Below are 57038 nucleotides of genomic sequence, written 5' to 3' on the forward strand. Positions count from 1 at the left end.
GGACCTGGGCGTCTACCTGCTGACCACCGAGTCCGAGGCCATCGCCCAGTACTGGTTCGACGCCGACCAGGCCGTCTACCCCCAGAACTTCGGCCATGACGTCGTCGGCATGGTGTGGGGCAGCGGCGGCGCCTACTCCACCTGGTGGACCGCCAACCCCGAGGAGATCCACGGCATCAACGTCCTCCCGGTGACCGGGGGTTCGCTCCACCTGGCCCGGAAGAAGGACATGATCCGGCGCAGCATCTCCGAGATGGAGCGGAACAACGGCGGCCCGGCCGTCGAATGGCGCGACATCCTCTGGGAGTTCCAGGCCCTGGCCGACCCCGCGAAGGCCAAGGCCCACTGGGACGCGCAGAACGGCGGCTACGCTCCGGAGGCGGGCGAGACGAAGGCCCACACCTACCACTGGATCACCACCCTGGACGCGCTCGGCGCCCCCGACACCGACGTCACCGCCGACAGCCCCACCGCCGCGGTCCTCACGAAGAACGGCACCCGCACCTACGTGGCCCACAACCACTCCGACTCGGCGGTGACCGTGACGTTCTCCGACGGCGGGAAGCTGAGCGTCCCGGCCCGCTCCACGGCTACCGGCACCGGCACGGCGGACCCGGGCGACCCGCAGGACCCGCCCGCCACCGGCAACACCTTCCACCCGCGCTCCGGCGGGACGCTGAGCACCACCGCGACCGCCACCCCGACCGGCGACACCATCGCCTCGGCGGACGGCGTCAACCGGGACGGCACCCCGTACCGGCCGCTCGTCTACGAGATCCGCAACGTCAACGGCAGCCACCGGTCCGGTGCGTCCACCGACTTCCGGCTGAAGGTGGACGCGGGGACGGCGGTCGGACTCGGCCAGCAGGCCCGGGTCTCCTACGACCTGACCGGTGACGGCACCTTCGACCGGGTGGAGACCTACCGCTACTTCGCCACCGACCCGGTGCCCGGCTGGGAGGAGTACGCGTCCGCCCGCGCCGGACTGAGGTCGGCCTCGGGAAGCCTCGGCGACCTCAGGGGCGGAACCGTCCGGCTGGAGGTGTGGAGCGCCATCGGCAACGCCCCGTCGCAGCTCCAGGTGGGCTCCGGCTCGGTGCTCACCATCCCCTTCGGGTGACCGGACCCGCCGTGTGCGCGCCCCGCACCCCCGGGCGCGCACACGGCGGCCCCGGCGGCATGGCGTACGGTCGGAGCGCGGCCCCGGTCCGGTCGACTCCCGGGGTCGGCAGCACAGTCGACCGCCTGATCGGAGACCACACCGTGCGTACCCGCCGTATCCGCCGTGCCCGCGCCGCCGCGCTCGCCGTCCCCGTCGCGTTACTGCTGCCGTCGTGTTCCGTAAGCGCGGACCGGGAGGTGGACGGCGGCCCCTCGCCCTCCCGGTCCGCGGTCACGGAGACGACGGCCGGGCCGGCCTCCGAGGAACTGCGGAGCATCGCCTCCGCCTCGGCGGAGGCCGAGGAGTCCGCCGCATTCTCGCCGCCGAGCCCGGGCCCCGAGGCGGTCCGCGACGCCTTCGCCGGGCTCCAGGCCACTTTGAACGACTCCTGCGGCACCCCGGGGAACTGCGAGTACCTGCTCAACCGGGTCGTCGGCGAACTCGAACGCCTCGACGCGGCGATGAAGGCCGACGGCAAGGGCCCCGGCCACTTCCCCGAGCCGATCGAGTGGATCGCGGCGATGCGGGAGCGGATCGGTGAGGACCGCTCCTACGAGCACCTCAAGTCCCACCAGGATCTGATCTTCGGCACCCGCGACCGGATCAACGTCTGGATGCAGGACCACCCGGACGACTACCGCTGACGCGCCTGCCGACGCATCCGCCGCCGCACCTGCCGGGCGCGGCGGGGCCGCACGGCGGGCCCCGCCGCGCCCGGGGCGGGTTCAGGAGCGGAACGGGCCGCGCACCTCGTAGGTGATGCCGCCCGAGCCGCTGCCGCTGGTGCCGCGCTGGCTGGAGAAGTACAGCCGGGAGCCGTCGGGGGAGAAGGCCGGGCCGGTGATCTCCGAGGACGACTGGCCGTCGATCCGCAGGAAGGGCGCGACCACGTCGTCCGGTGTGATGACGCAGATCTCCATGTTGCCCCCGTCCTCGGCGACGAAGAGGTCGCCGGAGGCGGACCCGGTGACGTTGTCGACGCCCGTCAGCGGGGCGGTGCCGGAGACCAGGGAGTCGTCGTAGGCCAGCGTGATCGTGTTGTTCGCCGCGTCGAGCCGCCACACCCGGCCGTCGCCCTTGGTGGTGAACCAGCAGGTGCCGTCCGCGTAGTGGCAGCCCTCGCCGCCGTTGAAGTGCTTGGCGGCGGAGACCTGGTGGCGGGTGGCGGTGGAGGCGGCCGACGGGTCCGGGACGCGGGCCCAGCCTATGGAGCCGGAGGTGCCCGAGCCGCCCGTCATCACCTCCAGCGTCCCCGAGGACAGGTCGCCCCAGGTGGTGGGGCGGAAGCGGTAGAGGCAGCCGTCGGAGACGTCCTCGGTCAGGTAGATCACCTTGCGGACCGGGTCGGCTGCCGCCGCCTCGTGCTTGAAGCGGCCCATGGCGTCCCGGCGCACCGCGGGCTTCACGCCCCACGGGTCGGTCTCGTAGACGTAGCCGCGGTCGACCTCCTCGCACGACAGCCAGGTGTTCCACGGGGTCTTGCCGCCCGCGCAGTTCTGCCGGGTGTTGGACAGGACGCGGTGGGCGCCGGTGATGTTCCCGGAGGAGTCGAAGCGCACGGCGCCCGCGCCGCCGCCGGGGTTGATCTCGGAGTTGGAGACGTAGATCCAGCCGCTGCCGTCGGCGTAGCAGGCGCCGCCGTCGGGGGCGTTGTGCCAGGTGTAGGAGGTGCCGGGCACCCTCTGCCCGGAGCGGGCGATCACCCGGCTGGTGAAGCCCTGGGGCAGCCGGATGCCGTTGGCGTCGGCCGGGCGCAGGGCCCCGTAGGGCCCGGTGCCGGGCTGGGCGGGCGCGGCGTGGGCGGCGCCGCGCCACAGGGAACCGCCGAAGGCGGCCACCGAACCGGTGAGTACGGCCCCGCGCAGGAAGTTACGACGTTCCACGTTCACTCCACCGAAGTCGTCTGGCCCCGCGGCCGGTCGGGCGCGGGGTCGAACGACCTGGAACGGTAGGGATCCTGCTTTGACAGGGCATGAACAAACGGTCGCGCCGGGCGGCCGGTTGCCCCAACACCGGTCGTCGCGCCGGTTGCCGGCCGGTAGCCGCGGCCGGGCCGGGAGTGCGGCCGGACGGGCCGGCCCGGCGCGAGGCCCGGTGCCCGGCTCAGTGCCCGGCTCAGTGCGCGGCGAAGGCGTAGCGCACGCCGGTGAGCCGTTCGGAAGTTCTCCCACAGCCGCGCGGAGGCGGCGTCGTCGCGGGTGCGGCGGCCACCAGGCGGTGCTCGACGGTGCGGCGGGCCAGTTCGCGCGCGGTCACATGGCCCAGGCCGCTGCTGGCGCCGGTCACCACGGCCGTGCACCCGCCCGGGCGGGGGATGTCCCGTACCGTCCAGTCCGTCTGTGCCGCGGCTCCTCGCCTCGGCGCCCGCCCGCTCCCACGGTGACGGCGCGATCGTCTCCTTCGCGCGGCACAGCGTAGGCCGGACGGGACGCCGAGGCGAGGAGGGCGGCGCCCGCCGGGGGGCGGGGCGGGCGCCGGCTCGGAAGGGCCCGTGCCAGGACCGGACCGGGGCCCGTGTCAGGGCTGCAGGACGCGGACCTCCGCCCCGCAGGTCATCCGGCGGTCGAAGCCGACGGTGCGCTCCGGCCCGGTCAGGGTCAGCGGCACGGTGTGGCGCACGTCGGCACTGGACGCGGCCAGCCGCAGCTCCACCGTCCCGGGCTCGACGACCCGCTGCCCGGGCCGCACGGTGTACGAGGCCAGGTCGGCGTGGAAGTCGAAGACGACCTCGGCCGCCTGCCCCGGCTCCAGCGCCACCCGCGTGTAGCCGACCAGCTGGACGACCGGCCGGGCGACGCGCGCCACGGGGTCGTGCAGATAGAGCTGGACGACCTCGGTGCCTGCCCGCTCGCCGGTGTTGCGCACGGTGACGCGGATCTCGGCGGAGCCGTCGGTCGGCAGCGTGTCGGCGCCGGCGCCCGCCGCCTCCCACTCGAAGGAGGTGTACGACAGGCCGTGCCCGAAGGGGTACAGCGGCGTCGGGTCGATGTTGCTGGCGTCGCCCTTGAGGCCCAGCGGCGGCACGAGGTAGGTCCACGGCTGGCCGCCGGTGCCGCGCGGCACGCTGACCGGGAGCCGGCCGGAGGGGTTGACCCGCCCGGTGAGGACCCCGGCGACCGCCGGTCCGCCCTCCTCGCCGGGGAAGAACGCCTGGACGACGGCGGCCAGCCGGCCCTCCCACCGGCCGAGCGCGTACGGGCGGCCGGTGAGCAGCACCAGCACCACGGGCTTGTCGGTGCTCTCCAGCAGGGCGTCCAGGAACGCCGCCTGGCCGTCGGGGAGCGTGAGGTCCGCGGCGTCGCAGCCCTCGCCGGAGGTGCCGCGGCCGAAGAGGCCGGAGCGGTCGCCGAGCGCCGCGATAACGATGTCGGCGTCGGCGGGGGAGTCGGTCAGCACCGCTCCGGGCAGTTCGGCGCCCAGGGCGTCCAGCAGCGTGGGGATCTCCACGCCGACGGGCAGCTCGGGGTGCTCGACGCCCACGTGCCGGGGGAAGGTGTAGCAGCCCAGCATGGCCGCCCGCTCCTCCGCGTACGGGCCGACCACCGCGATGCGGGCGGTGGGGTGCACGGGGAGCACTCCGCCGGAGTTGTCCAGCAGGACGACGGACTCCTCGGCCACGCGCCGGGCCAGCGCCCGCATCGCGGGCGGGTCCAGGTCCACGGTGCCGCCGGAGGCGGCGGGCGGGGCGGCCGACCAGTCGGGGTCCAGCAGGCCCAGCTCGCACTTCTGCCGCAGCACCCGCAGCGCCGCGCGGTCCACCAGTTCCTCGGGCACCTCGCCGGAGCGCACCGCCTTCAGCAGCGGCTCGCCGTAGCAGCGCAGGCCCGGCAGCTCCACGTCCACGCCCGCGGCCAGCGCCAGGGCCGCGGCGCGGGCGGGGGAGTCGGCGACGTGGTGGGCCAGCTCCAGGAAGGAGACGCCGAAGTAGTCGGAGACCACCGTGCCGGTAAAGCCCCACTCCTCGCGCAGCAGGTCGGTGAGGAGCTCGGTGTGGGCGGCGGCCGGGACGCCGTCGAGGTCGTTGTAGGCGTGCATGACCGAGCGGGCCCCGCCCTCGCGCAGGGCCATCTCGAACGGCGGCAGGATCACGTCGGCCAGCTCGCGCGGGCCGATCGAGACGGGGCCGTGGTTGCGGGCGCCGCGGGAGGCGGAGTAGCCCGCGAAGTGCTTGAGGGTGGAGACGATCCCGGTGGACTCCAGGCCCGCCACATAGGCGGTGGCCAGCGTCGCCACCAGGTAGGGGTCCTCGCCGATGGACTCCTCGGTGCGGCCCCAGCGCGGGTCGCGCACCACGTCCAGGACCGGCGAGAGGCCCTGGTGGATGCCGACCGAGCGCATGGAGCCGCCGATGGCCGCGGCCATCTCGCGCACCAGCGCCGGGTCGAAGGTGGCTCCCCAGGCCAGCGGGGTGGGGAAGATGGTGGCCTGCCAGGCGGTGAAGCCGGTCAGGCACTCCTCGTGGGCCAGGGCGGGGATGCCGAAGCGGTTGGCCGCGGCGACCTTCGTCTGGAAGGCCTCCAGGGCCCGCGCGCCCTCGGCCGGCTCCACGGGGGCGGTGCCGAAGGGGCGGGTGAGCTGGCCCAGGCCGTGGGGCAGCAGGGCGTCCAGGTCGACGGTTTCGGAGACCTCGTGCTGGAGCGGGGCGACGTCCTCGCCGTCGGACTCGGAACCGGGCCAGACGCTGGAGAGCTGTGCGAGCTTCTCCTCCAGGGTCATCCGGGACAGCAGATCGGCGGCGCGCTCCTCGACGGGTCGGGAGGTGTCCTGCCAGGGGTGGTGATGCATGAGGCTCCTTGTGCGGCGTCGGCGTGTCCGGCGCGCGTCCCGTGGGACGGGACGCGCGGATCAGCGTCCGCCGACTCCCATGAGGCCGTTGATGAGCTGACGGCGGGCGAAGAGGTACACGACGAAGATCGGCACGATCGACAGCACGACCGCGGCGAGCAGTGCGGGGATGTCCACCCGGAACTGGCCGACGTAGTCGTAGAGGCCGAGGGTGAGGACCCGGCTCTCGCGCGACTGGGTGAGGATCAGGGGGAAGAGGAAGTTGTTCCAGGCCTGGAGCGCCGCGTAGACGCCGACGGTGGAGATGCCTCCCCGGGAGAGGGGCACGACGAGCTGGAGCAGGACGCGGGTCTGGCTCGCACCCTCCAGCGCCATCGACTCGTACATCTCCTCCTCGATGTCCCGCATGGTGCCGGCCAGGATCAGCACGCAGACGGGCAGGCAGAAGGCCGCGGTCGGCAGGATGATCGCCAGCAGGCTGTCGTAGAGGTTCAGCTGGGTGATCAGCAGGTAGATCGGGATGATCACCGCCTGCGCGGGGATGGCCAGACCCAGCAGGAAGAACTGGAAGATCCGCTGGGAGGTGCGGCTGAGGGTGCGCACCACGGTGTAGCCGACGCACACCGACAGGACCACGACGATGGCCGCGGTGGCGACCGTGACGACCGCGGTGTTGAGCAGGTAGACGAGGAAGTCGCTCTCCAGCACCGTGCGGTAGTTGTCGAGCGTGAGGTCGCCCGGCAGGCTCAGCGCGCCCTCGTCGAAGTAGGAGTCGCGGTCCCGCAGCGTGGTGAGGACCAGGACGTACAGCGGCAGGCCGACGATGACCAGCCAGACGACGGAGGCGACGCCCGCCGGGACGTTCCACTTGCGGACGCGGCGCAGCCTGCCGCGCAGGCCCCGGTCGTTGCGGGCCTGCGGCTCGCCGGCCCGTTCGGCGGCGGGGGAGGGCCGGTGCTCCGGCCGGACGGCGGTCTTCACATCCCCTCCCGGGTGCTGCGCATCTTGCTGAAGCCGGTCGCCCGGACCATCAGCAGGGAGATGGCGGTGGCGACGATCACCAGGGTGGTGGCGATGGCGCTGGCGTAGCCCATGTCGTACGCCTGGAAGCCGGTCTCGTACATCAGGTAGGGCACGATCGTGGTGTCCGTTCCCGGTCCGCCCTCGGTCAGGATGAGGACGGTGTCGAAGAAGGTCAGCGCGCCGACGACCATCAGCACCGAGGAGGTGACGATGGTGTTGCGCAGCTGCGGCAGGGTGATGGAGAAGAACTGCCGCACGGTGCTCGCCCCGTCGATGGAGGCGGCCTCGTAGAACGACTTGGGGATCTGCCGGGCGCCGCCCTGGTAGAGCAGGGTGTGGAACGGGATGAACTGCCAGGCGGCGACGAAGGCCACGGCGGCGAAGGCGCCGTCGCCGGTGCCGAGCAGATTGCCGTCCTCGATCCCCAGCCACGGGCCGATCTCGGCGATCAGGCCGAAGTTGGGGTCCAGCAGCGACTTCCACAGCAGCGCCAGCGCCACGGAGGAGGCCAGCAGCGGCAGGAAGAAGATCGCGCTGAGGACGGCCCGGTTCCTCTGCCGGCCGGCCGACCACACGCCCAGCAGCAGGGCGACGGGCGTCTGGATCAGCCAGCTGACGCCGGTGAGCAGGACGCTCAGCCAGATGGCCTGCCGCATGGTGGGGTCCTCGAACAGCCGCTCCCAGTTGCCGGTGCCGCTGACCGAGGGGAAGTCGCCGAGGCCGTCCCAGCTGGTGAAGGAGAGATAGCCGACGAGCGCCATGGGGCCGACGGCGAACAGGACGAAGAACAACACGCCGGGGACCGCCCAGGCAATGCCCGGGCGGCCCACGCGCGGCGACGCGGTCGGTACTGCTTGCTTCACTTGAGGGCCTTCATGGCGTCGACGAACTCTTCGGGGCTGAGCTGCTTGTTGAAGAGCTTCTGGATGTTGGTGAGCATCGGCGAGGCCTGCTGCGCCGGCAGCGCCTGGTCCCAGGAGAGGGTGAAGTTCGGGGCGTCGCGCACCAGGTCGTACTGGAAGAGGGCGTAGTCGGGGGCGGGGTGCCCGGCGAGCATGTCCTCGGAACCGGAGGTGGTGGGCACGTCGCCGTTGTCCACCAGGGCCTCGGCGTACCAGTCCTCGGCGGCGGTCTTGACGAACTCCAGGGCCGCTTCGCGCTCGGCGCCCTTCAGCTTGGAGCTGACCGACCAGAAGTTGGTGGGGTTACCCACCACGTTCTTGGGGTCGCCCTTGCCGTCGGGGAGGGCGGGGAAGGTGGTCCAGCCCAGGCCCTTCTCGGCGAACTCCTTCTGGTTGGCCTGCTGGTTGGAGTACTCCCAGCTGCCCATCAGGTGCATGGCCGCCTTGCCCTTGGCGAAGAGCGTGGAGGCGCCGTCGGCGGTGTAGTTGACCGAGGCGTAGTTCTTGCCGAACGCCCCGCGGTCCACCAGGTCGCGGATGGTCTCGGCGGTCTTCAGCACGGCCGGGTCGCCCCAGGCCGAGGAGTCGCCGTCCTGGATGCGCTGGAAGACCTCGGCGCCGCCTGTGCGGTCCAGCAGGTACTCGACCCACATCAGCTCGGTCCAGGCGTCGGTGCCGGCGAGCGCGAAGGGGGTGACGCCCTCCTTCTTGAAGGTGTCGACCAGGTCCAGCAGGTCGTCCCAGGACTCGGGCGGCTGGGCGCCGGCCTTCTCGAAGACGTCCTTGTTGTAGAAGAGGACCACCGGCTGCATGCCCCGCATCGGGACGCCGTAGATCTTGTCGTTCACCTTGCCCGCGTTGAGGATCGAGGGCAGGAACGCGTCCTTGAGCTTCTCGTCCTTCTGGATCTCGGAGGTGAGGTCGACCAGCATGTCCTTCTCGACGAAGTTGCTGATGCTGCCGCCGCCCCAGTTGAAGAAGACGTCGGGCGCGTTGGGCGTGCCCATCGCGCTGCGCATCTTGTCCTGGTAGCCCTCGCCGGGCACCTCGACGAGCTTGGCCTTGACGTCGGAGGTCTTGTTGAACCGCTCGACCGCCTCGCGCTGCACCTTGGTCGAGGCGTCCTGGTAGACCCACACCTCCAGGGTTCCGCCGGCCTTCTCCTCGCCGGGCCCGCCGCTGCCGCAGGCGGTGAGCACGGAGGCTGCCAGCACCGCCGCCGTCAGCCTGGCGGCGTGGCGCCGCCCGAATCCCTTGCGGCCTCTCACGGCCGAGCCCTGCACTGCTGTTCGCATCGCATACCTTCCGGAAGGACTCCGAAAATTATCGGTAGTGGTGGTGGGAAAGTACGTACGCGTTTCAGCCGTGTCAACAGGTCTGACAAAAAACGGGACCTCTGGCCCGGCAGCGTGATGCGCCCGTTATATGGAGTTGTCCGGTCCGCTGCCGGGATCAGTTCCGCAGCGGTGCCGTACTGGCACGAACGACCAGCTCAGTGGCGAGTTCCACGCGCGGGGAGTCGATCTCCTCGCCCCTGGCCTGACGCAGTACGGTGCGGGCCGCGACCTTGCCCATCTCCACCAGCGGCTGGCGCACCGTCGTCAGCGGCGGAGCGGACCAGCGGACTTCCGGAAGGTCGTCGAACCCGACGATGCTGACGTCCTCCGGCACCCGCATCCCGCGCCGCCGCAGCGCCTCGATCGCGCCCAGCGCCATCTGGTCGCTGGCGGCGAACAGGGCGGTGGGCGGCTCGTCCAGGTCCATCAGCCGGTTGCAGCCGGTGAAACCGGACTCGTGGTAGAAGTCGCCCGGCACCATCAGCCGGTCGTCCACGGGGACGCCCGCGGCCTCCAGCGCGGCGCGGTAGCCGTCCAGCCGGGCGCGGCTGCACAGCAGCCTCGGCGGCCCGGCGATGAAGCCGATGCGGCGGTGGCCCAGCTCCAGCAGGTGCTCGGTGGCGGACATGCCGCCGGCCCAGTTGGTGGCGCCCACCGTCGGGGCGTCCAGGGCCGGGGAGCCGGAGGGGTCCACCACCACCAGCGGCACGCCGAGGCGGTGCAGCTCCTCGTGGAGGACCGGCTCCAGGACCGAGGTCACCAGGATCACGCCCCCCGAGGCGCGGGCCCGCAGGTTGCGCATCCACTGCCGGGCCGAGCCCGCGCGGTCGTGGATGGCCGAGACCACCGTGCCGAAGCCGACCTCGTGCGTGGTCTCCTCCACGCCGCGGATGATCTCCACCGCCCAGGGGCTGTCGAGATCGTTGAAGACCAGGTCGATCAGGGCGGGCCGGTCGCCGGAGGAGGCCGTGCGGCGGCGGTAGCCGTACTGCCGCAGCAGCTCCTCGACCCTGGCCCGGGTCGCGGGCGCGACGTCCGAGCGGCCGTTGACCACCCGCGAGACCGTGGGGACCGAGACCCCCGCCTCCTGGGCGATCGCCGTGATCGTGACCTTCTGCTCCACCTTGGGTGCCATCCTCTGCTCCGCGACTTTGCCGGCCGCGGCGACCGCGCCGTCCGTCATGCCGTCTCCCATGCTCTCTCCTCCACACGCGCACACCGTTGACGGGCGTTCCCATCGGCTCTACCGTTCCCGGCGCACCCTCGAAACCTTCCAACAGTCTTCCGGAAAGAGTTCCGGGGCGTCGAGAGAGGGACACCCCAGCATGAGGCAGCACCGTGTACGCACCGTACGTCGTTTAGCCCGGGCGGCCGTAGCCGCCTCCGCCGCGGCCGCGGCCCTGACCTTCGGATTCAGCGCCCCGAGCCAGGCGGCCGACCCCTCCCTGCGCGAAGTGGCCGAGTCCACCGGCCGCTTCATCGGCACGGCCGTCAACGACGGTCTGCTGGGCAACGGGACCTACAGCAACATCGTCAGCACCGAGTTCGACAGCGTCACCGCCGAGAACGCCATGAAGTGGGAGGCGGTCGAACCCCAGCGCGGCCAGTTCAACTGGGCCGGAGGCGACCGCCTGGTCCAGTTCGCCCAGGCCAACGACCAGCTCGTCTACGGCCACACCCTGGTCTGGCACAGCCAGATGCCCGGCTGGCTGCAGAACGGGTCGTTCTCCAACAGCGAGCTGCGCACCATCGTGACCGACCACGTCACCACCCAGGTCAGCCGCTACAAGGGCAAGGTCCAGCGCTGGGACGTGGTCAACGAGGCGTTCAACGAGGACGGCTCGCTCCGGCAGAGCAAGTTCTACCAGCAGCTCGGCGCGTCCTACATCGCGGACTCCTTCCGGGCCGCCCGCGCCGCGGACCCGAACGCCAAGCTGTTCATCAACGACTACAACACCGAGACGGCCAACGCCAAGAGCGACGGCCTGTACCGGCTGGTCAGGGACCTGAAGGCGCAGGGCGTGCCGATCGACGGCGTCGGGTTCCAGAACCACCTCATCGTCGGCCAGGTCAACGGCCAGGCGATCCGGCAGAACCTCCAGCGCTTCGCCGACCTGGGCCTGGAGGTCGCGGTCACCGAGCTGGACATCCGGATGCGGATGCCGTCCGACAGCTCCAAGCTCCAGCAGCAGGCCCGCGACTACCGCGCGGTGGCCGACGCCTGCCTGGCGGTCTCCCGGTGCTCCGGCATCACCGTCTGGGGCGTCAGCGACCGGGACTCCTGGGTGCCGGACGTCTTCCAGGGGGAGGGCGCGGCCTGCCCCTGGGACGAGAACTACCGGCCCAAGCCGGCCTACGACGCGCTGCGCGACGCCTTCATCGCGGCGGGCGGAGACCCGGGCGACCCGGGCGACCCCGAGCCGCCCACGGGCGACTGCTCCGCCGCCTTCACCGTCTCCAACCGCTGGGACACCGGCTCGGTCGTCTCCGTGACCATCCGCACCGGACAGGCCCTGAACGGCTGGCGCGCGCAGTTCGACCTGCCGGCCGGGGTGAACCTGGCCAACGGCTGGAACGGCGCGTTCTCGCAGAGCGGCCGCACCGTCACCGTCTCCAACGCCGCCTACAACGGCACGGTCCCGGCCGGTGGGACGATCTCCTTCGGCTTCCAGACCAGCGGGGGCGCCGCCCAGGACGGCACCCGCGTCAGCCTCGGCGGACAGGAGTGCGCCGCGGGCTGACACCGGCTCCCGTCCGGTGCGCCGGGCCGCCGGGGCAGGGCGGCCGGAGCGCCGGACGGGGCGGACGGCCCCGGTCGCGGCCCGCCCCACACGGGCCGCGGCCGGGGTCCTCTCACCGTTCTCCGCCGCTCTGCTCCGTCCTCCTGCCGCTTCCCGCCGTCCCGGGTGCTCCTCGGCGCGTGCGGACGGCGTACACCGGCACCGACACCGCGTCGTCGTCCAGACACCGGCCCGTGGCCAGGTCGAAGCGCTGCTTCAGCAGCGGGGAGGCCACGAAGGCCCGGCCGCCCGCCGAGCCCAGCAGCCCGCGCGAGAGCACGTATGCGCCGGTGAACGGGTCGCGGTTGCCGACCGCGTACGTCCGGCCCGCCCGGTCCCGGAACACGGCGATCTGCCGGCCGTCGGGCAGCAGCGCCGCCACCCCCCGCCCCGGCACCAGATCGGACAGGCGGCACACCGCGGCCCAGCCGCCGTCGGCGCGCACCTCCACCCGCACCCCGGCCGCCGTCTCCGGGGTCGTGGTCTCCGTTGTCACTTCTGTCGTCACTGCGGTCATCGGGCCGCGCTCCCTTCGAGGGCATCGAGCGTGCGGACGGGGATGTCGGGGCCGGACAGGAGGGTCAGGTCGGGCCGGACCTGATCGCGCTCGGCGACGAAGCGCACCGACGGGTCCGGCGCGCCCGGGGCGTTGACGAAGGACACGAACCGCCGCAGCCGCTCGGGGTCGTCCAGCGTCGCGGCCCACTCGTCGCGGTAGTTCGCCACGTGGTCGGCCATCAGGGCCTCCAGCTCGGCGCACAGCCCCAGCGAGTCGTGGACGACCACGTCGCGCACATGGTCCAGGCCGCCCTCGATCCGCTCCAGCCAGGCGGCGGTGCGCTCCAGCCGGTCGGCGGTGCGGATGTAGAACATCAGGAAGCGGTCGATCAGCCGCACCAGCTCGGCGTCCGACAGGTCCTTGGCCAGCAGGTCGGCGTGGCGCGGGGTCGCGCCGCCGTTGCCGCCCACGTACAGGTTCCAGCCGTTCGCCGTGGCGATCACCCCGAAGTCCTTGCTCCGCGCCTCGGCGCACTCGCGCTGGCACCCGGAGACCGCCGACTTCAGCTTGTGCGGCGCGCGCAGGCCCCGGTAGCGCAGCTCCAGGTCGATGGCCATGCGCACCGAGTCCTGCACCCCGTAGCGGCACCAGGTCCGCCCCACGCACGACTTCACCGTGCGCAGCGCCTTGCCGTAGGCGTGGCCCGACTCGAAGCCGGCGTCCACCAGGCGGGCCCAGATCGCCGGGAGCTGGTCGACGCGGGCGCCGAGCAGGTCGACCCGCTGGGCACCGGTGATCTTGGTGTAGAGCCCGAAGTCGCGGGCCACCTCGCCGATCACGATCAGTTTCTCGGGCGTGATCTCACCGCCGGGGATGCGCGGCACGACCGAGTACGAGCCGTTGCGCTGGATGTTGGCCAGATGGTGGTCGTTGGTGTCCTGGAGGGCCGCCTGCTCGCCGTCCAGGACGTAGCCGCTGGCGCCCAGCGCCGGGGCGAGCGAGGCGATGATCGAGGCGACGGCCGGCTTGCAGATCTCGCAGCCCTCCCCGCCGCGGGCCTCCCGGCGGCCGTGGCCGTCCAGCAGCTCGGCGAAGGTGGACAGCCGCCGGGTGCGGACGATCTCGTACAGCTCGCCGCGGGTGTGGGCGAAGCAGCCGCACAGGCCCTTGTCGACGGTGACGCCGCCCGCCTCCAGCTCGTCGTTGACGAGCGCGGTGAGCACCTTCACACAGCTTCCGCAGCCGGTGCCCGCCTTCGTGCACTTCTTCACCTCCGGCACGGTGGTGCACGCGTGCTCGGTGACGGCCGCGCGGACGGTGCCCTTGGTGACGTTGTGGCAACTGCACACCACCGCCTCGTCCGGCAGCGCGGACGGCCCCAGCGCCGCCGGCGCCCCGGCCCCGGCGGGCAGGACGAGCTGCTCGGGAGCCACCGGCGGGACGCTGCCGGTCAGCGGGCGCAGCATGCCGTACGCCTCGGCGTCGCCGACCAGCACGCCGCCCAGCAGGGTGCCGTCGGCGGCGACCACCAGCTTCTTGTAGACCCCGGCGCGCGAGTCGGAGTAGACGACGTCCAGGCAGCCCTCGGCCTTTCCGTGCGCGTCGCCGAACGAGGCGACGTCCACGCCCAGCAGCTTGAGCTTGGTGGAGGTGTCGGCACCGGTGAAGGACGCCCCGGCGCCCCCGGCGCCCTCCGCGTCCCCCGTACACACCGCGATCGCCTCCGCCGCCACCCGCGCCATCTCGTAGCCCGGCGCCACCAGGCCGTACACCGTGCCGTCCACGGCCCTGGCGCACTCGCCGATGGCGTACACCGCGGCGTCGGCGGTGCGGCACCGCTCGTCCACGGCGATCCCGCCGCGCTCGCCGACCTCCAGACCGCAGCCGCGGGCCAGCTCGTCGCGGGGGCGTACGCCCGCCGAGAAGACCACCAGATCGGTGGCGATCCGCGAGCCGTCCGACAGCGCCATCCCCGTGACGGCCCCGTCCGCGCCGGCGGTGATCTCCGTGCCGCCCACGCCCGTGTGGACGGCCAGGCCCATCTCCTCGACGGCGCGGCGCAGGGCGGTGCCACCGCCCTCGTCGACCTGGAGGGCCATCAGGCGCGGGTTGAACTCCACGATGTGGGTATCGAGCCCCAGGCCGCTGAGGGCGCCGGCCGCCTCCAGGCCCAGCAGGCCGCCGCCGACGACCGTGCCCACCCGGCTCCTTCCCGCGTACTCCTCGATGGCGAGCAGGTCCTCCACCGTGCGGTAGACGAAGCAGCCGGTGCTGTCGCTTCCCGGCACGGGCGGCACGAACGGGTAGGAGCCGGTGGCCAGCACCAGCGTGTCGTAGCCGATCTCCAGCCCGGCGCGCGAGGTCACCGTGCGCGCCCTGCGGTCGACGGCGACCGCCGGGTCGCCCAGGTGGAGCTCGACGCCGTGCCGCTCCATGAAGCCCTCGTCCACCAGGGACAGCTCCTCGGGCGTGCGGCCGGAGAAGTACGAGGTGAGCTGCACGCGGTCGTACGCGGGCCGCGGCTCCTCGCACAGCACGACCACCCGGGCCCGCTCGGTCACCTCCCGGCTCGCGAGTTCCTCCAGGAACCGCTGGCCGACCATCCCGTGCCCGACGAGCACGATCGTGGGGCGTGGCGTCCGTGGCATGTCTACAGGCCTCCATCGTTGGTGAGCAGGTGGAGCAGCGGGGCGGAGGGCAGCGGCTCGTCGCCCTCCCAGGCGCGGGCGAGGGCGCCGACGGTGCCGAGGTCGCCCAGGAGGATGCCGCCCACCAGCCGGTCGCCGCGGACGACGACCTTGCGGTAGACGCTGCGGGTGGCGTCGGCGAGGCGGACGACGTCGTCGCCCGCGCGGGGCACGGTCTCGCCGAACGCGGCGAGGTCCAGCGCGCTCCCGGGCCCGGAGGGCGGCGGGGCCAGCGTCAGCCGGGTCAGCGCCCGGGTGCCGGTGTACGCACCGCCCGCCGTTCCGCTTTCCGTGCCGCCTGCCGGGCCGTCCGCCGCGCGGTCCGCCGTTCCGTCCGCCAGCAGGACGCGGGCCAGCGCGTCGGCCTGCTCCTGGGCGGCGCCGGCCAGCCCGTAGACCCTCCCGCCGTGCTCGGCGCAGTCACCGACGGCGTGGATCCGGGGGTCACCGGTGCGCAGCTCGTCGTCGACGACGATCCCGTCGCGGACCTCCAGCCCGGCCGCCCGGGCGAGCCCGACCCGCGGGCGCACCCCGCAGGCCAGGACGACCAGTTCGGCCTCCAGCCGGTAGCCGTCGGCGAGTTCCACGCCGCGGGCCACGGCCTCCGCGCCGGCGGCCCCCTCCCCGGCGCTCCCCGCGGTCAGCAGGCCGCGGACGCGGCACTCGGTGTGGACCTCGACGCCCAGCCCCTCCAGATGCCCGCGCAGCAATGCCGAGGCACGGGCGTCCAGATGACGCTCCATGAGGTGTTCGCCCTGGTGGGCGAGGACGGCGCGCACCCCGCGCCCGGCCAGCGCGCGGGCGGCCGAGACCCCGAGCAGGCCGCCGCCGACGACGACGGCCCGCACCCCGGGCCGTACCGCCGCCTCCAGCGCCCGGCAGTCGGCCAGGGTGCGGAAGGGGCGCACGCCACGGGGCGGCTCGTGCCCGCCGCCGGGGAAGAGCCCGCGCAGCGGCGGCAGCACCGGGTTGGAGCCGGTGGCCAGCACCAGGGCGTCGTACGGCAGCGAGGAGCCGTCGTCGCACCTCACCAGCCGCTCGGCCCGGTCCAGCCGCACCGCCCGCACACCGCGCAGCCAGCGGGCGGCGGGCGGGGCGGGCAGGCCGATCACCTCCGGCGCGTACCGCCCGGCCAGCACACCGGCCAGCAGCACCCGGTTGTACGGCGCGTGGGGCTCCTCGCCGACGACCGTCAGATCCACGGCGGCGCCACCGGGGCAGCCGGTGCCACCGGGGCCGTCGGTGCCGGCGGTACCGAGGGCGTCGGCGGCGGCGAGCTGCCCGGCGAGCCGGGCGGCGGCCATTCCGCCGCCGATCACCACCACACGCTTCGTCGAGGTCATGCGGAAAGCGTGCGGCGCGGCTGTTTCCCGTCCGCATCACCGCTGTTTCCCGGCGGCAACACCGCCCTCAGCGCACCCGGGCCCCGGCTGTGAGCCCGGGGAACACCGCTTCCCCGGGCAGGACCCTCAGGGCGCCAGGCGGACGGGCAGCGCCGCGAGACCCCTGGTCCACGGCGACGACGCCCAGGCCAGACGCTCCTCGGGAACGGCCAGCCGCAGACCCGGCAGCCGCCGCCGCAGCACCTCCACGGCCGTCCGCGCGATCAGCCGGGCCTGCGGCTGGGCAGGGCAGGCGTGCGGCCCCGCACCGAACGCCACATGCGCGCGGTTGCCCCTCACCGGCCGCCCGCACGCGGGCAGCACCCGCGGGTCGCGGCCCGCGGCGGCCAGCCCCAGCACGAGCATGTCCCCGGCCCGCACCTCCCGCCGGCCCAGGCGGACGTCGCGCAGCGCGTAGCGGCCGGGGAGGTTCTGGGTGGGCGGGAACCGCCACAGCGCCAGGTCCAGAGCCTCGTCCAGGGTGAGGTATCCGCCGTCCAGCGAGGAGCGCAGACCCGGATCGGTCAGCAGCAGCCGCAGCGTGGTGGCGATCCAGTTCTTCGTCGTCTGGTGGGCCGCCACCACCGTCACGGCCAGGTTGTGCAGCACCTCCTCCTCGCGGAGCGAGGCGGGGTGCGTCAGCAGCCAGGAGGTGACGTCGGGGCCCGGCGCGCACCGCTTCTCCTGCACCAGGGCCAGCAGGAAGCGCTCCAGCCGGCGGCCGGCGTGGACGGAGTCGGCGTTCGCGGCGGCCGTGCCGGCGACGGCCTCCGCCAGTTTCCGGCTGACCGGCTCGTTCGCCCCCAGCAGCCGGGTGACGACCCGCGCCGGCAGGCGGTGCGCGTAGTGCGGTACGAGGTCGGCCTCGCGCCGCCCGGCGAAGGCGTCGATCAGCCGGTCGGCGGTGTCGCGCACCAGGCGGCCCAGCTCGCCGCCGTCGACCCGGCCCAGCGCGTCGGCGACCGCCGACCGCATCCGCCGGTGCCGCCGCCCGTCGGCGAACATCAGGGCCGGACGCCAGCCGACGAACGCCAGCAGCGGGGAGTCGGTCGGCACGCGCCCCTCGCGCAGCAGGCGCCAGTGGCGGGGGTCGTGGCTGAAGTCCCGTTCGCGGCGCGCCACCCGCAGCAGCTCCTCGTAACCCATGACCAGCCAGGCGTGCACCCCCGGGGCCAGGGCGACGGGCGCGACCGGCCCGTGTTCCGCGCGCAGCCGCTCGTACAGGGCGGGCAGGCCGTCGCCGTCCAGGCCCGGGCCGTACAGCGGTACGTGGCGCGGGCGGCCGGAGTGCCCCGGCCGGCCGGGGCGGCCGGGGCACTCCGGTGGCGTCTCGGTCCAGGGGCGGCGGGGAGCAGCGGTCATGGTGGCTCCGGGAGGGGGAGGAGGGGAGGGGGAGCGGTCCGGGGCGGCCCGTACCACCGGCAGACAACGCGCCGGCGGCCGACGCGGTCAACCGCCTTCTCCGAAAAGAGTCCTGGAATACCACTCAGGGGTGAGCCGGCGGGCGGCGGGCGGTGTGGATCAGCCCGCCAGAGCCCGGTCGAGACCCCGTTCGCGCGGCCCGAGGAAGTGCGGATCGGGGGTGAACGTCGCCTCCAGCCCGGCCTTCGCCGCGCCCGCCACCTCGCGCAGCGCGCCGTAGTACCAGGTGGCGTCGTGCGGTTCGGCGACACCGACGCCGTACGCGTCGATCCCGGCCGCCCGGCACAGGGCCAGCGCGCGGCGTATGTGGAAGCCCTGGCTCACCAGCAGCGCCCGCTCCACGCCGAAGATCCGCCGGGCGCGGGCGCAGGAGTCCCAGGTGTCGAAGCCCGCGTGGTCGCCGACGACGTCCTCGGCGGGGACGCCGCGGCGCACCAGGTAGTCCCGCATGGCGCCCGTCTCGTCGTAGTCGCGGCGGCTGTTGTCACCGGTGACCAGCACCGCGCGCACCCGGCCCCGGCCGTACAGCTCGGCGGCGGCGTCCAGCCGGTGAGCCAGGTACGGGGACGGCTCCCCGTCCCACAGCCCGGCGCCGAAGACGACCACGACCGGGGCGGCCGGTGCGCCGCCGAGGGTGCGGACGCGGTCGCCTGCGGAGACCGCGACCCAGGTCGCGGGCAGCAGCCCCAGCACGCACAGCAGCACCGCGGTCTGGAGGACCTGCCTCCTTCCGGGCTTCACGGCCCTCCCCATTCCCCTGGCCTTCACCTGGGCGGTCCTCACCTTGGCCTTTACCGAGCTGATCATCACACCGATGGAGACGGTCCGAGCCGCGCCGCGGTTGCCGCGGCTACGGTGGGCGGCACCGGACCGCGAAGGCGGCGAATGCGGTGCGGACGGCGAAGGCGGCCGGGAACGGGAAGAGACGGGAACGGGAAGAAGAGGAGCGGCGGCCATGGCGGAGACGGGCATCCTGACGGTGCTGACCACCACCGACAGCCGGGAGAAGGCCGAGGCGCTGGCACGCGGCGCGGTGGAGGCCCGCGTCGCGGCGTGCGCCCAGGTCTCCGGCCCGGTGACCTCGGTCTACCGGTGGGAGGGCGAGGTGCGCGCAGAGCCCGAGTGGCAGGTGCTGCTGAAGACGGCGGCGGCCCGCTACGACGCCCTGGAGGCGCATCTGCGCGCGGTGCACGACTACGACACCCCCGAGATCATCGCCACCCCGGTCGTCCGCGGCGGCGCGGACTACCTGGCCTGGGTCGCCGAGGAGACGGACGGCTCCTGAGCCGCGCGGCAGCCCTACAGGGCCAGATGACGGCGCAGGGCGGCGTCGAGGTCGGCCAGGACGTGTGACGGCAGCACACCGACCCGGTGCAGCAGCCGCTCCACGGCTACAGAGCGCACCTGTTCGCACCGGGCGTTGGAGTCTTTGCGCAGGCCGCAGTCCGCGGCCTTGAGGAGCACCTGGAACGGGTAGGCCCGTGAGGTGTCGGACGTCACGGGCACCACGGTCAGCACACCCCGGCCGGCGCGGTCCACCGAACGGTTGGCCGCGTCGTTGGAGACGATGACGGCTGGGCGTGCCTTGTTCGCCTCACTGCCGCGAGTCGGGTCCGGATCGACCAGATAGATGTCACCGCGCCGCATCGCCGGGCCCGTCCGCAGCGGTCGCGTCCCACAGCGCCGCTTCCTCGTCCTCGGCCCACTCCTGCCATGCGGCGGTGTAGTTCTGTTCGAGTTCCGAGGCGCGCAGCGACTCGATCGCGGCGTGTATCACGGCCGATCGCGACTCGATCTCGGCCCTGGCGGCGTATGCGTCGACGAAGGCGATGTCTTCCTGGGGAGGCTCACACTTACCTTCATGCCACAGGTGGTACATCGGTAGCTCGGTACGTGCTACTCCAGTTGCTACCGAGGTTGCCGCCCCGGGTCCTCCGCGCGCTCCACCCGGACCGCGCAGACCTTGAACTCCGGCATGCGCGAGACGGGGTCCAGGGCCGGGTTGGTCAGGGTGTTGGCGCGGCCCTCGCCCGGCCAGTGGAACGGCATGAACACCGTGTCCGGGCGGATGCCCGGGGTGATCCGGGCCGGTGCCACCGCCCGCCCCCGCCGTGAGACCACCGCCACCGGCTCCCCCTCGGCCACCCCGATCCGCTCGGCCAGCCGCGGATGGAGCTCGACGAACGGGCCCGGGGCGGCGCCGTTCAGCTCCGCCACCCGCCGGGTCTGGGCACCGGACTGGTACTGGGCCAGCACCCGGCCCGTGGTCAGCAGCAGCGGGTGGCCGGCGTCCGGTTCCTCCGCCGAGGGACGGTGGGCGACGGGCGCGAAGCGGGCCCGGCCGTCGTCGGTGGCGAAGCGGTCCAGGAACAGGCGAGGGGTGCCGGGATGGGGGGCGGGGGAGCGGTCCACGGCGGGGTCGTCGGCCTCGTCCGTGCCCGGGACCTCCGGGCACGGCCAGAAGACCCCGTCCTCCTCGGCGATACGGCGGTAGGTGATCCCCGAGTAGTCCGCCAGGCCCCCGGCCGAGGCCCGCCGCAGCTCCTCGAAGACCTCCTCCGGTTCGGTGGGGAACCCCCTCTCCCAGCCCAGCCGCGCCGCCAGCGCGTTCAGCACCTCCAGATCGGTGCGCACCCCGGGCGGGGCGTCCACGGCCCCGCGGCGCAGCAGCACCCGGCCCTCCAGACTGGTCATCGTGCCCGTCTCCTCCGCCCACTGCGCCACCGGCAGCACCACGTCCGCCAGCGCGGCCGTCTCCGACAGCACCACGTCGCACACCGCCATGAAGTCCAGCGACCGCAGCCGCCGCTCGACACGGGCGGCGCGCGGAGCGGAGACGACCGGGTTGGAACCGGTCAGCAGCAGGGCGCGCACATCGCGGCCGAGCGCGTCCAGCAGCTCGTACGCGCTGCGCCCCGGCCCCGGCAGCACAGCGGGGTCCACACCCCACACCCGCGCCACGTGCTCGCGCGCCGCCGGGTCGTCCAGCCTGCGGTAACCGGGCAGCTGGTCGGCCTTCTGGCCGTGCTCGCGCCCGCCCTGGCCGTTGCCCTGACCGGTCAGGCAGCCGTAACCGGACAGCGGGCGGCCCGCCCGGCCGGTGGCCAGGCACAGGTTGATCCAGGCGCCGACGGTGTCGGTGCCCTTGGACTGCTGCTCGGGCCCGCGCGCGGTGAGCACCATCGACGACTCCGCGCCGCAGAACAGCGCCACCGCCTCCCGCAGCGCGGGCACCGGCACCCCGGTGATCCGCTCCACCAGCTCCGGCCAGTGCGCCATCGCCGCCGCGCGCGCCTCCTCCCAGCCGCTGGTGCGCGCCGCCACGAAGCCGGTCTCCACCCGCCCCTCGGCCACCACCAGGTGCAGCATGCCCAGCGCCAGTGCCAGATCCGTGCCGGGGCGCGGGGCCAGGTGCAGGTCGGCGTGCTCGGCGGTACGGGTGCGGCGGGGGTCGACGACGATCAGCTTCCCGCCCCTCTCGCGCAGCTCGGTGAAGTAGCGCAGGGCGGGCGGCATGGTCTCGGCGGGGTTGGCGCCCACCAGGATCACGCAGCCGGTGCGCGCGACGTCCGCCAGCGGGAAGGGCAGCCCGCGGTCCAGCCCGAACGCCCTGTTCAGGGCGGCGGCGGCCGAGGACATGCAGAACCGGCCGTTGTAGTCGATCTGGGAGGTGCCCAGCACCAGCCGGGCGAACTTGCCCAGCGCGTACGCCTTCTCGTTCGTCAGCCCGCCCCCGCCGAACACCCCCACCGCGTCCGGCCCGTACGAGGCCCGTGCCGCCGACAGCCCCGCCGCGGTGCGGTCCAGCGCCTCGTCCCAGCCGGCCGGCTCCAGCGGCCCGCCGGCGCGGCGCCGGACCAGGGGCCCGGTCAGCCGCACCCGGGAGGAGAGCACGGCGGGGGCGGTGCGGCCCTTGCCGCACAGCGCGCCGCGGTTGACGTCGAAGGCGGTGCGCTCGACCACCTCGACCCCCTCCTCGCCCCCGGTGGGGCGCAGCCCCATGCCGCACTGCAGGGCGCAGTACGGGCAGTGGGTGTCCACGGTCGCCGCGGGCGCACGGGGGGTCCGTCCGGCGGGCTGGGCAGTCGTCGCGCTCATGCCGCCCAGCGTGCGTCGCGCGTGTTACGCCGCGCGCCCCCGCGGGTTACGGGCCCGGTACGCCGGGCTCAGCCCGCCGGGACCGGCGCCGTGAGCCGTGTGCAACCGGGTGTCACAGCGGCGCAACGGCGGGGCAACCGCGGCCCGCCACACTCGCCTCATGACCTCCTCCCTCCGCGCCCGCGCCCGCCCCCGCCCCGCGCCCCCGCTGGTCGCGGTCGCCCACGGCTCCCGCGAGCCCGGGGCGCTGCGCACCGTCACCGCACTGCTCGACCTCGTGCGGTCCCTGCGTCCCGGACTGCGGGTGGAGCTCGGGCACGTCGAGCTGAACGAGCCGCTGCTGCCGGACGCCCTGGAGGCGCTCCCGGCGGGGGAGGCGGTCCTCGTACCGCTGCTCCTCGGCCGCGGCCACCACGTCAAGCACGATCTGCCCGAGGCCGCTGCCGCCGCCGGGCACCTGTCCGTGCCGATCGCCGCGCCGCTGGGCCCGCACCCCCTGCTGGCCGAGGCGCTGGCCGGGCGGCTGGCCGAGGCGGGCTGGAGCGCCGCCGGCGCGTCCCGCACCGGCGGCGTGGTGCTGGCCGCCGCCGGATCGCGCGACCCGGACTCGGCCCGGGACGCCGAACGGACGGCCGCCCTGCTCTCCGCCCGCCTCGGCGGCGTCCCGGTGGTGCCCGCCTACGCCTCGGCCGCCGGGCCGACCGTGCCCGAGGCCGTGGCCGCCCTGCGCACCGCCGGGCGCCACGACACCGTCCTGGCCTCGTACTTCACCGCGCCGGGCCTCTTCGCCACCCGGTGCGCGCGGGACGCCCCCGGCCTGCCTGCCGCCCGTCCGCTGGGCGCGCACCCGGCGCTGGCCCGCCTCGTCCTGCACCGCTACGACGAGGCGCTCGCCCGGGCGCGTACGGCGGCCCGCGAGCCCGCCCTCCCCGCCCTCCGCCCGGTGCGGGGCGGACTGGCCCGCGCCTCCTGACCGCCGGCGGCGGCCCGCACCCGTCCCGCGCCCGTCCCGTGCCCGTGCGTGTTGTCACCCGGGGCGGCTAGCGTCGGTGTATGCGCGGCAGGTATGGCGATGCGTACGCCATGGACGACACGACGGACGGCACGGACGGCACACGGGGCACGGCGGACGGCGCGGCGGAGCACGTCGCCGGCTACGACGGCGCGGCGCTGGAGCGATGGGTGCCCGAGCCCGACAAGCGGCCCGGACGCACCGCCTTCCAGCGCGACCGGGCGCGGGTGCTGCACTCCGCCGCGCTGCGGCGGCTGGCGGGCAAGACCCAGGTCGTCACGCCCGACGCCGCCGCCCGGGCATGGGACGCCACCCCCCGCACCCGCCTGACGCACTCGCTGGAATGCGCCCAGGTGGGAAGGGAGTTGGGCGCCGCGCTCGGCTGCGACCCCGATCTGGTGGAGACCGCCTGCCTCGCCCACGACCTGGGACACCCGCCCTTCGGGCACAACGGCGAGCGCGTACTGGACGAGATCGCCGGCTCCTGCGGCGGTTTCGAGGGCAACGCGCAGTCGCTGCGGCTGCTGTCGCGGCTGGAGCCGAAGCGGTTCGTCGGACGGGCCGGTGAGGGCGGCGGGGACGGCGGCCCGCAGGTCTGCGTCGGTCTCAACCTCACCCGCGCCGCCCTGGACGCCGCCACCAAGTACCCCTGGCCGCGCGGCGGCCACCCCGCCGACCCCGCGTCGAGGAAGTTCGGCGTCTACGAGGACGACCTGCCGGTCTTCGAGTGGTTCCGGCGCGGCGCCCCCGGGCACGGGCAGTGCTTCGAGGCGCAGGTCATGGACTGGTCCGACGACGTCGCCTACTCCGTCCACGACGTCGAGGACGGACTCCACGCCGGCCACCTCGACCCCAACCTGCTGCTGGCCGAACCCGAGCGGCGCGAGGTCTTCGCCGTCGCCGCCGCCCGCTACGCGCCGCCCGGCACCGAGGAGGCCGAACTCGCCGAGGCCCTGGACCGGTTGCTGGCCCAGGAGTGGTGGCCGCACGGCTACGACGGCACGGCGGTCGCCCAGGCCCGCCTGAAGGACGCCACCAGTCAGCTCATCGGCCGCTTCTGCCTGGCCGCCGAGGGCGCGACCCGGGCGGCGTACGGCTCGGGCCGGCTGACCCGCTACGGCGCCCGCCTGGTGGTGCCGCGCGCCACGCGCCTGGAGTGCGACGTGCTCAAGGCCGTCGCGGACCGGTACGTCATGCAGCGCCCCGACCAGGAGCGGCTGCGCGGCGAGCAGCGCGACATCCTGGCCGGACTGGCCGAGGCGCTGACCGCCCGCGCCCCGGACGGCCTGGATCCGCAGTTCCGCGCGCTGTTCTCCGAGGCCGGTGACGACCGGGCCCGGCTGCGCGTGATCGTCGACCAGATCGCCTCCCTCACCGACGCCTCCGCCCGCCACCTCCACGCCCGCCTCACGGGCTCGGCCGTGTGACGGCGGCGTGAGGGCAGCATGACGACACGGACCGATCGCCGCCCCGGGGCAGGTGCGGGGGCTGGACGCCGTTCTCCGGCTGGCCGGGACAGGCGACGGGTAGGCACCGGTGGCCGGGGGGAACCGGTACCGCGCGCACACGATCGGGGGAGCGGGCCTTCGCCGAGGTCCGTACGGGTCCCGGCGCGGCCGGGTGGCCGGCGCCTCCGCGTCGCGGAGGCGCCGGGGGCGCGGTTCAGCAGGCGCCCAGGTCCCGCCAGACCCCGGCGACGCCCGGCTCCTCGCCGCGCGTCCACCAGGCGGCCCGCCAGGCGTGGCCCCGGTGGGTGGCGGACTGGCCGCCGTTGTAGACCGTGGAGTTGTTCCAGGCGGCGGAGGAGCACTCGGCCGGCCGGGTCGGCGGCTCCGGCGTCCCGCCCCCGCCGTCACCGCCGCCGCTGCCGACCTGGATGTCCACGCAGTTGTAGAACGCGTTGGCGGTGTCCGCGACGTTCCACACGGCGAGGATCTTGTGCTTGCCGGAGGGCAGGCCGCTCAGGGTGTGCGAGATGTTCGACGGCGGGCGGGTGCCGCCCTGGTCGAACCGCTTGAACAGCACGCCGTCGACGTAGTAGTCCCAGGTGCTGGTGCTGTGCGCGGCGGTCAGCCGCCACTGGAAGGTGACGGTGCTGGAGACCTGGGTCACCGGCCAGTTCCGGCTGTCGTCGTCCAGGAAGGTCCACCGGGTGCCGCCGCTGCACAGGCGCGAGCCCTTGGGGGCCTCGACGCTCTGCGGCTCGTACTGCAGGCCGTCGCAGCCGGTGACCCGGCCGGTGGCGCAGTGGTCCTGGCGGCTGGGCGGGGAGGTGATCCAGCCGTGGGCGCCCGCCGAGCTTGCCGAGGTCATGACAATCGCGAGGGGCAGTGCCAGCGCGAAGGCGAAGAGCGAGGCCAGCAGCCTCGCGGGACTCCTCCGCGCCGTCCGGGGGATGTGTCCGGTCTGTCGCATGTGGGGGCTCCTCCTCCTTCCGCGCGGGCCGGACCGGCCGGCGCGCGGAGCGGTACGGGGGGTGGCGACCTGCCGTGCGCAGGGCCTCGACGGTGACGATAGATTGGTACATACCAATCGTTAAGAGTGGCTTCCGGCCCGTTTCGCCGGGGTGTGGTCGGGGTGCGCGCGGTGCAACGGGGGTCGTCCGCCCGGGTGGAGGAGCCCGGAAGGCGGGCGAATGGAGCCGGAATGAGACGTTCTGTCCGCTGGCCGAATCCGGTCCGCGTCAACGGCCCCGCCCCTCCCGGCCCCTTCCCTGCCGTCCCTTCCCCGCCGTGCCGCGGCGGGGAAGGGACGGGCCGCTCTCAGGTCAGGGCGTGACCGGTGGTGCTGTCCACATGGCCGGGGATCTCCCCCTCGTGGCGGTCCCCGGTCGAGGCCGTCCCGGTGGGCTCGAACATCAGGATCGACCCGCCGTCCGAGGACGGCTTGTGCTCGGTGCCGCGCGGCACCACGAACACGTCGCCCTTGTGCAGCTCGACGGTCCTCTCGCCGCCGTCGGCGTCGCGCAGGGCGATGTCGAAGCGGCCGTCGAGGACGAGGAAGAACTCGTCTGTGTCCTCGTGCACGTGCCAGACGTGCTCGCCCCCGGTGTGGGCGATCCGGACGTCGTAGTCGTTCACGCGGGCCACGATCCGCGGGCTGTACACGTCGGTGAAGGAGGCCAGGGCCTCCGCCAGGTTGACGGGCCGCTGGGCGGACCGGGGTGCGGGTGTCTTGGTCATGGGGACGATTCTGGGCGGTTTCCGCGCGCCGTCCACGGTGTTCCGCGGGCGCGCACCCTCAGGAGGCCGGTTCCGGGTCCAGGTCCGCCACGACGGCGGCGTGGTCGGACGGCCAGACGCCGCCGACCGGGCCGTCACCCGCCCGCCGTACGGCCGTGACACGGCCGACTCCGTCCGGGCCGGGCGGCCCGACGTGGATGTAGTCGACGCGCGCGCTGGGCCGGAAGGTGGCCGCGACATAGGGGTTGGCCGCGTCCCGGGTGGCCGCCGGGGCGGCCGGACCGGCGTACTCCCAGACATCCAGCAGCACTTGGCCCTCGACGGCGGGGGCCGTGCGGGAGCCGCCCAGCAGGCGGATCTCGTCGGAGTCGGGCGCCGCGTTGAAGTCCCCGGTGACCACGGGCGGGAAGTCGGTCCCGCCGCGGTGCGCCGCGACGAACTCCGCCAGGGCCGCGACCTGCCGGCAGCGCAGGGCCGAGGCGTGGGCGGCCGAGGTCAGGTGCGTGGTGAAGAACGGCACCGGGCGGCCGGGCGCGTCCAGCAGGGCGTACAGCGCCACCCGGCCGTCGTCGCCCCCGGCCGGAGGCAGCGCGGCCCGGGCCCGGTCCATCACGGGCCAGCGGCTGAGCACGGCGTTGCCGACGCCGAGTTCCGGGTCGTCCAGCCGCTTGCGCCACTGCCCGGGGACGTCCCAGGAGGCCCAGGCCCAGTGCATGTCCAGCTCGCGGGCGAGCCGTTCGGCGAGGTTCTCCCCGCCGCGGGTCCACACCTCCTGCAGGCCGACCGCGTCGGGCCGCAGTTCGCGCAGTGTGGCGAGGATCGCCTCGTACCGCTCCTGCCACGGTCCGAACCGCCACCACACGTTCCACGTCATCACGCGCATCCGCCGTCCCGCTCCCTGCGTCGCCCCTGGTGGGCCATGGGTGTACCCCTTCCACCGCCCCGGTACCCGCCCGATGTGACGCGCAGCGGTCCGCGGGGGAAACGGTTCGGGTACGCCCGCTCCGGGCGCTCCGGGCGCCCCGCGTCAGTCGGCCGACTCCAGGAAGTCCGCTATCGCCGGGGCGAAGGACGGGTCGCGCACGGCCGTCAGATGGTCGCCGTGCAGGGTCCGCAGCCAGGCTTGGGGGAGCGCGTCGGCGAGCACCCGGGGGCGCCCGGCCAGCGGGTCGTCCGCGCCCGCGAGCACCAGGGTCGGCACGGTGACGTCCGCCAGCGCGGTCGGGCCCTGGTGCATGGACCTGCCCTGTGCGGCCAGGGCGCGGCGGTCGGCGCCCACCTCGTCCGCCCAGATCCGCAGGCCCGCCATCCGCAGCGGTACGTCGGCCGGATCGTCCGCGAGCAGCGCCGCCACCACCAGTTCGGGGGGCAGTTCGCGGGTGTCCACACCGCCCAGCTCGACCACCCCGGCCCCCACCCCGCCGACGACCAGCCGGGTGACGCGCTCGTCCCGGGCGGCGGCCAGCAGCGCGGTGACCGCGCCCATCGAGTAGCCCACCAGGTGCACCCGTCCCTCGCCGAGGACGTCCAGCAGGCCCAGCAGGTCGCGTGCCATGGCCTCCTCGCCGTAGCGGCGGGCGTCGTGCGGCTTGTCGGAGCGGCCGTGGCCGCGCGCGTCGATGCCGACCACCCGCCGTCCCCGCCGGGTCAGCACCTCGACGACGCCGGGCCGGACCCAGTTGGTGTGGGTGTCGGCGATGAAGCCGTGGTGCAGCACCACGACCGGCAGCCCGCTGTCCCCGCCGGGCGCCGGGTCCCACCGGTGGTAGCGGATGGTCACACCGTCGAAGGAGGTGAACTCTCGTGTCATGGGCCGACCGTAGGACGGCCGGCAGCGGCCCGGCGGTCGCGGGGGAGGCCGTTGTGCGAGCGCACACGCCCCCCGGCCGGCCGCTGGGCCGCGGCCGCGACCTGGTCTTATTGTCATGGACACTATGTGGGCTCGGTGCTGTCGTGGAAGGACACCCGGGCCACCTGGGAGTCCCTTCCGAGGAGGGATGCGCGGATGCGGATGCACGGTGCGAACACCGCACGCAAGGCCGTGGCGGAACTGATCGGCGGCGCACGCGCGGGACGGGGCGGCGCGCTGCTGGTGCGGGCCGAACCGGGGCTCGGCGCGGGCGCCCTGCTGGACCATGCGGCGGCCTGCTTCGAGAGAGCGGGCGAAGGCGGCACCGTGCTGCGCGCGCGGGGCGTGGCCGCCGAGACGGCCGTCCCCTACAGCGGACTGCACGCCCTGCTGCGGCCGGTGGCCGACCGCGCGGCGCCGGACGACCCGCGCACCGCCGCCCTCGCCCGCGCCCTGGCGCTCGGCGCGGCGCCCGCCGACGACGGACCGGTGCTGGCCGGCCTGCCGGCGCTGCTGCACGACCTGGCCGCCGAGGGACCGCTGCTGCTGTGCGTCGACGACGCCCACCACCTCGACGCGCCCTCCCGCCGGGCCCTGGGCTTCGCGGCCCGGCGGCTGGGCCCGCCGCTGCCCGTCGCGATGCTGGTCGCGGCGCGCTGCGACGGCGCCGAGGACCCGCTGCTGGCAGGGCTGCCCGTACTCACGCTGGAGCCGCTGGACGCCGCCGCCGCCGGCGCGCTCCTGGACGATCTGCTGCCCGCCGACGCCGACCCGGCCGTACGCGAGGCGCTGCTGCACAGCGGCGGCGGCAACCCCGGCCTCCTCACCGACCTGGCCGCCTCCCTCACCCCCGCCCAGCTCACCGGCGCCGAACCGCTGCCCCACCCGCTCCCCGCCACCGGGCCGCGGCTGCGCGCGGCCGCCGCCGAACTGGCCGGCCTGCCCGAACAGACCCGCACCCTGCTGCTGCTGGCCGCCGCCGCGTACGAGCTGGGCGGCTCGGCGGACTGCTCCGCCCTGGCACGCGCCGCGGCCCTGGCCGGACTCGGCCCGCACGGGGACGATCCGGCCCCGAGCCGCGGCGTCCTGCGGCGCGAGGGCGACCGGTTGTGCTTCGCGAACCCGCTGCTGCGCCGTGCCGCCTACTGGGGCGAGTCGCCGGAGCGGCGGCGCACCGCCCACCGGCTGCTCGCCCGCGCACTGGAGGGGACCCGCACCGGGGAGGGCCGGAGCGGCGGGGGCGCGGAGGCGGGGGCGCCACACCGGCTGCTCGCCCTGCGCCACCGCGCCGCGGCCGCCCTGCCGCAGGAGGGCGCCGACCCGGAACTCGCCGACGCACTGGCCGCCACAGCCTCCGACACCACGGCCAGCGACGAGCACACCCACGCCGAACTGGCCGACGCCCTGTGGCGGTCCGCCGAGCTCACCGGCACCGGTGACGAACCCGGCGGAGCCCAGGACACCGGCGTGCGCGCGGCCCGGCTGACCGCCGCGGCCGAACACGCCTGGTCGGCCGGACGCCCGTACCGGGCCCTGGCACTGCTGGACCGGGCCCGTGCGCTGCCCGTCCACGACACCGTGCGCGGTCGCACCGAACTCGTGCGCGGAGTACTGGAGTTGCGCAACGGCGTGGTCACCGACGCCCATGAGCTGCTGTCGTACGCCGCCCGGCTGCTGGGCCCCTACGACCCGCACACCGCCCGCCGGGCACTGCTCCACGCGACCGAGGCGGCCTGGGCGATCGGCGACATCGCCGGGCTCCGCGCCGACCTCGCCCGCATCGCCGGGCTGAGGACCCCCGCCGAGGACCCGCTGCTCGACGACTACTGCGCGGGCCTGGACGCGGTGCTGTCCGGCGACATCGCCCGCGGGGGCCCGATGCTGCTGCGCGTCCTGGAGCACGCCGCCGGCGAACGGCAGCCCTGGAGGCTGATACGGGCCGGGATCGTGGCCCTGGTCGTCGGCGACGTCGCGGCGGCCCACGACCTCAACACCCGTGCCCTGGCCGCCGCCCGGGCGTGCGGGCCGGCCGCCGTCGTCCCCCAGGCGCTGGAGCATCTGGCCTACAGCGAGCTGCGGGCCGGGCGGCACAGCCGGGCCCGGGCCCACGCCGAGGCCGGGCTGCGCCGCGCCCGCCGCACCGGCCAGCGCAACTGCGCCGCCCACCACCACGCGGTGCTGGCGATGGCCGCGGCCGTGCGGGGGACGCGGAGGCCTGCGCCGGGCACGCCCGCGCGGCGGGCGAGGACGCCGGCCCGCACGGCCTGGGCGTCGCCGCCACCCTGGCCCAGTGGGCGCTGGCCCGCTGCGACATGGGGTACGGCAGGCCGCACGAGGCGGCGGCCCGGCTGGAGCCGCTGGTGGGCACCGGGCCGGGCGAGCTGCCGGGGACCGGCGCCGGGCGCGGGCACTTCGCGCTCCAGGCGCTGGCCGCGCCGTGCCTGGTGGAGGCGTCCGCACAGGCGGGCGATCCGCGTACCGCGCGCGCCGCGCTGGCGCAGTTCGCCCAGTGGACCGCCGTCACCGCGGACCCGATGGCGCCCGTCCAGCTCGCCCGCTGCCGGGCCCTGCTCGCCGGGCCGGAGGAGGCGCCGAAGCTGTTCGCGAAGGCGCTGGAGGAGCACGCGCGGATCGACAGCGACTTCGAGTACGGCCGCACCCAGCTGCTGCACGGCAAGGCGCTGCGCCGCGGACGCCGGCCGGGCGCGGCCCGCGGGGTGCTGCGCGACGCGCTTCTGGCCTTCGAGCGGTGCGACGCCCGCGGCTGGGCCGACCAGGCCCGCGCCGAGCTGCGGGCCACCGGCGAGGCGGCCGGGCAGGGCGCGCCGCGGGTGCTGGGCAGGCTGACCCCGCAGCAGCTGCGCATCGCGCGCTGTGTGGCCGAGGGCGCCACCAACCGGGAGGTCGCGCTGCGGCTGTCGGTCAGCCCCCGCACGGTCGACCACCACCTGCGGAACGTCTTCGCCGCGCTGGGCATCCGCTCCCGCGTGGAGCTCACCCGGGTCCTGGCCGCGGCCGGCGACGGCCGGCACGACGGCTGAGGGCGGGACCGGGCCGGTGTGAGAACGGGGCCGGGCCGGAACCGGTGGCGGGAGGGCGGGGCCGTCCGCCCTCCCGCGCCCGCGTACGCCCCCACGCGCTGTACCGATTCGCCCCGCACGGGCCGCCCACGCCGGACACCTGGGAGACTGAGCGGTCGCTAAGCGATTTCCGCACGCCTCTGGATATCCCGGTCCGGGCCTGCTGACAATGCTGCATCGAGCCGCTCCCGACACCCGCCAGGTGGAGGACCGAGATGCACCCCGTCGTACGCGCTCCCGTGAACGCCGAGGCCGTGGCCGTGCTGCACCGGGCCGCCCGCCCGCTGATGGACGATCTCCCCCGGCTCACCGACCGCGTGGTCGAGCTGCTGCGCAAGGAGGAGCCCGCCTACCGTGCCGCCTCCGTCGACCAGGACGAGCTGTGGCACGAGGTGTACCGCTCCCTGCGGCACAACGTGGGCTCCCTGCTGCGTCCCAAGGAACTGCGCGACGCCGCCCGCCGCTGCTCGTGGCGGATCGGCGCCGAGCGCGCCGAGCAGGGGCTGCCGCTCGACGCCCTGATGCGGGCCTTCCGGATCGGCGGGGCGGTGGTCTGGCAGTCCCTGGTGGACCGGGTCACCCGGTACGACCCCGACGGCGCGCGGCTGCTGGTCCACGTCGCGGCCGAGGTGTGGGACTTCGTCGACGAGCACTGCGCGGTGGTCGCCGAGGCGTACCGGCGGACCGAACGCCGGCTGGCCTGGCGCCACGACAACCGCCAGCGGCTGATGGCCGACGCCCTGCTGGAGGGCACCATGCGCGTCGCCGACCTCGCGGAGACCTCCGAGGCGCTGGGCCTGCCCGAGCGGGGCCGGTACGCGGTGGTGATCGTCGCGGGCCCCGGCCGGGAGGCCCACCGGGCCCTGATCCGCTCCCGCGTCCCCGCGGCCGTGCGGATCCTGTGGCACCCCCGGTCAGACGCCGACCTGGGCATCGCCCCGCTCGGCGGCGGCCCCGGAGAGCCCGGGGACTCCGGAGACCCCGGTGCCGCGGACGCCGCCGAAGCAGCCGACGGACTGCTGGCGGAGCTGGCCGGCGCCCTGCCCGCGCTGCCGGGGCTGCGGACCGGCATCAGCTCCGCGGTGGAGGGCCTGGCCCAGGTCGGCGACGCCCGCCGGCTCGCCGAGACCGCGCTGCGCTCCGCCACCCCGGGCGGGGCGCCGGTCCTGCTGCATGAGCACCTGCCCGCCGCCCTGCTGGTCTCCTCGCCCGGTCTGGCCGCGGCCCTGGCCGAGCGGGTGCTGGGCCCGGTGCTGCGGCTGGAGGGCGCCGACCGGGACCTGCTGCTGGACACCCTCGCCGTCTGGCTGGAGTGCGACGGATCGGCGCGGCGGGCCGGGAGCAGGCTGTTCTGCCACCGCAACACCGTCCTCAACCGGCTGCGCCGCTTCGAGCAGCTCACCGGCCGGTCGCTCGGCCGCCCCCACGAGGTGGCCGAGCTCTCCCTCGCCCTGACCGCCCGCCGGGTGCTCCACGGCCGGACGTACGGGGAGGGCCCGGGGGCGGCGCGGACCGCGCCCGTCCAGGCCCGCCCCGCGGTCTGAGGCGCGTACCGGATGGTTCCAGACGAACGAGGATGGTGCACGCGAAGGGGGTAGAGCGGTCCTGAGGGCGGGGAAGATCTGTGGGAGACGTCCGCGGAGCCGGCCGCGGACCATCCCCGGAACACCCCGGACGACCGGCCGGCCGCCCCTCCGGGCGCGGCCGGCGGGGCACGCCCGGGAGATCCCACCGCAGGGGGGCAGGGCAACGAGGAGGAAGCACGTGGTCGACGCACATCGCACGTTCGTCATCGTCGGCGGCGGCCTGGCCGGGGCGAAGGCGGCCGAGACCCTGCGGGCCGAGGGCTTCACCGGCCGCGTCATCCTGGTCGGCGACGAACGCGACCACCCCTACGAGCGGCCTCCCCTCTCCAAGGGCTACCTCGCCGGCACCGCCGAACGCGACAGCGCCTTCGTCCACGAGCCCGCCTGGTACGCCGGCGCCGCCGTCGAACTCCACCTCGGGCAGCCCGCCGTCCGCCTCGACCGCGAGGCGAGGACGGTGGAACTCGGCGACGGCACCCGGATCCACTACGACAAACTGCTGCTGGCCACCGGCGCCGAGCCGCGCCGCCTGAACGTCCCCGGCACCGGGCTGGCCGGGGTGCACCACCTGCGCCGCCTGGCGCACGCCGACCGGCTGCGCGGCGCCCTGGCCGGGCTCGGCCGCGACAACGGGCACCTGGTCGTCGCGGGCGCGGGCTGGATCGGCCTGGAGGTGGCCGCCGTCGCCCGCTCCTGGGGCGCCGAGGTCACCGTCATCGAGCCGAACCCCACCCCCCTGCACTCCGTCCTCGGCCCCGAGCTGGGCGCCGTCCTCGCCGACCTGCACCGCGAGCACGGCGTGCGCCTGTACTTCGGCACCTCCCTCACCGAGATCGTCGGCCAGGACAGCCAGGTCCTGGCCGTCCGCACCGGGGACGGCGAGGAGCACCCGGCGCACGCCGTGCTCGCCGCCGTCGGCGCCGCCCCCCGCGTCTCCCTGGCCCGCGCCGCCGGGCTGGAACTGGCCGGGGAGCCCGTGGGAGGCATCGCGGTGGACGCCTCGCTGCGCACCAGCGACCCCGACATCCACGCGGCCGGCGACGTCGCCGCCCTCCACCACCCGCTGTTCGGCACCCGGCTGCGCGTCGAGCACTGGGCCAACGCCCTGAACGGCGGGCCGGCCGCCGCCCGGGCGATGCTCGGGCAGGAGGTCTCCTACGACCGGGTGCCGTACTTCTTCTCCGACCAGTACGACATGAGCATGGAGTACTCCGGCTGGGCGCCGCCCGGCTCGTACGACCAGGTGGTCGTCCGGGGCGACCTCGGCAAGCGGGAGTTCACCGCGTTCTGGCTGAGCCAGGGGCGGGTGCTGGCCGGGCTGGGCATGAACGCAGAGGGCGTCACCGGGCCGGTCCAGCGGCTCGTCCGCTCCGGCCGGGAGACCGATCCGGAGAAGCTGGCCGACCCCTCGGTCCCGCTGGAGGGACTGGCCGGAAAGTGACCCGCGGGCTCCGCCCGGCCCCGCCCCGGCCCCGCCCCGGCCACGGGTTCGCGTTCGCGGAGCCGTAGCGTGGAGGCATGACCGTCCCCGTCGTCCGCACCGCGCTGGTGCCCGTCTCCGAGGTCCTCGACCTGCGGTGGGAGGTGCTGCGCCCGGGGCTGCCGCGGGAGGCGGCGGCCTTCCCCGAGGACGGCGACCCCGCCGCGTTCCACATCGCCTCCTACGAGGGGGACGCCCCGGAGGTCCTCGGCTGCGGCACGTTCTTCCCCGAGCCCTTCCCCGGCCCCCTCCCCGAACCCCTCCCCGGGCCCTCCTCCGGCCCGCCGGACTCCGCCGCCACCGCCTACCGCTTCCGCGGCATGGCCAGCGCACCCGCCGCCCGCGGCCGGGGCCACGGCGCCGCCGTGCTGCGCGCGGGCGCCGCCGAGGCCGCCGCCCGCGGCGCCGGACTGCTGTGGTGCAACGGCCGCACCCCGGCCCGCGGCTTCTACGAGCGCCAGGGCTTCCGGGCGCACGGCGAGGAGTTCGTCATCGAGGGCGTCGGCCCGCACCTCGTCTTCGTCCTGGAGATCCGGCCCCGGACCCGCCGTACCGGGGATGTCGCAGGGCGGCCGTAGACTTCTGCCGTGGCGGGACGGATCAACGACGACGACGTGAAGGCGGTGCGGGACGCGGTCCCGATCGACGCCGTCGTCTCCGAGTACCTCCAGCTCCGCCCGGCCGGCGGCGGCAACCTCAAGGGCCTGTGCCCCTTCCACGACGAGAAGTCCCCCTCCTTCCACGTCAGTCCGAGCAAGGGCCTGTACCACTGCTTCGGCTGCCAGGCCGGCGGGGACACCCTCGACTTCGTGATGAAGGTGGACCACCTGTCCTTCTCCGAGGCCGTCGAGCGGCTCGCCTCCCAGGCGGGGGTCACCCTGCGCTACGAGGAGGGCGGCTACGCCCCCGGCCGCCAGCAGGGCGAGCGCATCCGGCTGGTCCAGGCGCACAAGGCCGCCGCCGCCTTCTACACCGAGCAGCTCGACTCGCCGGAGGCCGAGACCGGCCGCCGCTTCCTGGCCGAGCGCGGTTTCGACCAGGAGGCCGCCGCGCACTTCGGCGTCGGCTACTCCCCGGCCGGCTGGGACCACCTGACCCGCTTCCTGCGCGGGAAGGGGTTCAGCGACAAGGAGCTGATCCTGGCCGGTCTCGCCCAGGAGAGCCGCAACGGCCGCCCCATCGACCGCTTCCGCGGCCGGCTGATGTGGCCCATCCGCGACATCACCGGCGAGGTCGTCGGCTTCGGCGCCCGCAGGCTGCGCGAGGACGACAACGGGCCGAAGTACCTCAACACCCCCGAGACGGCGATCTACCGCAAGTCCCAGGTGCTCTACGGCATCGACCTGGCCAAGCGCGAGATCGCGAAGACCGGCCGGGCCGTGGTCGTCGAGGGCTACACGGACGTGATGGCCTGTCACCTGGCCGGGATCACCGGTGCCATCGCCACCTGCGGCACGGCCTTCGGCGGCGAGCACATCAAGATCCTGCGGCGGCTGCTGATGGACAACTCCCGCTCGGAGGTCGTCTTCACCTTCGACGGCGACGCGGCCGGGCAGAAGGCCGCCCTGCGCGCCTTCGAGGACGACCAGAAGTTCGCCGCCCGCACCTCCATCGCCATCACGCCCGGCGGCATGGACCCGTGCGAACTGCGGCTGGCCGAGGGCGACGAGGCGGTGGCGGCCCTGGTGGAGGGGCGCTCGCCGCTGTTCGAGTTCGCCATCCGCTCGGTCACCGGGCAGCACAACCTGGACACCGCCGAGGGCCGGGCCGCCGCCCTGGAGGAGGCCGCGCCGATCGTCGCACGGATCAAGGACGGCTCGATCCAGCACCAGTACGCCGTACGTCTGGCCGGGCTGCTGGGCATCCTCGACACCGAGTTCGTGGTGCGGCGGGTGGGGCAGCTCGCCCGCTGGGAGCGCGAGCGGCGGTCCGGCGGTCCGGGAGGCCAGGGAGGTCCGCAGCAGCGCCGCCCCGCCGGGCCGCCCGTGCCGCAGGTCCGGCCCGGCCCCGCGCCCGGCGGCCCCCGGCTGGACCTGCGCAGCCCCCAGCGGCTGGCCGAGCGCGAACTGCTCAAGCTGGCGCTGCAGTTCCCGGCGCTGGTCTCCCCGCTCTTCGACGCCTACGGGGCCGACGAGTTCACCGCCGAGCCCTACGCCGAGGTGCGCCGGGCCGTGGAGAAGGCCGGGGGAGTGGAGCGGGCCGACGGGGAGTACCTGGCGCGGGTGCGGGAGGCCGCGCCGGACGACACCGTGCGGTCGATGATCACCGAGTTGAGCGTCGAGCCGCTGCGCACCCCGCGCGAGCCCGACGAGGCCTACGCCGGGGAGTTCCTGGTCAAGGTGCGGCTGGAGGCGGTCAACCGCCGGATCGCCGAGCTGAGCAGCACCCTCGCGCGCATGGCGAACAGCGGGGACGAGGCCCAGACGGCCGTCGCCGAGCAGCTCTGGACGCTGGAGCGGTACGGCCGGTCGCTGCGCGACCGCGGCGCCGCCGCGCTCTGGTCGTAGGCCGAGCGCGGACCGGGCCCCGTACCGGCCCGGCCCTGTACCGCAGGACCCCGTGCCGGCCCGCGGTCCTCCGGCCGCCGATGTCCGTTCACCGGCCCGTTTCGCCACGTTCCGTACGCGTTCGGTGACCCGGGAGTCCAGAAACCGTACGCACGACCCTCGTGGGGGGAGTGTGTCGTACCCCACACTGAGGGAGGTGCCTGAGCCCCCGGAGCGCGTACCCCCTTCGGCGCCGCTCGTCCGCCGCGGTGCGGGCGGCGGTGCGGCCGCGCCCGTCCTCGTCTCGCGTGTCGTCCCCGAACCGGCAGCGATCAGCTTGGAGGCCGCCCCCGTGCAGACCCGGACCCCGGCCGGCGCGGCCCTCGCCGCCCCCGCCGTCCCCTCCGCCCCAGCCGTTCCGGACTCCCCGGGCGCTCCGGCCCTGGCCGTCGTGCCGCCGGACGGCCCGCAGCCCCCTCCCCCCGGCCACTCCCGGGCCGTCCCCGGGCGGGACGCGGAGCCGGACCCCGGACGCCTGCGGACGGAGCCCGCCCTCGCCCCCCGGCTGGGCGGACCCGACGGAGCAGGCCCCTGCGCCGACCTCTTCCGCCAGTACCTGCGCGAGATCGGCCGCGTCCCCCTGCTGACGGCCGCCGAGGAGGTCGAACTCGCCCGGCGCGTCGAGGCTGGCCTGTTCGCCGAGGAGAAGCTCACCCGCACCCCCGGCCTCGACGAGGGCCTCGCCCTCGACCTCGACCGCCTGGTGGTCATGGGCCGGGTGGCCAAGCGCCGCCTGATCGAGGCCAACCTCCGCCTGGTGGTCTCGGTGGCGAAACGGTACGCCGGCCGGGGGCTGACCATGCTCGACCTGGTCCAGGAGGGCAACCTGGGCCTCATCCGGGCCGTGGAGAAGTTCGACTACACCCGCGGCTACAAGTTCTCCACCTACGCCACCTGGTGGATCCGCCAGGCCATGTCCCGGGCGCTGGCCGACCAGGCCCGCACCATCAGGGTCCCGGTGCACGTCGTGGAGCTGATCAACCGGGTCGTCCGCGTCCAGCGCCGCATCCTCCAGGAGCGCGGCTACGAGCCGACGCCCGAGGAGGTCGCCGCCCAGCTCGGCCTGACCGGGGAGCGGGTCGGCGAGGTGCTGCGGCTGGCCCAGGAGCCGGTGTCGCTGCACGCTCCGGTGGGCGAGGAGGACGACGTCAACCTCGGCGACCTCATCGAGGACGGCGACGCCCCCTCACCCGTGGAGTCCGCCGCCTTCCTGCTGCTGCGCCGGCACCTGGACGCGGTGCTGTCCACCCTCGGGGAGCGCGAGCGCAGGGTCGTCCAGCTGCGCTACGGGCTCGTCGACGGCCGTCCCCGCACACTGGAGGAGATCGGCCGCCTCTTCGGCGTCACCCGCGAGCGCATCCGCCAGATCGAGTCCAAGACCCTGGCCAAACTCCGTGACCACACGTACGCGGACCAGCTCAGGGGCTACCTGGACTGAGATCCCGGAGCCCCCGGAGCCCGGCGCGCGGCCGGCGTGGGCTCAGCCGAACGCGCCCGGATGCGTCTGCTCCCGCACCGTCACGTACTGCTGCCGCACCGCCTGGCCCACCGCCAGCTCCTCGCCCGGTTCCAGGACCCGGCCGGCGGGGGCGGGCCACATCGGGGGCTGCTGCGGCGAGAGCGTGCCCTGGACCACTCCCAGGGCCCAGGCGGCCTGGCGGGCGGCGCCCAGCGCCGTGTAGTCGGCGGGCTCGGGGACCACCACCTGCGCGCCCAGCAGGGCCGGAGCGATCGCCTGTACGGCCGGGAGGCCGGCCGCGGGTCCCAGCAGGAAGACCCGGCCGACCGAAACGCCCCGGCCGCGCAGCACGTCGAGGGCGTCGGCGAGTCCGCACAGCATCCCCTCGAAGGCGGCACGGGCCAGATGCTCCGGCTTCATGCTCTCGCGCCGCAGCCCGGCCAGCGTGCCGGCGGTGTGCGGCAGGTCGGGGGTGCGCTCGCCCTCCAGATAGGGCAGCAGCACCAGCCCGTGGGAGCCCGGCGTGGAGGTCAGCGCCAGCTCCGAGAGCCCCTCCAGGGAGGTGCCGAGCAGATCGGCGGCGCCGCGCAGTGCCCGTACGGCGTTGAGGGTGTGCACCACCGGCAGGTGCATGCCGGTGGCGTCGGCGAGTGAGGTGATCATGCCGGTCGGCTCGGCCAGCGCCTGGTGGTGCACGGAGAAGACCGAACCGGACGCCCCCAGCGAGACCACCGCGTCGCCCGGGCCGACGCCCAGGCCGAAGGCGGCGGCCATCGTCTCGCCCGTACCGGCCGAGATCAGCAGCCCCTCCGGGGTGTGCCCGGCGGGCTCGGCCGGGCCCAGCACCTCCGGCAGCTTCACCGGGTGGCCGAGCGCCAGCTCGGCCAGGTCCGCCCGCCAGGACTCGGTGGCGGCCGACCAGTAGCCGGTCCCCGAGGCGTCGCCGCGGTCGGTGGTGCGGCGCGGCGGACGGCCCAGCAGCTGCCACGCCAGCCAGTCGTGCGGCTGGAGGACCTCGGCCACGCGCCGCGCGGCCTCCGGCTCGTGCCGGGCCAGCCAGCGCAGTTTCGCCACCGGCTGCGCGGCCTGCGGCACGGCGCCCACCGCCTGCGCCCACGCCTCGCGCCCACCGAGCGCGTCGACGAGATCGGCCGCGGCGGTCTGCGCGCGCCGGTCGTTGCCGACCAGCGCGGGCCGCACCGGATCGCCTGCCTCGTCGAGCGCGACCAGCCCGTTCTGCTGCGCCGAGACCCCGATGGCCTGGACGCCCTCCAGGACCCCGCCGGCCGCGGCGTCGCCGAGCGAGAGCAGCCAGGCCTGCGGGTCGGTCTCGGTGCGCCTGCCCGCGGCCGCTCCGGCCCCGTCCTCCCCGCCGCCGGTGCTCCCGGGCACGGGATGCGGGGCGTACCCCTGTCTGACGACGGCACCGGTGTCGGTGTCGCAGACGACGATGCGGGTGTACTCGGACGAACTGTCCAGACCGGCGACTATCCCCATGCAGGAGATGATGCCTCACCGGCCGCGGGCGCCTCCTTTCGGCCCTACGGCTTGGTGGGGGAGTCCGCGCGGGCCGCCGTGTCGGAGGGGGCGCCGGGCCCCTCGCGCACCTCGCGTCTCCCGCCCGGCGGCTGCCCCGGCGGGCCGGGGGAGACCTTCACCAGCCGGGGCATCAGGGCCCTGACCGCGGGCTCCGTCCAGCGGGCGGCCAGCGGGCCGATTATCACCATCAGCAGCACGTACGCGGTGGCCAGCGGCCGGATCTCGGAGGCCACCCCGGCGGCCAGGCCGGCGATGACGATGGAGAACTCTCCGCGTGCCACCAGTGCGCCGCCGGCCCGCAGCCGGCCCCTGGGACTGATGCCGGCGCGCTGCGCCGCGTACCAGCCGGTGACGACCTTGGTCACCACGGTCACCGCGGCCAGTATCAGCGCCGGGACGATCACCGGCGGCATGTTGCCCGGGTCGGTGGACAGGCCGAAGAAGACGAAGAACACCGCCGCGAAAAGGTCCCGCAGCGGGGTGAACAGCCGCTGGGCGCTCTCGGCGACCTCACCGGACAGGGCGATGCCCACGAGGAACGCGCCGACCGCCGCCGAGACGTGGAGCTGCTGGGCGATCCCGGCGATCAGGACGGTCAGGCCGAGCACCACCAGCAGCAGCAGTTCGGGGTTGTCGGAGGAGACGGCCCTGCTGATCAGGCGGCCGTGGCGCAGCGCGACGTAGAGGACCAGGCCCACCGTGCCCAGGGCGACGACCAGGGTGATGCCGCCGCCCATCAGGCCGACGCCGGCCAGCAGGGTGGTCAGGATCGGCAGGTAGACCGCCATCGCCAGGTCCTCCATGACGAGGATGCCGAGGACGACGGGTGTCTCGCGGTTGCCGAGCCGGCCCAGGTCGGTGAGGATCTTGGCGATGACGCCGGAGGAGGAGATCCAGGTGACGCCGGCCAGCGCCACGGCGGCCACCGGTCCCCAGCCCAGGACGAGGGCGGCGACGGCTCCGGGCGTGGCGTTGAGGACGAAGTCCACCGCACCCGAGGGGTACTGCGTCTTGAGGTTGTCCACCAGCTCGGAGGCGCTGTACTCCAGACCCAGCAGGAGCAGCAGCAGGATCACCCCGATCTCGGCGCCGATCGCGATGAACTCCTCGCTGGCGCTGAGCTCGAAGATGCCGCCGTGGCCGAAGGCGAGCCCGACCAGCAGGTAGAGGGGGATGGCGGACAGGCCGATCCGTCCGGCGAACCGCCCGATGATCCCCAGACCGAGGATGATGGCGCCCAGTTCGATGAGGAGCATGGTGGTGTCGTGCATGCTCAGCCCCCCGCGATGATCTGGGCGAGTTCCTCGACGCCCTGGCGGGTGCCCACGACCACGAGGACGTCGCCCGCCTCCAGCCTGAAGTCCGGGCCCGGGGCCGGGTGCGGCGCGGTGCGCCGCAGGACCGCGACGATGGACGCCCCGGTGCGGGTACGGGCACAGGTGTCGCCCAGCGGCCGTCCCCGGTAGGGGGACTTGGCGGTCACCGGGATCCGCTCGGTGGCCAGGTCCAGTTCCCCGACGGCCAGGTCCGGCGAGTCGGGTGCGGGGGCGATCAGCGCGCCCAGGGAGGCGGCCTCGTCGGAGTCGAGCTGGAAGGACGCCTGGCAGGTGTCGGGGTCCTCGGGGTCGTAGAAGCCCAGGAAGCGCCGGCCGTCCTGGTGGACGACGACGGACAGGCGCCGTCCGGAGCGGGTGGTGACGTCGTACTGGACGCCGACACCCGGAAGCGGTGTGCGTTTCATCGACAAGGCTCTCTCCCCCCGTGGAACGGATCGGGCGGGCCCTGGACGTGCGCCGCCGGAAGAGCCCGTTCGCGTGGAATCGAAGCCGATTTTCGCACAGGAAGGTGCTCCGGAGGCCGGACGCCGACGCGTACGCGCTGCTCAGGAGGCCGACCGCGAGCGGCCCCGGGCCGGCCCGAGGACGGGGGGGAGGGGCGGGGCGGCGGATGCGGAACGTCTCCCCCCGGGGAGCCTTTCCGGCTCGACCGGGCACGGTGGCCGGGGAGCGCCTGCGCGGTCCGGAAGGGGTGCGGAGTGGGGCGGGTGGGACTCGAACCCACGGCCGACGGATTATGAGTCCGCTGCTCTAACCGGCTGAGCTACCGCCCCGGGACGGCGCGCCACGCACATCTGTGCGCGCCGTCTGCCGCAGCATAGCCGCTCATACGATCTCCCGCCCGTGCCGGGGTGAGGCAGGGGCCGCGGGGCCCGTCATCACGGGCCGGAGGCCCGTCGCCGGAACGGAGCAGACACCCCGGAGTGCGCCGGACACGGGATCGGGCACAGGACCGGAGACAAGAAGAAGGGCCCCTCGCGGGGCCCTTCTTCCACTGCTCCCCCGACTGGACTCGAACCAGTAACCTGCCGGTTAACAGCCGGCTGCTCTGCCAATTGAGCTACAGGGGACTGCTGCTCGGAGGCGCCCGTTCCGGTTTCCCGGGGGCGTTCCCCGCTGGCGAGGAATACAGTAGCGCATGCCGGGGGGTGCTCTGAAATCGGTATTCGCGGCGCGCCTCGGGGTACCCGGTGGAACGTCCGCCGCAGACCGACAGGCGCACGCCCGCGCGGCCGGGCTGCGCCGGAAGAGACCTGAGAAAGGGTGGAGCCATGCGCTACCGGCTCACGTTCGTCGTAGGAGTCGCCGTCGGGTACGTGTTCGGCACGCGGGCCGGGCGGGAGAAGTACGAGCAACTGCGCGAGAAGGCCCGGAAGTTCGCCGAGAACCCCGCGGTGCGCAATGCCTACGAGTCCGCCGCGCACAACGGGCGGGAGATGGCCGGCAAGGCGCTGAGCACGGTCTCCGACCGGGTCGGGGACCGGGTGCCGGGCCCGGTCTCCGACAGGGTGCGCATGCTGCGCGGCCGCCGTGTCGAGCAGCGCACGCCGTTCGACGACGGCTGGGGCACCGGCAACGCCTGAGGAGTTCCGCCGCCCCGCGCGTCAGGGGCCGTCCGGCAGCCGCCCGGCGCGGGAGGGGTCCAGGAGGGGGGCGAGCGGATCGCCGTGCCTCTCCAGCCGGGAGGCCAGGTCGCCGGCCGTGAAGACGAGGTCGCCGGGTTGTTCGCAGCCGGCGACCTCGTCCCATGTCACCGGGGTGGAGACGGCCGGCCGGGGCCGTGCGCGCAGGGTGTACGGTGCGGCGGTGGTCCGCGTCCACAGGTTCTGGCCGTGGTCGACGAAGACCCGTCCCTCGCGCAACCGCCGGGGCACCTGGTCCACGACGAGGTCCGGCAGCGCCTCGGCCGCCTCGCGGGCCAGCCGCTCCGCGTAGCCGGCCGCGGCCTCGGAGCCGGCGGGCCGCAGCGGGGCGAGCACGTGCAGCCCCTTGGAGCCGGAGGTCTTGGCGTAGGAGGGCAGGCCGTCGCGCTCCAGCCGGTCGCGCAGCCACCGGGCGACCGCGCAGCACTGGACGATCGTGGCGGGGGCGCCGGGATCGAGGTCGAACACCAGCCGGTCGGCCATCCCCTCGGCGGGAAGCCGCCACTGGGGGGTGTGCAGTTCCAGGACGGAGAGGTTGGCCGCCCACAGCAGTGTCGGCAGGTCCTGGACGACGATCTGCCGGTCGGTCTTCCCGCCGACGCGGTGGACCTCGCGCACGGTCACCCACTCCGGTGTGCCGGGCGGCACGTGCTTGGCCATGAACGACTCGGCCTCCACACCACGGGGGGCGCGGACGAAGGACACCGGGCGGTCGCGCAGATGGGGCAGGAGCACCTCGGCGACGGAGGCGTAGTAGTCCACGACATCGCCCTTGGTGAAGCCGGCGGCGGGGTAGAGGACCCTGTCCAGGCTGGTCAGCTCGATCGTGCGGCCTTCCACGACGGTGCTCGTCATGGGGTGCGGGTTCCACGGACGGCGCCGTCCATGCGGGCGCCGCACGCCGGGCGCGGGCGCGGAAGGCGCGGACGGTGCGCACGGGCGCGGTCAGGGCACCGGCCGGAGCCGGGATCGTTGCGGGGCGCTTCGGGCTGCGGCTAGCCTACGTTCGTGATTCCGGTCATCCTTCGGAATCTCGAACGATCGCGGGTGCCGGTGAGCCCGGAGCCCTCGGGGGAGAAGGGGAGGGCTGCCATGGGGCGCCTCGTACCGGCCGTGACCAGGGCTCTCGACATTCTGGAACTCTTCCTGGACGGGGACGGGATCCTGTCGGCGCCGGAGATCACCCGGAAGCTCGGCCTGCCCCGCACCACCGTCCACGAACTGGTGACCACCCTGGCCGCGCGCTCGTACCTGGTGCCCGTGCCCGAGCAGCCCGGACGTTACCGGCTCGGGGTGCGCACCTACCAGCTCGGGAGCCGCTACGCCGAGCAGCTCGACCTCGCGGCCGAAGGGCAGCAGGTGGCCCGGAGCGTCGCCGAGACCTGCGACGAGACCGTGCACGTGGCCATCCTGGAGGGCGCCGACGTCATCTACATCGCCAAGGTGGACAGCACCCACGCGGTCCGCATGGTCTCAGCCGCCGGCCGGCGCCTGCCCGCGCACTGCACCTCGGTGGGGAAGATGCTGCTGGCCTCGCTGCCCCCGGGCGAGCTGGACGCGCGCCTGCCCGGCCCCGGCGACGAGCCGCTGCGGGCGATGACGGAGAACTCCATCACCTCGCCGGAGAAGCTGCGCGAGGCGCTGGCCGAGATCCGCGGACGCGGCGTCGCCGTCGAGCGGCGCGAGTCCAACCCCGATGTGAGCTGCGTGGCCGCACCCGTGCGCGACGGCACGGGGAAGGTGGTCGCGGCACTCAGCATCTCGGTGCCCATGATCCGCTGGAGCGAGGAGCGGCGCACCGAGCTGGAGGCCCTGGCGGTCGAGGGCGCGGCCGAACTGTCGGCGCGGCTGGGGTACCGCGGCGCGGCGTAGCCGGGCGGAGACGGGCGGGAACGAGCGGACACGCGGACGCCGACCGGCGGCCGACGAGCAGGAGAGGGGCGGGACGGCCATGGCCGGATCAGGGACGCCGGCGCGACTCGAGGTCGCGGTGCGGCAGGGCGCGCTGCTGGGCGAGGGGCCCACATGGGACGCGGAGCGCGAGCGCCTGGTGTGGGTGGACATCCTCGGGAGCCGGGTGCACACCTACGCCCCGGCCGACGGCCGCCGCACGGTGCTGGCGACCGAGCAGCACGTGGGCGCGGCCAAGCCGCGGGCGAGGGGCGGTCTGGTGGTCAACCTCCGCGACGGGGTGGGCCTGTACGACGGGGACGGCTCGTTCTCGTGGCTGCACCACGAGCCCGTCGCGGGCCGCCGGGGCAACGACGCCGCCGTCGCCCCCGACGGCGCGCTGTGGGCGGGCACGATGGCGTACGACGAGCGTCCGGGCGGGGGCACGCTCAGCCGCATCGCCCCGGACGGCTCGGCCGTCACGGTCCTGGCGGACGTGACCATCGGCAACGGCACGGGCTGGAGCCCGGACGGGCGTCTGATGTACTACATCGACACCCCCACCCGCCGGATCGACGTCTTCGACACCGACGGCCCCGATGTGCTGGGCCGCCGGACGCTGGCACGGATCGAGGAGGGGGCGGGTTTCCCCGACGGGCTGACGGTGGACGCGGAGGGCTGCGTCTGGGTCGCGCTGTGGGGCGGGGGCGCGGTCCGGCGCTACACCCCCGACGGCAGGCTGGACCGGACGGTCGCCGTCCCGGCCTCCAACACGACGGCGTGCGCGTTCGGAGGGCCGGGCCTGCGGGACCTCTACATCACCACGGCCCGGACGGGCGCCGACCCCGGCGCGGAACCGCTGGCCGGCTCGCTGATGGTGCTGCCGGACGCGGGGGAGGGGCTCGCGCCGCCGCCCTTCGCGGGTTGACACCGGATCTTCACAGGGAGCATCTTCTCCACCTCCTTCCGGCCTCGTAGCCTGCGGACTCCATGACCTACTGCGTCACATGCCGTCGGCACCTCAACGGCGCCCTCTCCTGCCCGGGTTGCGGCACACCCAGCCACGGCCCGGCACCGGCGGACACCTCCGCTCCGGCCTCCGCCGATCCGTACGGCCGGGGGCACGGACCGTACGGCGGCGACGTGCACGCCGGGGACGCGTACGGCGGGTACGGCGCCGGTCACGGGCAGGGCGGCGGGTACGGTCACCAGGATGGCCGCGAGGGCGCCCACCCGCAGTTCCGGCAGGCCGGGCAGGAGACCCCCGGTGGAGGGCCCGGCCTCCACGGCGACGCCCTCGACACATACGGCGACGCGTACGGCGCGGAGGCGTACGGCGGGTACGGCGGGGAGCACGGCGAACACGGCGGTGACGGCGAACGCGGCGGTGACGGCGAACGCGGCGACGGCCCGGACGGCGGGCCGGGCGAGGGCCGTGCGGCGGCACGCGCCGCCGCACGGCGCGGCCGCCGGGCACGGTCGCAGGCGGGGCGGCGGCGCCGTGCGGCCGTCGTGGGCCTGATACTCGGCGCCGGACTGGCCACCCTCGGCGTCGCGGAGTTCACCACCGAGGGCGTGCTGAAGGAGTTGCCCATCCCGGGCGTCTCCCCGGACGGCGGTGTGAACGAGTCCGACGGCAGTGCCGACGGCGAGGAGGGGGCCGGATCCGACGGCTCGGCCGAGCAGCCGCCCGGAGCGGAGCGGCCGGGCGCCGGCCCGTCGGGCTCCTCCTCCGCCGAGCCCTCCGCGTCGGGCTCCTCCTCGGCCGAGCCGTCGGAGTCGGCGGACTCCTCGGCGGACCCCTCCGCCTCCGCGGACCCCTCGACCACCGCGGTGGAGAGCGGCAGCGTCACCACGGCCCCCGAACCCACCGCCGACCCCACCCAGGCCCCCGAGCCGCCGCCCCAGGAGACGTGGCCCGCCGATCCGCCGCCGCCTCCGGCGGAGCCGGAACCCGAGCCCGAGCCCGAGCCGACGCCCACCTGCGAGCGCTTCCTGTGGTGGTGCACCTAGGACGAGGCCGTTCCCGCCCCCTCCGTCCCGCCGTCCCGTCCAGTTCCTCCGCCCCGAGTCCGCCGCGGCGTGCCCGGCGGCGTTGGAGGGCAAGTACCGCACCGCACCCCGGGCAGCCGTCCCCGGGGTGCGGCCGGCGCAGCGGGGGCCGTGACTACTCCGGCTCCGCCGTCGCGGCTGAGAACTCGACGACGACGTCGTACAGGCCCCGGCTCGAGGTGATCCGCGTCTGCGGGTCGTCCTGCGCGGCCTGGGCGCGCTCGCGGAACTCGGGGTCCGCCGTGGCAGCCTCCCATGCCTCCTGGCTCTCCCAGTGGGACACGTTGACGAGCTGGAACCGGGTCTCCGCCGAACGGGCCCGGTGCAACCGGGAGTCGATGAAACCCGGCCTGGTGCGCATGAGGGCGGCGCGCTGCTCCCATCGGGCGACGAACGCGTCGAGGTGCTCGGCGGATATCTCGAAGACGTTGATGAACGTGACGGTGGTGTCCGGCGCGTCGGCGGACCGGCTGTCTGTGGTCACGGGGACTCCAGCGGTGGGTGGGTGACCCGAACCGTTCCGGGCGGGCGGGCCGGCCGGCGGCTCGGGCCCCGCCGTGCGGGGCGGCGGATCGCAGCGTAGCGAACACCGGCCCGGAGAGGGCCGGTCGAACGGATCGTGCCCCGGAGGCCGCAGACGGTGCGGACACCCGCGGCCGCTCGCCGGGGCTGTTTCTGCGCAAACCATTGACGTGAGCGGTGTTGAATCCTACTTTCCCGTTCGGAGATCCGATCAGTATTCGAGATTTCGAACGTGAGGGTGGATCGTATGCGTCGAACCTCCGTGCCGGACCGCGCCCCCAGCCGCCGGCGCGTGCTCGGCGGCGTGGCCGCTCTGGCCGCCGTGACGGCCACCGGGATCGCGGGCACCGCGGGATGCGCCGCCCCCGCCGCCGTGGGCGCGGGCCGCACCCGGCTGCGTTTCTGGCACCTCTACGGCGGCGGCGACGGCGTCAACATGCAGACGATGCTGAACGCCTACCGCGCGGCACACCCGGAGATCGCCCTCCAGGCATCCACGCTCCAGTGGGGCGCCCCGTACTACACCAAGCTCGGCATGGCGGGAGCCGGCGGCCGGGCCCCCGAGGTCGCCGCCCTGCACCTGGCGCGGCTGCCCGGCTTCGGCCCCGGCCGGCTGCTCGACCCCTTCGACCTCGACCTGCTGGCCGAACACGGCCTCACCGAGAAGGACTTCCCCGCCGACCTGTGGCGGCGCGGCCGGATCGACGGCGCGCAGTACGCCGTCCCGCTCGACACCCACCCGATGGTCCTCTACTACAACACCGAGATCTGCGGAGAGGCCGGACTGCTGGGCGGGGACGGAAAGCTGCGGCCGGTCCGCGGCGCCGAGGAGTTCGCCGCCGCGCTGCGCGCCGCGGGCAGGGTCACGGGCAGACCCGGTCTGGTCATGGAGACGCTCGGCGCCGGCACCATCGGACCCTGGCGCCTGTTCTCCACCTTCTACTCCCAGACGGGCGGCACCCTGCTGAACGAGGACGCCACCCGCATCACCATCGACGACACCAAGGCGTTGAAGGTGCTGCGCTTCATGCGGCGGCTGGTCGAGGAGGGCCTGGCCCACCACCGCATCGACTACAACGGCACGGTCGGCGTCTTCGGCGGCGGGGAGAGCGCGTTCCTCCTCAACGGCGAATGGGAGGTGAGCACCTTCGCCAACCTGGACCTGCCGTTCTCGATGACCAGGGTGCCGAACCTCTTCGGGCGCCCCACCGTCCAGGCCGACTCCCACTGCTTCGTCCTCCCGCACCAGCGCGACCGCGGCGGCGAGGGCAACGAGGCGGCCCACGCCTTCGTCGCCTGGATGCTCAAGAACACCGTCGAGTGGGCCAAGGGCGGCCACGTCCCCGCCTACCTCCCCACCCTGGAGAAGCCCGGCTACCTCGAACTGGAGCCCCAGTCGGAGTACCGGTCGGTGATCGACGACGTCGTCCTGGACCCGCCCGCGTGGTTCGCGGGCTCGGCGTCGTCCATGTGGATCCAGCTCGGCGCGGTCTTCTCCGGGGTGCTCACCGGTTCCCGCACACCGCGGGAGGCACTGGAGGAGGCCAGGTCCCGGCTCCAGACCCTGCTCGACACCCCCAACCCGCTCGGAGGCGACGCATGACCGCGACCACGCCCACCGCCCCGGCGCCGCCGGCCGCGGAAGCCGCCCGCACCGGGACCGGGCCCCTGAGCGCGGGCCGCCGCTGGACCGAGCACGGCCTGGTCTTCACCGCGCCCTTCCTGCTGCTGTACGCCCTCTTCCTGGTCTGGCCGGTGCTGCTGGGCCTGAAGATGAGCCTGGGCGACGACAACATCACCGGCACCGACAGCACCTTCACCGGCCTGGACAACTACGCCGAGGCACTGCGGGACCCCGGGGTCTGGTCGTCGCTGTGGAACACGGTCTGGTTCACGCTGCTGTCCACCGTTCCCCTGGTCGTCACGGGCCTCGTCCTCGCCCTGCTCGCGCACCACCTGAGGGTGGTCCAGTGGCTGTGGCGGCTGAGCTGGTTCACGCCGTTCCTGCTGCCGTCGGGCGTCGTCGGCCTGCTGTGGCTGTGGATGATCTACCCGTCCGACTTCGGCCTGGCCGACCTGCTGCTGCGGTCGTTCGGCCTCGACCCCGGCATCGGCTGGCTGACCGACACCCGCTACGCGATGCTCTCGATAGTCCTGACCACAGTGTGGTGGACGGTCGGCTTCAACTTCCTGCTCTACCTCGCCGCACTTCAGGCCATCCCCCAGCACCTGTACGAGGCCGCCGAGCTGGACGGCGCCGGGGCCTGGCGGCGGCTGCGGCACATCACCCTGCCGATGCTCAACCGCACGACGGGCGTGGTGGTCGTCCTCCAGCTCCTCGCCTCCCTGAAGATCTTCGATCAGGTCTACATCATGACCGGCGGAGGCCCCGACGAGAGCACCCGTCCGATCCTGCAGTACGTCTACGAAGCCGGCTTCACCGGCTACCGGATCGGCTACGCCTCGGCCGTCTCCTACGTCTTCTTCGCCCTGATCGTGATCGTCTCGCTGATCCACCTGCGGATGACCCGCCGTTCCCGTGAGGAGGCCGCCAAGTGAGCGCGACCGCGAAGGCCGTGACCCCCGCCGCACCGTCCACCGGCCCCGGCCGGGAACCGGCCGGGGCACTCCCGGCCCCACCGTCCTCGCAGTCCTCGCCGGCCGGACCCGCCGGACCTGCCGACCCGACCGGCGAGGCCGGCAGACGGCCGCGCTGGACCCCGGGCCGCTTCGCACTGCTCGCCGCGGCCCTCGTCCTGGCGGCGCTGTGGGTGCTGCCGCTGGCCTGGGCGGTGGCCACCTCGCTCAAGCCCGAGAACGAGACGACGCGCACCTCGCTGGAGTGGATCGGCTCGCGCATCACCTTCGACGCGTACGAGAAGGTGTGGGCCTCCGGGGACCTGGCGCGCTGGATGTTCAACTCCGCCTACATCTCGACCGTGACGACCGTGCTGACCGTCACGACCTGCGCCATGGCCGCCTACGGCTTCTCGCGCACCGAGTTCCGCGGCCGGAAGGCCCTCTACGGCCTGGTGCTGGCCGGGATCATGGTGCCGCCGCAGGTGCTGATCGCCCCGCTCTTCGCCGAGATGGTCTCCCTCGGGCTGGTCGACACCTACTGGGGCGTGATCCTGCCCCAGGTCGCCGTCCCCGCGATGGTGTTCATCCTGGTGAAGTTCTTCGAGGGGGTGCCGAGGGAGCTGGAGGAGGCCGCCTACGTCGACGGCGCGGGACGCTGGCGGGTGTTCTGGACGGTCGTGGTGCCGCTGTCCCGGCCGGTCCTGGCCGCCGTCGCCATCTTCACCTTCATCCAGACCTGGAACAACTTCCTGTGGCCGTTCCTGGTGACCACCGACCCGAACGTGATGACGCTGCCGGTCGGCCTGGTCAACGTCCAGTCCACCTACGGCGCCCGCTACGCCCAGGTGATGGCCTCACTGGTCATCGCCGGGCTGCCGCTGCTGCTGGTCTTCGCCTTCTTCCAGCGGCAGATCGTCCGCGGCGTCGCCCACACAGGACTGGCGGGCCAGTGACGGCGGCGCAGGTCCGCCCCCGAACACGGGAGAGGAGGTCCCGAGAAACCGCGAACCCCGGCCGCTCACCGAGAACTTCCGAAGGAGCCCGATGAACAGCCGCACCCCCCACGGCACACCGTCCCGCACATCCGTCCGCACGCCCTCCCGTATCCACGCCCGCCGGGCACACGTCCGCCGGGCCCTGACGGCCCTGACCGCGGCCCTGCTGGGCACGCTCGTGGCCCTCGTCCCCGGCAGCGCCTCCGCCTACCCCGGGCCCGGCCTGGTGACCGGCGACATCTCCGTCCACGACCCGTCGATGGTCCGCCTCGACGACGGCCGCTACATCCTCTACTCCACCCACAACGGGCCCCAGGCGCGCATCTCCGCCGACCGGACCCGCTTCACCCACGCAGGGGCGGCGTTCCCCAACCCGCCCTCCTGGTGGGGCCGGTACTCGCCCGAGCGCAGCCCATGGGCCCCGGACGTCTCCAAGCAGGGCGGCCGGTACTGGCTGTACTACTCCCTGTCCACCTTCGGCTCCAACCACTCCGCCATCGGCGTGGCCACCAGCCCCAGCGGACTGCCCGGCACCTGGACCGACCACGGTCCGGTGTACACCACCACCACGAGCTCGGACCACAACGCCATCGACCCCAACCTGTTCGTCGACGACGACGGGAAGTGGTGGATGACCTTCGGCTCCTGGTGGACGGGGATCAAGATGATCCGGCTCGACCCGTCCACCGGCAAGCAGCACCCCGGCGACCGCACCCTGTACTCCGTGGCCGCCCGCAACCCCACCAGCAACGGCATCGAGGGGCCGACCCTGGTCAAGCGCGGCGGCTACTACTACCTGTTCGCCTCCTTCGACAAGTGCTGCGCCGGAACCGACAGCACCTACAGCATCCGCGTCGGCCGCTCCACCAGCCCCACCGGGCCGTTCCGCGACCGCAACGGCGCGGACATGCGCAACAACGGCGGAACGGTCGTCCTGGAGACCCACGGCCAGGTCGTCGGCCCCGGCGGCCAGTCCGTCATGTCCGACGTCGACGGCGACCTGCTCGTCTACCACTACTACGACCGGGCCAACAACGGCTCGCCCACCCTCGGCATCAACCTGATGCGCTGGGACGGCGGCTGGCCCGTCGTCCACTAGAGCCCCGCCGCAACCCCTGACGAGATCCTCCGGCCGGGCGGGACCCCTGGCGGTCCCGCCCGGCCGCACCCCCGAAGCCCGCCCCCCGAACCGCCCAGAACCGTCCCCGACGGAAGGAATCCATGAACACCGCAAGGTTCACCCTCGACCCCGCCTTCACCGTCGGCGAGGTCGACCCCCGGCTGTTCGGCTCCTTCGTGGAGCACCTCGGCCGCTGCGTCTACACGGGCGTCTTCGAACCCGGGCACCCCTCCGCCGACGAGCGGGGCCTGCGCACCGACGTTCTGGAACTGGTCCGCGAACTGGGCGTCACCGCCATCCGCTACCCCGGCGGCAACTTCGTCTCCGGTTACCGCTGGGAGGACAGCGTCGGCCCGGCCGAGCAGCGCCCCCGCCGCCTCGACGCCGCCTGGCGGTCGGTGGAGAGCAACCGCTTCGGCCTGGCCGAGTACATCGACTTCGTCCGCAAGGTCGGCGGCGAACCCATGATGGCCGTCAACCTCGGCACCCGCGGTGTGGCGGAGGCCCGCGAGCTGCTGGAGTACGCCAACCACCCCGGCGGCACCGCCCTGTCCGACCTGCGCGCCGCCCACGGCGACAAGGAGCCCTACGGCATCCGGCTGTGGTGCCTGGGCAACGAGATGGACGGCCCCTGGCAGACCGGCCACAAGACCGCCGCCGAGTACGGCCGGCTGGCCGCCGAGACCGCCCGCGCCATGCGCCAGCTCGACGACTCCCTCGAACTGGTCGCCTGCGGCAGCTCCAGCCAGGCGATGGACACCTTCGCCGCCTGGGAGGCCACCGTCCTGGCCGAGACCTACGACCTGGTCGACCACATCTCCCTGCACGCCTACTACGAGGAGGAGGACGGCGACCGCGACTCCTTCCTGGCCTCCGCGGTGGACATGGAGTCCTTCATCGAGAACGTGGTGGCCACCTGCGACCACATCGGGGCCCGGCTGAAGTCGCCCAAGCGCATCAACCTCTCCTTCGACGAGTGGAACGTCTGGTACCAGCGCCGCTTCCACGCCCGGCCCCTGCCCGACTGGGAGGAGGCGCCCCGGCTGCTGGAGGACAACTACACCGTCACCGACGCCGTCGTCTTCGGCTCCCTGCTCATCGCCCTGCTGCGCCACGCCGACCGGGTGGCCGTCGCCTGCCTGGCCCAGCTCGTCAACGTCATCGCCCCGATCATGACCGAGCCCGGCGGCCCGGCCTGGCGGCAGACCACCTTCCACCCCTTCGCCCAGGCGTCCCGCCACGGACGCGGGCAGGTGCTGGACGTGCGGGTGCAGTCGCCCACGTACACCACCGCGAAGTACGGCGAGGTGCCGCTGCTGCACGCCACCGCCGTGCGGGACGGGGCCACCGGCGCCGTCACCGTCTTCGCCGTCAACCGGGACCGGCACGGCGCCCTGCCGCTGGAGGTCGCCCTGCACGGTCTGCCCCTGGAGCGGGTCGCCGAGCACAGCGTGCTGGCCGACGCCGACCCCGAGGCCCGCAACACCCTCGCCGACCCCGAGCGGGTCGTCCCCCACCAGGGGGAGGGCACCGAGCTGGCCGGCGGGGTGCTGCGCGCCACCCTGGAGCCGATGTCGTGGAACATGATCCGGCTCGTCTGACGGGCTGACGGGCTGACGGGCTGACGTGCCCGCGTGCCGAGGGCACGACGGCACGACGGCGGGGGCGGCCCGGACCGCCCCCGCCTCACGCTTACCGCCTCCGGTGCGCCCTGCCCGCGTCGCCCCGTTCTGTTCGGAACGTCCGGCCTGTCCGGGGTCTACTCGGTGGAGAAGGAGTGGACGGTGGTGGAGCGGTAGGTGCGACCCGGCCGCAGCACGGTGGTGGGGAACGACGGCTGGTTGGGGGAGTCGGGGAAGTGCTGGGTCTCCAGGCAGAAACCGTCGCTCTGCCGGTAGACCCGCCCCGAGGTGCCCTCCAGCGTGCCGTCGAGGAAGTTGCCGCTGTAGAACTGCACGCCCGGCTCGGTGGTGGCGATCCGCATCACCCGCCCGGAGACCGGCTCGCGGACGGTCGCGAAGTGCTCGGGCTCGGCGGTGATGCCCTTGTCCAGCACCAGGTTGTGGTCGTACCCCTGCCCGTACAGGATCTGCGGGTGCGCCTTGCGGATGTCCGTCCCGACCGGCTTGGCCCGCCGGAAGTCGAAGGGCGTGCCCGCGACCCGCTCCAGCTCGCCGGTGGGGATCAGCGTCTCGCCGACCGGCGTGTACCGGGAGGCGGCGATCTCCAGTTCGTGGTCCAGGACGCTGCCGCCGCCCTCGCCGGCGAGGTTGAAGTACGTGTGGTTGGTGAGGTTGACGACGGTGGGCTTGTCGGTGGTGGCCTCGTAGTCGATCCGGAAGTCGCCGTGCCGGTCCAGCACGTACTCCACCCGGACCTCCAGCCTCCCCGGAAAGCCCATCTCGCCGTCCTCGCTGGTGCGTGTGAGCACCAGCCCCGTCTCGCCGCGCCGGGTGAACGGCTCCACCGCCCACATCCGCTTGTCGAAGCCCCGGTCGCCGCCGTGCAGGGTGTTGCCGCCGTCGTTGCGCGGCAGCTCGTACGTCCTGCCGTCCAGGGTGAAGCGGCCCTGCGCGATGCGGTTGCCGTAGCGGCCGATGAGCGCCCCGAAGTAGGGGGAGCGGGCCTCGTAGGAGGCCGGGTCGGAGAAGCCGAGCGAGACGTTGGCGAGGCGGCCGTTCCGGTCGGGCACCTCCAGGGACTGCACGATGCCGCCGTAGGACAGCACCCGCAGCCGGGTGCCGCCGCACGACAGCGTCCAGACGTCCACCGCCGTGCCGTCCGCCAGTTCGCCGAAGCGGGCGCGGCGCGGAGCGGACGGCTCGCCCGGCTTCGCGTGCGCGGCCCCCGCGCCCGGTCCCGCGGCCGCCGCCGCTGCCAGCCCGGCCGCGGCGGCCGCGCCGATCACACTGCGTCTGCTGGTGCTCACGATCCCACCTTCCGTTTGTTCCAGACGTCGAACCCCACCGCCGCCAGCAGGACCAGGCCCTTGATGACCTGCTGGTAGTCGGTGCCGATACCCACCAGGGACATGCCGTTGTTGAGCACGCCGAGCACCAGGCCGCCGATGACGGCCCCGAGTACGGTACCCACACCGCCGCTCATCGAGGCTCCGCCGATGAACGCCGCGGCGATCGCCTCCAGCTCGAAGTTGATGCCCGCCTGCGGGGTGCCCGCGTTCAGCCGGGCGGCGTACACGCAGCCCGCCAGCGCCGCCAGCACGCCCATGTTGACGAAGACCAGGAACGTGACCCGCCTGTCCTTCACACCCGACAGCCTGGCCGCGGCCCGGTTGCCGCCGAGGGCGTACACGTGGCGGCCGACGACGGCGTTGCGCATCACGAAGCCCAGCCCGATCAGGATGCCGCACATGATCAGCAGCACCACCGGGACGCCCCGGTAGCTGGCCAGCGTCAGGGTGAACGCCAGCACCGCCGCCACGATCGCCACGCACTTGAGGACGAACAGGCTCGGCGGCAGCACCTCCAGCTCGTACGCCTGCTGCCGGCGCCGGTCGCGCCACTCCTGGAACAGCACGAACGCCACCACGACCACCCCGATCAGCACCGTCAGGTCGTGGTAGTTCCCCAGCGGGCCGCCCTCGGGCAGGAAGCCCTGGCTGATGTTCTGGAAGCCGCGCGGGAAGGGCGCCAGCGACTGACCCTCCAGCAGGATCTGGGTGCCGCCGCGGAACAGCAGCATCCCCGCCAGCGTCACGATGAACGACGGGATGCCCACATAGGCGATCCAGAACCCCTGCCAGGCGCCGGCCGCCGCGCCGATCAGCAGCGAGCAGGTCAGCGCCACCGGCCAGGACATGTCGTGGTGGACCATCAGCACGGCCGCCGCGGCCCCGACGAAGGCGGCCAGCGAGCCGACGGACAGGTCGATGTGGCCCGAGATGATCACGATCATCATGCCCATGGCCAGAATCAGGATGTAGCTGTTCTGCTGGACGATGTTGGACACGTTGACGGGCTTGAGCAGGTTGCCGTCGGTCCAGATCTGGAACAGCACGACGATCAGCGCCAGTGCGACGAGCATCCCGTACTGCCGCATGTTGGAGCGCACGGTCCGCAGCAGCAGCGCCCCGGCGCCCGTGCCGCCCCCGGTGCCGCCCGTACCGCCGCGGGGGCCGGAACCGCCCCGGACGCCCTTCGCCGGCCCGCCCGCGGACCCTCCCGGTCCCCTGCGCGCCGCGGTCTCCTCGGTCGTCATCTGCTGCCTCGGCTTCCGTCCATCGTCATATGACGCATCAGCACTTCCTGGTCCGCGTCCTCGCGCGCCACCTCGCCGGTCAGCCGCCCGGCCGCCATGGTGTAGATCCGGTCGCACATCCCCAGCAGTTCCGGCAGCTCGGAGGAGATCAGCAGCACCGCCCTGCCCTGGGCGGCGAGCCGGTCGACGGCGGTGTAGATCTCGTACTTCGCCCCGACGTCGATGCCGCGCGTCGGCTCGTCGAGGATCAGCACCTCCGGATCGGCGTGCACCCACCTGCCGAGCACGACCTTCTGCTGGTTGCCGCCGCTGAGCCGGCCGACCTGCTCGAAGACGGTCGGGGTCTTGATGTTCATCGACCTGCGGTAGCCCTCGGCGACCCGCCGCTCCCGGTGCTCGTCCACCACTCCGGCCCGGGCCAGCTTCGGCAGCGAGGCCAGGGAGATGTTGCGGCTGACGGTGTCGATCAGGTTCAGCCCGTAGGTCTTGCGGTCCTCGGTGACGTACGCCAGACCGTGCGCGACCGCCCGCGGCACGGTACGGGTGTCGGCCTCCCGTCCGCCGATCCGCACCGTGCCGCCCGCGTACAGGCCGTAGGAGCGCCCGAAGACGCTCATCGCCAGCTCGGTGCGGCCCGCGCCCATCAGCCCGGCGATGCCGACGACCTCGCCTCGCCGCACCGTCAGCGACACGTCGTCGACGACCTTGCGCTGGTGGTCGATGGGGTGGCGGACCGTCCAGCCGGAGATCTCCAGCGCCACCCGCCCGGCGTCCGGCCCCCGGTAGCGGGTGCGCGGCGGGAAGCGGTGGTCCAGGTCGCGGCCGACCATGCCGCGGATGATCCGGTCCTCCGAGACCTCCGCGGGGGCGC

49 protein-coding genes and 2 tRNA genes (2 of these 51 only partly in view) are annotated in these 57038 nt (G+C 74.3%); 22 read left to right on the forward strand and 29 right to left on the reverse strand.

Going from position 1 to position 57038, the window contains the following annotated elements:
• Together QPK52_RS18625 and QPK52_RS18630 are read left to right on the forward strand one after the other, a co-directional pair.
• Positions 1–1120 carry the end of a glycosyl hydrolase gene (locus QPK52_RS18625; protein WP_410538609.1) on the forward strand. It extends 1667 nt beyond the left edge of the window, so only the last 1120 of its 2787 coding nucleotides appear in the window; its start codon lies beyond the left edge, outside the window; the stop codon is at positions 1118–1120.
• A 143-nt stretch (positions 1121–1263) separates the two neighbouring features.
• Positions 1264–1806 (forward strand): hypothetical protein, encoded by a 543-nt coding sequence (locus tag QPK52_RS18630; RefSeq protein ID WP_410538610.1) that lies wholly within the window; start codon positions 1264–1266, stop codon positions 1804–1806.
• Between the two features lie 81 nt (positions 1807–1887).
• Here QPK52_RS18630 and QPK52_RS18635 read toward each other — a convergent pair whose 3' ends face one another.
• The 7 genes from QPK52_RS18635 to QPK52_RS18665 form a co-directional block, all read right to left on the reverse strand.
• Positions 1888–3045, reverse strand: a complete 1158-nt coding sequence (locus QPK52_RS18635; protein WP_410538611.1) for an alkaline phosphatase PhoX — start codon at positions 3043–3045, stop codon at positions 1888–1890.
• A gap of 232 nt (positions 3046–3277) precedes the next feature.
• The gene (locus tag QPK52_RS18640; RefSeq protein ID WP_410538612.1) at positions 3278–3448 is read right to left on the reverse strand and encodes a hypothetical protein; all 171 of its coding nucleotides are present in this window, start codon (positions 3446–3448) and stop codon (positions 3278–3280) included.
• A 231-nt stretch (positions 3449–3679) separates the two neighbouring features.
• Positions 3680–5947, reverse strand: a complete 2268-nt coding sequence (locus QPK52_RS18645; protein ID WP_410538613.1) for a glycoside hydrolase family 3 N-terminal domain-containing protein — start codon at positions 5945–5947, stop codon at positions 3680–3682.
• Positions 5948–6007: 60 nt separating this feature from the next.
• The gene (locus tag QPK52_RS18650) at positions 6008–6928 is read right to left on the reverse strand and encodes a carbohydrate ABC transporter permease (RefSeq protein ID WP_410538614.1); all 921 of its coding nucleotides are present in this window, start codon (positions 6926–6928) and stop codon (positions 6008–6010) included.
• Positions 6925–7833, reverse strand: coding sequence for a carbohydrate ABC transporter permease (locus QPK52_RS18655; RefSeq protein ID WP_410538615.1), 909 nt, complete (start codon positions 7831–7833; stop codon positions 6925–6927). The genes QPK52_RS18650 and QPK52_RS18655 overlap by 4 nt, the downstream gene beginning before the upstream one ends.
• Positions 7830–9086 (reverse strand): ABC transporter substrate-binding protein, encoded by a 1257-nt coding sequence (locus tag QPK52_RS18660; protein ID WP_410540381.1) that lies wholly within the window; start codon positions 9084–9086, stop codon positions 7830–7832. Before QPK52_RS18660 ends, QPK52_RS18655 begins: the two co-directional genes overlap by 4 nt.
• A 238-nt stretch (positions 9087–9324) precedes the next feature.
• Positions 9325–10344: a LacI family DNA-binding transcriptional regulator gene (locus QPK52_RS18665; RefSeq protein ID WP_410540382.1), complete on the reverse strand. Its 1020-nt coding sequence runs from the start codon at positions 10342–10344 to the stop codon at positions 9325–9327.
• Positions 10345–10534: 190 nt separating this feature from the next.
• On the opposite strand from QPK52_RS18665, the gene QPK52_RS18670 reads away from it, so the two are divergent.
• A complete protein-coding gene (locus QPK52_RS18670) occupies positions 10535–11950 on the forward strand; it encodes an endo-1,4-beta-xylanase (RefSeq protein ID WP_410538616.1) in 1416 nt (471 codons plus the stop codon).
• A 112-nt stretch (positions 11951–12062) separates the two neighbouring features.
• On the opposite strand, the gene nirD is transcribed toward QPK52_RS18670, so the two are convergent.
• The 5 genes from nirD to QPK52_RS18695 all read right to left on the reverse strand — a co-directional run bounded on the left by nirD (position 12063) and on the right by QPK52_RS18695 (position 18732).
• Positions 12063–12506: a nitrite reductase small subunit NirD gene (nirD, locus tag QPK52_RS18675; RefSeq protein WP_410538617.1), complete on the reverse strand. Its 444-nt coding sequence runs from the start codon at positions 12504–12506 to the stop codon at positions 12063–12065.
• Complete coding sequence (nirB, locus tag QPK52_RS18680; RefSeq protein WP_410538618.1) at positions 12503–15136, reverse strand: nitrite reductase large subunit NirB; 2634 nt, start codon at positions 15134–15136, stop codon at positions 12503–12505. The genes nirD and nirB overlap by 4 nt, the downstream gene beginning before the upstream one ends.
• A 2-nt stretch (positions 15137–15138) precedes the next feature.
• The gene (locus tag QPK52_RS18685; RefSeq protein WP_410538619.1) at positions 15139–16518 is read right to left on the reverse strand and encodes an NAD(P)/FAD-dependent oxidoreductase; all 1380 of its coding nucleotides are present in this window, start codon (positions 16516–16518) and stop codon (positions 15139–15141) included.
• A 126-nt stretch (positions 16519–16644) separates the two neighbouring features.
• The gene (locus QPK52_RS18690; RefSeq protein WP_410538620.1) at positions 16645–17919 is read right to left on the reverse strand and encodes a cytochrome P450; all 1275 of its coding nucleotides are present in this window, start codon (positions 17917–17919) and stop codon (positions 16645–16647) included.
• Positions 17920–18078: 159 nt separating this feature from the next.
• Entirely contained in the window at positions 18079–18732 is a 654-nt protein-coding gene (locus QPK52_RS18695; protein ID WP_410540383.1) for a vancomycin high temperature exclusion protein, read from the reverse strand.
• Between the two features lie 202 nt (positions 18733–18934).
• On the opposite strand from QPK52_RS18695, the gene cutA reads away from it, so the two are divergent.
• The gene (gene cutA, locus QPK52_RS18700) at positions 18935–19264 is read left to right on the forward strand and encodes a divalent-cation tolerance protein CutA (protein WP_410538621.1); all 330 of its coding nucleotides are present in this window, start codon (positions 18935–18937) and stop codon (positions 19262–19264) included.
• Positions 19265–19278: 14 nt separating this feature from the next.
• Here cutA and QPK52_RS18705 read toward each other — a convergent pair whose 3' ends face one another.
• Genes QPK52_RS18705 through QPK52_RS18715 form a run of 3 tightly spaced genes read right to left on the reverse strand, consistent with a single transcriptional unit; the run spans position 19279 to position 22077 of the window.
• Positions 19279–19626, reverse strand: coding sequence for a type II toxin-antitoxin system PemK/MazF family toxin (locus QPK52_RS18705; protein WP_410538622.1), 348 nt, complete (start codon positions 19624–19626; stop codon positions 19279–19281).
• Positions 19613–19858 (reverse strand): antitoxin, encoded by a 246-nt coding sequence (locus QPK52_RS18710; protein WP_410538623.1) that lies wholly within the window; start codon positions 19856–19858, stop codon positions 19613–19615. Before QPK52_RS18710 ends, QPK52_RS18705 begins: the two co-directional genes overlap by 14 nt.
• A 29-nt stretch (positions 19859–19887) precedes the next feature.
• Positions 19888–22077: a molybdopterin oxidoreductase family protein gene (locus QPK52_RS18715; protein WP_410538624.1), complete on the reverse strand. Its 2190-nt coding sequence runs from the start codon at positions 22075–22077 to the stop codon at positions 19888–19890.
• A gap of 160 nt (positions 22078–22237) precedes the next feature.
• On the opposite strand from QPK52_RS18715, the gene QPK52_RS18720 reads away from it, so the two are divergent.
• Positions 22238–23050, forward strand: a complete 813-nt coding sequence (locus tag QPK52_RS18720; protein WP_410538625.1) for a sirohydrochlorin chelatase — start codon at positions 22238–22240, stop codon at positions 23048–23050.
• Between the two features lie 110 nt (positions 23051–23160).
• Positions 23161–24516, forward strand: a complete 1356-nt coding sequence (locus QPK52_RS18725) for a deoxyguanosinetriphosphate triphosphohydrolase (protein WP_410540384.1) — start codon at positions 23161–23163, stop codon at positions 24514–24516.
• A 235-nt stretch (positions 24517–24751) separates the two neighbouring features.
• Here QPK52_RS18725 and QPK52_RS18730 read toward each other — a convergent pair whose 3' ends face one another.
• From QPK52_RS18730 to QPK52_RS18745, 4 genes are all read right to left on the reverse strand, one after another.
• Positions 24752–25504 carry a lytic polysaccharide monooxygenase gene (locus QPK52_RS18730; RefSeq protein WP_410538626.1) on the reverse strand — a complete coding sequence of 251 codons (753 nt, stop codon included), beginning with the start codon at positions 25502–25504 and terminating at the stop codon, positions 24752–24754.
• A 347-nt stretch (positions 25505–25851) separates the two neighbouring features.
• On the reverse strand, positions 25852–26271 hold the full coding sequence (locus tag QPK52_RS18735; RefSeq protein WP_410538627.1) for a cupin domain-containing protein: 420 nt from the start codon (positions 26269–26271) through the stop codon (positions 25852–25854).
• A gap of 58 nt (positions 26272–26329) precedes the next feature.
• Positions 26330–27154, reverse strand: coding sequence for an endonuclease/exonuclease/phosphatase family protein (locus QPK52_RS18740; RefSeq protein WP_410538628.1), 825 nt, complete (start codon positions 27152–27154; stop codon positions 26330–26332).
• Between the two features lie 144 nt (positions 27155–27298).
• Entirely contained in the window at positions 27299–28081 is a 783-nt protein-coding gene (locus QPK52_RS18745) for an alpha/beta fold hydrolase (protein ID WP_410538629.1), read from the reverse strand.
• A gap of 195 nt (positions 28082–28276) precedes the next feature.
• On the opposite strand from QPK52_RS18745, the gene QPK52_RS18750 reads away from it, so the two are divergent.
• The 7 genes from QPK52_RS18750 (at position 28277) to QPK52_RS18780 (ending at position 38250) form a co-directional block, all read left to right on the forward strand.
• A complete protein-coding gene (locus tag QPK52_RS18750; RefSeq protein ID WP_410538630.1) occupies positions 28277–30967 on the forward strand; it encodes an AAA family ATPase in 2691 nt (896 codons plus the stop codon).
• Complete coding sequence (locus tag QPK52_RS18755; protein WP_410538631.1) at positions 30952–31161, forward strand: helix-turn-helix domain-containing protein; 210 nt, start codon at positions 30952–30954, stop codon at positions 31159–31161. The genes QPK52_RS18750 and QPK52_RS18755 overlap by 16 nt, the downstream gene beginning before the upstream one ends.
• Positions 31162–31415: 254 nt before the next feature.
• Positions 31416–32744, forward strand: coding sequence for a PucR family transcriptional regulator (locus QPK52_RS18760; RefSeq protein ID WP_410538632.1), 1329 nt, complete (start codon positions 31416–31418; stop codon positions 32742–32744).
• Positions 32745–32964: 220 nt separating this feature from the next.
• Positions 32965–34227: an NAD(P)/FAD-dependent oxidoreductase gene (locus QPK52_RS18765; RefSeq protein WP_410538633.1), complete on the forward strand. Its 1263-nt coding sequence runs from the start codon at positions 32965–32967 to the stop codon at positions 34225–34227.
• A 77-nt stretch (positions 34228–34304) separates the two neighbouring features.
• Entirely contained in the window at positions 34305–34844 is a 540-nt protein-coding gene (locus QPK52_RS18770) for a GNAT family N-acetyltransferase (protein WP_410538634.1), read from the forward strand.
• 9 nt (positions 34845–34853) lie between these two features.
• Positions 34854–36773 (forward strand): DNA primase, encoded by a 1920-nt coding sequence (dnaG, locus tag QPK52_RS18775; RefSeq protein ID WP_410538635.1) that lies wholly within the window; start codon positions 34854–34856, stop codon positions 36771–36773.
• Positions 36774–36969: 196 nt separating this feature from the next.
• Positions 36970–38250: an RNA polymerase sigma factor gene (locus QPK52_RS18780; RefSeq protein WP_410538636.1), complete on the forward strand. Its 1281-nt coding sequence runs from the start codon at positions 36970–36972 to the stop codon at positions 38248–38250.
• Positions 38251–38292: 42 nt separating this feature from the next.
• Here QPK52_RS18780 and QPK52_RS18785 read toward each other — a convergent pair whose 3' ends face one another.
• From QPK52_RS18785 to QPK52_RS18805, 5 genes are all read right to left on the reverse strand, one after another.
• The gene (locus tag QPK52_RS18785; protein WP_410538637.1) at positions 38293–39768 is read right to left on the reverse strand and encodes an FGGY family carbohydrate kinase; all 1476 of its coding nucleotides are present in this window, start codon (positions 39766–39768) and stop codon (positions 38293–38295) included.
• 44 nt (positions 39769–39812) lie between these two features.
• Positions 39813–41081 carry a cation:proton antiporter gene (locus tag QPK52_RS18790; protein ID WP_410538638.1) on the reverse strand — a complete coding sequence of 423 codons (1269 nt, stop codon included), beginning with the start codon at positions 41079–41081 and terminating at the stop codon, positions 39813–39815.
• 2 nt (positions 41082–41083) lie between these two features.
• Complete coding sequence (locus tag QPK52_RS18795) at positions 41084–41557, reverse strand: cation:proton antiporter regulatory subunit (protein WP_410538639.1); 474 nt, start codon at positions 41555–41557, stop codon at positions 41084–41086.
• Positions 41558–41846: 289 nt separating this feature from the next.
• Positions 41847–41920, reverse strand: a tRNA-Ile gene (locus QPK52_RS18800).
• A 224-nt stretch (positions 41921–42144) separates the two neighbouring features.
• Positions 42145–42217, reverse strand: a tRNA-Asn gene (locus QPK52_RS18805).
• Between the two features lie 201 nt (positions 42218–42418).
• Between QPK52_RS18805 and QPK52_RS18810 the strand changes: the two genes are divergently transcribed.
• The gene (locus QPK52_RS18810) at positions 42419–42730 is read left to right on the forward strand and encodes a YtxH domain-containing protein (protein WP_093654652.1); all 312 of its coding nucleotides are present in this window, start codon (positions 42419–42421) and stop codon (positions 42728–42730) included.
• A 21-nt stretch (positions 42731–42751) separates the two neighbouring features.
• Here QPK52_RS18810 and ligD read toward each other — a convergent pair whose 3' ends face one another.
• Positions 42752–43645, reverse strand: a complete 894-nt coding sequence (gene ligD, locus QPK52_RS18815) for a non-homologous end-joining DNA ligase (RefSeq protein WP_410538640.1) — start codon at positions 43643–43645, stop codon at positions 42752–42754.
• A gap of 237 nt (positions 43646–43882) precedes the next feature.
• Here ligD and QPK52_RS18820 point away from each other — a divergent pair, with 237 nt between their 5' ends.
• The 3 genes from QPK52_RS18820 (at position 43883) to QPK52_RS18830 (ending at position 46693) form a co-directional block, all read left to right on the forward strand.
• Positions 43883–44662, forward strand: coding sequence for an IclR family transcriptional regulator (locus QPK52_RS18820; RefSeq protein WP_410538641.1), 780 nt, complete (start codon positions 43883–43885; stop codon positions 44660–44662).
• Positions 44663–44741: 79 nt separating this feature from the next.
• A complete protein-coding gene (locus QPK52_RS18825; RefSeq protein WP_410538642.1) occupies positions 44742–45608 on the forward strand; it encodes an SMP-30/gluconolactonase/LRE family protein in 867 nt (288 codons plus the stop codon).
• Between the two features lie 215 nt (positions 45609–45823).
• Positions 45824–46693, forward strand: a complete 870-nt coding sequence (locus QPK52_RS18830) for a hypothetical protein (protein ID WP_410538643.1) — start codon at positions 45824–45826, stop codon at positions 46691–46693.
• Between the two features lie 154 nt (positions 46694–46847).
• On the opposite strand, the gene QPK52_RS18835 is transcribed toward QPK52_RS18830, so the two are convergent.
• Positions 46848–47216 (reverse strand): antibiotic biosynthesis monooxygenase family protein, encoded by a 369-nt coding sequence (locus QPK52_RS18835; protein WP_410538644.1) that lies wholly within the window; start codon positions 47214–47216, stop codon positions 46848–46850.
• 285 nt (positions 47217–47501) lie between these two features.
• Here QPK52_RS18835 and QPK52_RS18840 point away from each other — a divergent pair, with 285 nt between their 5' ends.
• From QPK52_RS18840 to QPK52_RS18860, 5 genes are all read left to right on the forward strand, one after another.
• Complete coding sequence (locus QPK52_RS18840; protein ID WP_410538645.1) at positions 47502–48857, forward strand: extracellular solute-binding protein; 1356 nt, start codon at positions 47502–47504, stop codon at positions 48855–48857.
• The gene (locus QPK52_RS18845) at positions 48854–49813 is read left to right on the forward strand and encodes a carbohydrate ABC transporter permease (protein WP_410538646.1); all 960 of its coding nucleotides are present in this window, start codon (positions 48854–48856) and stop codon (positions 49811–49813) included. The genes QPK52_RS18840 and QPK52_RS18845 overlap by 4 nt, the downstream gene beginning before the upstream one ends.
• Positions 49814–49989: 176 nt before the next feature.
• A complete protein-coding gene (locus QPK52_RS18850; RefSeq protein ID WP_410540385.1) occupies positions 49990–50787 on the forward strand; it encodes a carbohydrate ABC transporter permease in 798 nt (265 codons plus the stop codon).
• 91 nt (positions 50788–50878) lie between these two features.
• Positions 50879–51928, forward strand: coding sequence for an arabinan endo-1,5-alpha-L-arabinosidase (locus QPK52_RS18855; RefSeq protein ID WP_410538647.1), 1050 nt, complete (start codon positions 50879–50881; stop codon positions 51926–51928).
• 122 nt (positions 51929–52050) lie between these two features.
• Positions 52051–53550 (forward strand): alpha-N-arabinofuranosidase, encoded by a 1500-nt coding sequence (locus QPK52_RS18860; RefSeq protein WP_410538648.1) that lies wholly within the window; start codon positions 52051–52053, stop codon positions 53548–53550.
• A gap of 158 nt (positions 53551–53708) precedes the next feature.
• Here the strand turns inward: QPK52_RS18860 and QPK52_RS18865 are convergent, their stop codons facing one another.
• The 3 genes from QPK52_RS18865 to mmsA form a co-directional block, all read right to left on the reverse strand.
• Entirely contained in the window at positions 53709–54878 is a 1170-nt protein-coding gene (locus QPK52_RS18865; RefSeq protein WP_410538649.1) for an aldose epimerase family protein, read from the reverse strand.
• A complete protein-coding gene (mmsB, locus tag QPK52_RS18870) occupies positions 54875–56008 on the reverse strand; it encodes a multiple monosaccharide ABC transporter permease (RefSeq protein ID WP_410540386.1) in 1134 nt (377 codons plus the stop codon). The genes QPK52_RS18865 and mmsB overlap by 4 nt, the downstream gene beginning before the upstream one ends.
• Positions 56009–56163: 155 nt before the next feature.
• A protein-coding gene (gene mmsA / locus QPK52_RS18875; protein WP_410538650.1) for a multiple monosaccharide ABC transporter ATP-binding protein crosses the window boundary here: on the reverse strand, positions 56164–57038 show its 3' portion. The gene runs 691 nt beyond the window's last position; 875 of the gene's 1566 nt are visible here — the last part of the coding sequence; its start codon lies beyond the right edge, outside the window; its stop codon occupies positions 56164–56166.

This window comes from Streptomyces sp. KL2 (genome assembly GCF_046529545.1).
GTDB lineage: Bacteria > Actinomycetota > Actinomycetes > Streptomycetales > Streptomycetaceae > Streptomyces > Streptomyces radiopugnans.

Excerpts from the sequence above, each read along its gene's own strand:
- QPK52_RS18645 (WP_410538613.1), bottom strand. The coding sequence starts at position 5,947 with ATGCATCACCACCCCTGGCAGGACACCTCCCGACCCGTCGAGGAGCGC.
- QPK52_RS18665 (WP_410540382.1), bottom strand. The coding sequence starts at position 10,344 with ATGGCACCCAAGGTGGAGCAGAAGGTCACGATCACGGCGATCGCCCAG.
- QPK52_RS18670 (WP_410538616.1), top strand. The coding sequence starts at position 10,535 with ATGAGGCAGCACCGTGTACGCACCGTACGTCGTTTAGCCCGGGCGGCC.
- nirD (WP_410538617.1), bottom strand. The coding sequence starts at position 12,506 with ATGACCGCAGTGACGACAGAAGTGACAACGGAGACCACGACCCCGGAG.
- nirB (WP_410538618.1), bottom strand. The coding sequence starts at position 15,136 with ATGCCACGGACGCCACGCCCCACGATCGTGCTCGTCGGGCACGGGATG.
- QPK52_RS18685 (WP_410538619.1), bottom strand. The coding sequence starts at position 16,518 with ATGACCTCGACGAAGCGTGTGGTGGTGATCGGCGGCGGAATGGCCGCC.
- QPK52_RS18690 (WP_410538620.1), bottom strand. The coding sequence starts at position 17,919 with ATGACCGCTGCTCCCCGCCGCCCCTGGACCGAGACGCCACCGGAGTGC.
- QPK52_RS18695 (WP_410540383.1), bottom strand. The coding sequence starts at position 18,732 with ATGGGGAGGGCCGTGAAGCCCGGAAGGAGGCAGGTCCTCCAGACCGCG.
- cutA (WP_410538621.1), top strand. The coding sequence starts at position 18,935 with ATGGCGGAGACGGGCATCCTGACGGTGCTGACCACCACCGACAGCCGG.
- QPK52_RS18705 (WP_410538622.1), bottom strand. The coding sequence starts at position 19,626 with ATGCGGCGCGGTGACATCTATCTGGTCGATCCGGACCCGACTCGCGGC.
- QPK52_RS18710 (WP_410538623.1), bottom strand. The coding sequence starts at position 19,858 with ATGTACCACCTGTGGCATGAAGGTAAGTGTGAGCCTCCCCAGGAAGAC.
- QPK52_RS18715 (WP_410538624.1), bottom strand. The coding sequence starts at position 22,077 with ATGAGCGCGACGACTGCCCAGCCCGCCGGACGGACCCCCCGTGCGCCC.
- QPK52_RS18720 (WP_410538625.1), top strand. The coding sequence starts at position 22,238 with ATGACCTCCTCCCTCCGCGCCCGCGCCCGCCCCCGCCCCGCGCCCCCG.
- QPK52_RS18725 (WP_410540384.1), top strand. The coding sequence starts at position 23,161 with ATGGACGACACGACGGACGGCACGGACGGCACACGGGGCACGGCGGAC.
- QPK52_RS18730 (WP_410538626.1), bottom strand. The coding sequence starts at position 25,504 with ATGCGACAGACCGGACACATCCCCCGGACGGCGCGGAGGAGTCCCGCG.
- QPK52_RS18735 (WP_410538627.1), bottom strand. The coding sequence starts at position 26,271 with ATGACCAAGACACCCGCACCCCGGTCCGCCCAGCGGCCCGTCAACCTG.
- QPK52_RS18740 (WP_410538628.1), bottom strand. The coding sequence starts at position 27,154 with ATGCGCGTGATGACGTGGAACGTGTGGTGGCGGTTCGGACCGTGGCAG.
- QPK52_RS18745 (WP_410538629.1), bottom strand. The coding sequence starts at position 28,081 with ATGACACGAGAGTTCACCTCCTTCGACGGTGTGACCATCCGCTACCAC.
- QPK52_RS18750 (WP_410538630.1), top strand. The coding sequence starts at position 28,277 with ATGCGGATGCACGGTGCGAACACCGCACGCAAGGCCGTGGCGGAACTG.
- QPK52_RS18760 (WP_410538632.1), top strand. The coding sequence starts at position 31,416 with ATGCACCCCGTCGTACGCGCTCCCGTGAACGCCGAGGCCGTGGCCGTG.
- QPK52_RS18770 (WP_410538634.1), top strand. The coding sequence starts at position 34,305 with ATGACCGTCCCCGTCGTCCGCACCGCGCTGGTGCCCGTCTCCGAGGTC.
- QPK52_RS18785 (WP_410538637.1), bottom strand. The coding sequence starts at position 39,768 with ATGGGGATAGTCGCCGGTCTGGACAGTTCGTCCGAGTACACCCGCATC.
- QPK52_RS18790 (WP_410538638.1), bottom strand. The coding sequence starts at position 41,081 with ATGCACGACACCACCATGCTCCTCATCGAACTGGGCGCCATCATCCTC.
- QPK52_RS18810 (WP_093654652.1), top strand. The coding sequence starts at position 42,419 with ATGCGCTACCGGCTCACGTTCGTCGTAGGAGTCGCCGTCGGGTACGTG.
- ligD (WP_410538640.1), bottom strand. The coding sequence starts at position 43,645 with ATGACGAGCACCGTCGTGGAAGGCCGCACGATCGAGCTGACCAGCCTG.
- QPK52_RS18820 (WP_410538641.1), top strand. The coding sequence starts at position 43,883 with ATGGGGCGCCTCGTACCGGCCGTGACCAGGGCTCTCGACATTCTGGAA.
- QPK52_RS18825 (WP_410538642.1), top strand. The coding sequence starts at position 44,742 with ATGGCCGGATCAGGGACGCCGGCGCGACTCGAGGTCGCGGTGCGGCAG.
- QPK52_RS18840 (WP_410538645.1), top strand. The coding sequence starts at position 47,502 with ATGCGTCGAACCTCCGTGCCGGACCGCGCCCCCAGCCGCCGGCGCGTG.
- QPK52_RS18845 (WP_410538646.1), top strand. The coding sequence starts at position 48,854 with ATGACCGCGACCACGCCCACCGCCCCGGCGCCGCCGGCCGCGGAAGCC.
- QPK52_RS18855 (WP_410538647.1), top strand. The coding sequence starts at position 50,879 with ATGAACAGCCGCACCCCCCACGGCACACCGTCCCGCACATCCGTCCGC.
- QPK52_RS18860 (WP_410538648.1), top strand. The coding sequence starts at position 52,051 with ATGAACACCGCAAGGTTCACCCTCGACCCCGCCTTCACCGTCGGCGAG.
- mmsB (WP_410540386.1), bottom strand. The coding sequence starts at position 56,008 with ATGCGGCAGTACGGGATGCTCGTCGCACTGGCGCTGATCGTCGTGCTG.